Source organism: Paenibacillus sp. JJ-223, from assembly GCF_927798175.1.
GTDB classification, from domain to species: domain Bacteria; phylum Bacillota; class Bacilli; order Paenibacillales; family Paenibacillaceae; genus Paenibacillus; species Paenibacillus hubeiensis.
In genome coordinates this window covers 1-57,671 of record NZ_CAKMMP010000011.1, presented here as the reverse complement: position 1 = coordinate 57,671, position 57,671 = coordinate 1, and the positions used below count along the sequence as shown (strand labels likewise).

The following is a 57,671-nucleotide window of genomic DNA, read 5'->3' as shown; positions in this document are numbered from 1 at the left end:
GGCTTTATTCGTGAACGTCACCAGCAGAATGCTGCCGGCGTGCACGCCGTGAATCGCCATCAGGTAGCCTGCTCTGGCTGCCAGCACCGTCGTTTTGCCGCAGCCGGCACCAGCGAGGGTGAGCAGCGGGCCTTTGTTGTGGCGCACAGCCGAAATTTGCGGCCCGTTGAGCCGGATGCCGGCTTCCTCCAGCGAACGGAAATAGGCTGCATCCGCCTCGTCTGCCCTGACGAGCTGCCTGCTTGTTTCCAGCGGCGCCGAGGGCGATTGCGGCAAGGAAGCAGCGGCGGTAACCCCCAGGGGACGGGGATAAAACGTTGAGTTCGGACTTAACATCATTCATCCACCTCGATATGATTCAGGGATCCGTGAAGATCCCGTTAAAAGTAATCCATTTGCCCTTTTCACAATCCCATTGTAAATTGGTATGATAGGGTTAGCCGCCCGAATGGGCGAACAGACAGGGCCAAAGCTTCATTATACCGAACGTATGGTCCTGACGAAAGCCCCCGATTTCATCCAAGCGGAGGAACGAAGGGCGTGGATGAGGTTTTGCGCAACTTTTCGCCATCACGTCGTATAAGTTATATGTCGGGGCGTGACGTACCTGCTAATGATGAATGGAAATGAATCTATCAAAGGCTTTTCTCGTTGAATCGAGCGATTCAACGTTTGACGGACGGAGGAGGAGATGTCATGAAATTGCTTCAACGTATCAAAAACGGAGCAAACCGCGCTACGGAACGCGCACAGCACGCGGTTGAAATTGGCAAATTGAACAATCAGATTTTGGGCTTGCAGGAGGAACAGAGAGTCCATTTTACAGATATGGGACGTATTTTTTACGAAGGCTACCGGGCGAATGACATGATCAATATCGAGAAGGACATGGTGGAGCTTTCGAATCTGTGCGATGAGCTTCAGGATGAAATCGACGGATTGCGTACCAAAATCGCGGAATTGAAGAACGAACGCTTATGCGAATGCGGTCATGTTGCCTCGCTGGATGCCAATTTTTGTCCGAAATGCGGACGCAAGCTTGGCGAGTTCAAGCCTGCTGCACAACAACAGGCTGATCCAGGATACCCATCTGCGCGCAACGAAGCTGCAGTGTCTCTGAGCAAGGAAAGCCCTGCCCCAGAGAATCCGAAATCGATGCCAGCGGAGGAGGAAGACCCGTACGAAGCGGCCATCCCTTCCATTGCCGATCTGGAGGAAGAGATGGAGTACAACGGCATGGATTTCACCCAAGAGGAGAAGGAAGCTTTCGATGCCGAGTGGGAGCGGCGCCGCGAGGAGGAAATGCAGCGCGAACGCGAGCGCCAGCAGGAATTGGACGAACGGATCAGGTATTGGAAGGAAAACAATCCGATTGTGGGCAACGTTCATGTGCAGAATGAGGTTGCCCGCGAATTGGTGAATTGCCAGATTTGCGCCTCGGAGCTGCCGAAGGGCTCCAAATGGTGCCCGCGCTGCGGAGCAGAACAGATTTGAAGCAGTAGAATGGCTGCTTCACAAAAGAGGAGAGGCAGCACAGGTTGTCGACAGCATGGGGGGACGGGATAATGGACCGACTGCTGCATCATATCCGTCATCTTGGCTTTACCGAGATGGAAGCAAAAATCATGGTGGAACTCGCCAAGCACGGTTCGGCTTCGGGTTATGAGGTTGCGAAACGCCTTGGCGTGTCCCGCTCGAACGTATATGCCGCGCTACAGCGAATGGAGCAGCGGGGCTTTTTGCTCCGCAGCGCCGGCGAGCCGGCCAAATACAGCGTGCTTGAACCCGAGGAACTGACGCGTATGATCACCGAGCAAATGCGTTCATCGCTCGATTACGTGCAGAGCAGCATGCCTAGACATGAACCGGAACAGCCTGCTTTTTATAATCTCGAAGGTGACCGGAACGTGCTGGATGCGCTAAGCCTTAAGCTGGCCGAGGCGAAACACGAGATCGTGGTGGATCTTTGGTGGGAGGAGGCCGAGCTGCTTCACGTCGAACTCCAGCGCGCCGAAGAGCGGGGCGTACGCGTATTATGGTCTTGCGATGGCGGAGAGGGAGGTATGGAACCGCCTGTCCCGTGGGCATTTGATTCACTGGGTGGCATGAGCAATGGCCGGAGATTCACGCTGGTCGTGGATCGCCGCTGGTGCATGCTTGGCATGCGTGGGGAAGCATGCATGACTCAAGCCGTAGTCACGGCTCATCCGGCCATGACGGGTCTGCTATTGAACCATTTTGCACAGGCATTGGTTCTGTTTGAACTGGAACAGGACATGGGCGGGGAACTCGAGGCGCGATACGGACCGCGTTATGCCGAGTTGGCTGCACGTTACTGGGGGGCATTTCCCGAAGGAAATTCGGGAAGCTGATCCATGCGAGATTAGGGGATGCTCTCGCTCAGGTAGGGAGCAGGGCGGAGCATCCGGACAGGTCTTGCGTTTTTCATATTTGAGGCTGCAACGAGGCGCTGCGATCGGCAGCGCCTTGTTGTATTATCGCGTTATGAAACATGGAGGCTGTCGCACGAAGAAAGTATAACGCCATCCGGTTTCAGGGAACATAAACATCGGAAGTGAAACATATGCTGATCAGGCAAAATGAATTCGTCGAGCCATAAAAGCTCCCTATTTCTTAAGTCTTAAGGACAACCGGGCACATGATGGAGTGCTTCAAGGATCTCGGTATAATACGTGGTTCCATGAGGCACGAAATCGGCTGCACGCACCTGGCGAATCACCCGCTTGAAGGGGAAAGCACTGCCGGACGCACCTTCATCTGCGACGGAGAGGGGCCCGTGGTCGCCGGAATCCTCGTATTCCGCCTGTATTCCGGTAGCTTTTACGCGGTCTGTCTGACCGCGGAACAAGGCAAGCAGCTCGTTTAAAGGAACTTCATACAGACTGTCCACTTCGCTGGCCTGGAGCGTATAGGCCTCGAGCGGTTGATCGACGCACAGGCCATAAACGGCGCTGATTTCGTTATCGATAAAAGGAATTCCGCGCACTTCGCCTTGCAATTGCTGTTTGACGGTAAGCAGGTGGGTCAGCGCTTCAAACGGAACCGCCACCCCCAGCTCCTCTTCCAGCTCCCGGCTGGCCTCGTGTAATTGCTCGCCGGCGGTGAGATGGCCTGCAGCCGTAATATCGTAACAGCCAGGGAACGTGTCTTTGGTATCCCGGCGGCGCTGGAACAACACCATGCGCTGCTCCCCTTCGTCGCGCACGAGCCAGCAGTGGAAGGAGCGATGCCAATATCCTTGGGCATGGACTTCGTGGCGAGGTGCCGTGCCGATCCAATTTTGACGTTCATCGTAAATATCGAAACGTTCTGGGGTCATGAAACGTATCTCCTTATATAACAAGTTTAAAAGTTCAAAATTTCACAAAGTTTGCTTAACGATGAAAGGGGAAGGATTCCATGGAATGCATTGTACACTTTCAAGTGATTTATCCGCAACCTCAGGAGCGCAAAAGCCTGCGCGGCCTCATTTTTGTAGGGCAAGGCCAGGAACCGGCAAACAGCCAGTTGGCGAGCATGTTTAAGGATATGGGATTCAACGTACGTTTGGAGGATGAAGAGCAGCTGTTGTTTAAACCGACGGACCCTGGAGCGGATTTCGAATTTATTCGCGTGACAGAACTCGATACAGGGGAAGAAGTATACAAGGAAGACCGTGATCTGAAGGCAATTCTGGAGCATCTCCTGCCACGTCGTTTCTAGAAGCGGGCGGCGTGGTTTTCCGGGGCACCCGTTCTCGGGTATACATATTCAGCAATGTTGAGCAGTATTGACGCAGACAGCAAGCCATAGTAAAAGGCCAAGCCCATACTGACGCTGCATGTGCAGCGCAGAGGACTTGGCCGATTTTTTTCCCGTAGGAAACGCGTAGAACCTGTTTTTTTAGGCCGGCGATCCGCTTCCTTCCACATCCAGATGGGACGTGCAGTGCGAGCAGCGCGTGGCCGCAATCGGGATTTCGGACAGGCAGTACTTGCATTCCTTGGTCGTTTTTGCGGGTTCGGGTTTCTTCTCTTCTTTGCGTTTGAGCAAGTTGATGCCCTTCACCAGCATGAAAATGCAGAATGCCACGATGAGGAAATCGATAAGTACGTTGATGAATTGCCCGTAAGCGATGACCGTAGCTCCTAATTCATTCGCCTGGGCGAGCGTTGTAATGTCCTGACCGTTTGCCGTTTTGATTTTCGGATCCAGGTTAATGATTTTCTGGCTGAAATCGATGCCTCCAAGCAGTTTGCCGACAGGCGGCATAATGATGTCGTTGACGATGGACGTCACGATTTTGCCGAATGCCGCACCGATGATCACACCGACTGCCAGATCGACGACGTTGCCGCGTACGGCAAATTCTTTGAATTCTTTAAGCAAGCCTTTCAATCTCAATCCCTCTCCTTTGACCAGCAAAATGCTGCCAGTGTTATTTTCCCCATCCATTTCGCCCCACAGCGAACTTCCGTTTACATATTGTACAAAAAAATGTCGCTGCCATCATCCTATTTCTACAATTTTAACGGGATTTCCGCAAATTACATGAAAATACTTCTTTATTTCACGGCGCCAATTCGGTATACTTCTAACATTGTCAGTTATGTATACACGTTTATGTTCCTTATGAACATTCAAAAGAATATGCCTTTACTCGTATATGTGCAGGAATAGGCCTGCATGTCTCTACCCGATCACCGGAATGATCGGACTACGGGAAGGAAACGCCGCATCATCGGGGCTGCTGAAACCCTTGGACTGCGAGGACGGAGCTGGGTTATCGGCTGCCGGCCTTCGAGTTCTGGATGATCCGTGCGTTTTGCCGACACGTTTTGACTTTGCGTGTTTGCAACAAGTCCGTCTTCCCGTCTCTGGTCCAATCCGCAGTGAGGAAGGCGGGCTTTTTGTTTTTCCCGTTCTCCCGGTGAAGGGTATGAGGCCGGCCGCACATCGCGAGGGCAATTACAGGGGGAAGCTTGCAAATGAAGTTGTTGAAGGACAAGGTGCGCCAGGAAGGCATTGTGCTGTCCAATCAGGTGCTGAAGGTCGACTCGTTTCTGAACCACCAGATGGACCCGGTGTTGATGAAAGAAGTCGGCAAGGAATTCACCCGCCGTTTTGAAGGGGAAAAGATTACACGGGTCCTGACGATCGAATCGTCCGGAATCGCGCCAGGCATCATGACTGCGCTGGAGTTGAACGTGCCGCTCATTTTTGCACGCAAACAGAAGTCGCTTACGCTGCGCGAGGATATTCTTGTAGAGAAGGTGTACTCCTTCACCAAGCAGGAAACCAATGAAATCACGGTAGCCAAAAAGTTCATGGAACCGGGCGACCGCGTGCTGATCATCGACGATTTTCTTGCCAACGGCGAAGCGGCATTTGGTCTGGCACGGATCGTGGAGCAGGTTGGGGCCGAGGTTGTGGGCATCGGCATCGTGATCGAGAAGGCGTTCCAGCCAGGCGGCCGTTTGCTGAAGGAAGCCGGATACCGCGTGGAGTCGCTGGTTCGCATCGGCGCCCTGTCGGACGGACAGGTCACGTTTGCGGATGAGGAGGGCACGAACTGATATGGCACGCGAACGTATCTTTCAAGGCCACCGTCATCCCATCCAAACGTTCTCGCTGGGGCTCCAGCATGTGCTGGCTATGTATGCAGGGGCCGTGGTGGTGCCGCTCATCGTCAGCAGTGCGCTCGGTTTTACGACAGAGCAGCTCACATACCTGATCGCGATCGACTTGCTTGCTTGCGGCGTGGCTACGCTGCTGCAGGTATGGGGAAACCGCTTCTTCGGCGTCGGGCTGCCCGTCATGCTCGGTTGTGCGTTTCAAGCCGTTTCGCCAATGATCCTGATCGGCATGAAGAGCGGAGTGTCAGCCATCTATGGCGCCATCATTGCCTCCGGATTGTTCGTGGTATTGTTCTCGGGATTGTTCGGCAAACTGATCCGGCTCTTCCCGCCTGTCGTGACGGGTTCAGTAGTAACCATTATCGGACTTACCCTGATTCCGGTCGCATTTAATGACCTGGGCGGCGGTCAGGGAGCCGAGGACTTCGGCAGCGGTACTCATCTGATCCTTGGTTTTGGCGTGCTGGTGTTCATCATCCTGATGACGCGTTTCACGACAGGATTCCTGCGTTCCATTTCCGTATTGGTCGGACTGCTTGCAGGCACGATTGCAGCCGGATTCATGGGCGCGGTCGATTTCGCACCGGTTCGCGAAGCGAGCTGGTTCCATGTCGTGCAGCCGTTTTATTTCGGGAAGCCGACCTTTGAAATCGTTCCGATTCTGACCATGATTCTGGTTTCCATCGTCAGCGTAGCGGAGTCCACGGGTGTGTTTATGGCGCTGGGCAAAATTTTGGACAGAGACCTTGACTCGAAGGATTTGGCGCGCGGTTATCGTGCCGAAGGATTGGCCATCGTGCTCGGCGGTATTTTCAATTCGTTCCCGTACACGACGTATTCGCAAAACGTAGGGCTTGTCCAGATGACCCGCGTCAAAACGCGTGATGTGATCGTTGTTGCCGGCGGATTGCTGGTCGTCATCGGATTCGTGCCGAAAATCGCGGCGCTGGCGCAGCTGATTCCAGGTTCGGTTCTGGGCGGGGCGATGGTAGCCTTGTTCGGCATGGTTGTGTCTTCCGGCATCCGTATTTTGGGCACGCAAGTCGATCTGGGCCGTCATGAAAATCTGTTCATCATTGCCTGCTCCGTCGGGATGGGGCTTGGCGTAACGGTCGTTCCGCAATTGTTTGCGGGTGCGCCGGATTGGGCGCAAATCATGCTCGGCAACGGCATCATTGCCGGCAGCTTTACAGCCATTTTCATGAACCTGTTGTTTAATGGACTGGGTACAAAGGAATCTGCAGCCCGGATGGCCGAGAAACAGGCTGAAGGCATTCTTGGAGAAACGGGCAAATCGGCATAATCGTCGGGGAGCCTGATCGGGGAAGCCAAGCTGCATCTTGTTATATATGTTGAATGGTTAACCATGTAAATTCATGTGGTTAATCTCGCAAATGATATACAGCGTAAATAATGAATCTCATGAATGATTTACGCTGTGAATGATTCAGGTCATGAACCGCTTACGTCATGAACCACTACACCGAGAACATCGGCATCGGCTGCCATGTTTTCGGTGTTTTTGTTTTGGCTGGAAAACGTCGGGTCAGGTGATGATGAACGGTTGGAGGCGTGAAATGTTGATATCCGATTTATTATGTTTACTCAGCTAAATTAGAAATGACGCATCTGCTTTTCCGCAAAATCGCCGACCCATGGCAGCTTGAGCCATTTTCCCTGCAAGCTGGTGACCACCATGATGAGCCAAACGACCAAGCCCAGCATGGACAACAGTGCAGCCAGGAGCGCACCGAACAGGGGGAGAAAGGCAGACAGGACGTGGCCCACCATAATGATGCCGAACACGGTAACCGATTGCAGCGCATGAAAGAGAACGAACCGGCTCCGTTTCTCCACCGCTAGAAAGATGATGCCGCCTACAAAGGTAAACAGGTAACAGAGCATGGCTGCGATATTTTCATCCAGACCGCTTGACGATTTTCTGGAAGGCATTCCGGCCCAGCCTCCTTTGTCCTTTTTCTATAGGTTATGAGCGAGAGGGACAGAACTGAACCGTGATCTGATTGTTCCGAATAATTCAAGTTGCTGCTTTAGGTCTTTTCCTAGGTCCTTCCTTAAAACGTGAAGAAGCCCGTCTCCCTTTGGATGCAGGCTTCTTAGTATGCTATTCCTTCACCCGCATCGGGTTCGGAATATCCACGTATAACGGTGTTTCGCCCCGCTGATGGAATCGGCTGAGCAGATTGGCTTTCGCCGGAAGCGTGGGTACAGTGAGCAGGTCGCAGACGATGTGTTCCAGCAACGATCCGGGCAGTGCCTGCTCGCGAAGACGCTCCAGCGTCCGGCTTGCAATATGCCAGAAGGGCATCTCCGACTGTCCGGAATAGTAGGCCAAACGTTGTACGACATGGCTGAGATGATTGACGAAAAAATAATACTTCAAACGATGGCGCGCCTGCTCCTCCGAATACAGGACCGGGCTGTCCCTTTGGACGATCGTCCCGACCCAGCCCTGCTGCTCCGCAAGCTCCCGATTGACGCTGATGCCTTCCAGATCGCGCACGATGAAAGAGGATGGTTTGCCATCATGGAGGCGCAGCATCGAATTTTGCACATGCGCTTCCAGGCTGATTCCCGTTTCGGCGTAGAGCCGCAGCATCGGCGCGACGGTCAGCTCCGCGTATTCGCGGAACCAGGCCTGCCAATCCGGCTGAAAATTTGTATCGACTTCTCCGCCTGAACCTGCCTGTTTGCTTTCCCGCACGGCGCGGAACAGAAGCGGTTCGCGTTCGCCGGGCAGCACCTCCATCAGCGAAGCGATGACGTAAGGTATGCCTGGGGCACTGCCGACCTCGTCGGGTGCTTCACGCACGATCATGGAAAAGCCGGACATCAGCTGCTCCCGTCTCGTCGGGGCAGAAGCTTGCGGCGGTTCCAGTGTACGATAGCCTTTTTCCAGCAAAATTTGAAAACGCCGGGACTGCCAACGTTCCTTTATACTCGCCACAATGCTCGACGCATCCAGCGTCCGCAGCAGCTGTTCCTCATTGTTCTCGCGAATGAAATTGGTGATCCGAATATGCAGGGAGAGCTTGTAGAAACACCGATCCTTCGGGTTCCACACCGTCCTGACCGATGAAGTGGGAACCACGGCAGGGCCCGTGCTGCCCAAATCGACCAGGTGCCCCTCTGCCAGTAACTTCTGCACCGATTCAAGCGAGCGCAAGTATCCTGCCTGCCAAGGGTGGCAAGGGAGCAATACGTGATGGCTGCGTTCCGGCGGAAGAAAACGATGCGCGGCTTCCCTCATTTCGGCAGGGATCCAGGAAGCGTCCGATGCGCCGTCCGCGGGATCAAGCCAGTCTTCGCCGATCCATTCAGGCGCTGCGGCAAAACAGCTGAGCGGAAATGTTACGCCATATTCCGGCGAATAAGCGAGCGAATCGGCAGAACTGAAGCCTTCAAGGCTTTTTGGCGTTGGATGGAACGGATGTCCGCACAACAAGGCCTGCTCGGCAGCGTTGAAGTCCAGACTGGCCGGAGGCCCGGACACGTAAGCATGCTCAAGATAGGATTCCATATGCTGCAGGCTGTTGGTAACCATCTGCTGCAACTGGATCTTTTGGGCCATGGCATCATGAGATGATCCTTGTTGAGACAGCGCAATGTCGTCCAGCAGAAGGGCAACGGCTTCCTCAAAAGATAGCGCTTTCCGATCGTCCGGATGTTGTCGTTCAATTTCGGAGGCATACAGGTTTTCCCCATAAACGTGATGCCCGGCCAGCGAGCGGTGAAGCAGCGAACCGTAAACGATCTGTCCGATGGATGGGAGCCTAATGGCCAGCGATATGTTCGGTAGGCGAGAATCTGTGAAGTAAGGATCATGCTGTCCCGTTTCGCGCAAATAGGCGTTCAGTATCCTGCTCAGCATTTCGCGGCGAGCCAGCAGGGAAGGAGAAGGCGAGCCCTCCTCCAACCAAGCATGGCCTTTTAACGGGTCGATGAGTTGCTCTTTGCTCATGGTCATGTCGTCCTTTCGTCATTTATTGGAGCGGCACCTGCAAGGGGGCTTGTCTTTCGGACACAGGGCTGCGCGGAACGACGAATAGAGCTGCAACCATGACAAATCCCATGACGAGGTATACCGCCGATATTCCCCAAGCAGCGCCGATCCAAACGCCAAGCGTAGGTCCCGTGAGCTGCCCGACCATCAGCATGCTGTTGGTTGCGCCGATCCGGACGCCGCGGTCCGAGTCGGTTGACGACCGCAGCACGTTCAGCATGACGGTCTGAAGCAGGGCGCTATAGAAAAAGCCCTGCAGGAAGCGAATGGCGATCAGCCATGCCACGCCAAGCGGAAGTGTATGCGCCAGTACGCAAATTCCGCACAACAGAGCTGCCCAACGGAGATTGCTCTCGGGCGCATGCCGGTCGTTCCGCTTGCCCCACCAGGATGCACCCACGAGTTCGCCGACGGAAGACATGGCCAGCAGAAGTCCGACGACAAGCGCCGCGGTGGACGACGGAATGAGCTCGCGGATGAATGGCGTAAACATCGTGAATGTTGCAAAATCGACCAGCTTGAACACGATTCCGGCAAGTACCAATCTTCTGGCTAACGGATGAAAAACAAGCGAACGGAACGCGTGTAGAATGCCGCCTTTGTCGGGCGGAGCTTTCGCAGCCAATTCTGTGACTGGAACGGATCGTTGAACTGGCGAAGCTGATCCGTCCGCACGTTTATCCGCAGAAAAAGGGATGGAAAGGCTCTTGCCCGGCTTAGCCGCACCTGCAAGCGAAGAGGCGGCCAGCAGGGCGAAGGCCATCGTCAATCCGGCCGTAATGAACAAGAGCGGGCGGCTTCCCCACGTATTGACGCAGATGCTGCCGAGCAGTGGACCGACGAGCAGTCCGGCTGCCGATGCCCGCTCCAGTCTGCCAAGCGCAAACCCTTGCTGCTTGGCGGGCGCATGCGATCCGACGAAGGCGCTGCTGGCATCGGATATGCCCCCGAAGGCCCCTTGGCAGAGCCGGAACAAAAAGAATTGGAACGGCGTCTGTGCGATGCCCATCAAGAACATGCTCAGTGCCAGGCCGACAAGGGCGCGAACGACCATCCATTTGCGGCTCCACCGATCCCCGATTTTCCCCCAGAAGGGAGTGAGCAGGGCGTACGAAAGGGCGGGCGCAGATACGGACAGACCGGTCCACATCAGCACTTCCTCGGGGGTTCCCGCGTTCATGTGCTCCATGTAGTACGGAATGAACGGGCTGATTCCCGTCAGTCCTGCGCTGGAAAGAAACCGCCCCCCGGAGAGGATGCGAATGCTCTGGTTCCAGGCTTTATGTGGCATCATTTTGCCGTTTCACCCACCCCGATTTTGGAAATTACAAGCAATTGCTGAACAGATTATCAAGAATGATTCTCAATGTCAATGCCGATTTTTGTGAAAAATTCTCTGTCGATTTTTCGGTTGACAGGAAAAAAAAGGGTATGCATAATAGGTCCTGCGTCCAAATGAGACTAATTATCATTATCAACAACCCTGCATCTGGACGACAAAAAACTGCCCGGAAAGCTGGTGTAAACCTTTGGAACACAGTGTCCTGCAAGTGAAAAATCAGTCGCTCAACGTTGCCGATTCCATCCTGGATTGCATAGGTCAGACTCCACTGGTTCGCTTGAGCTCGCTATTTGGAGCAAAGGGGCCATCCGTCTATGCCAAGCTGGAGATGATGAATCCCGGCGGCAGCATGAAGGACCGTCCCGCAAGGTACATTATCGAGCAAGGGTTAAGGGATGGAACGATCACGTCCCAAACGCATCTCATCGAGAGCACTTCGGGAAATTTGGGAATCGGGTTGGCCCTTGCGGCGAAAAGGTATGGCCTGAAGTTCACCTGCGTCGTAGATCCGAAGATCACGTCAACGAATTTGCGGATGATCACGTATCTTGGCGCCAACGTGGACATGGTGAGCGAAGCCGACGAACACGGCAGCTATCTGCAATCCCGCATCCGCAGAGTCAAAGAACTGGCCAGCCAAGATCCCGCGGGATACTGGATCAACCAATACGCCAATCCGCTGAACTGGAAAGCCCACTACCACGGTGCCGGACAGGAAATCGTGGAACAGTTGAACGGCCGCATCGATGTTTTGGTTTGCGCGGTCAGCACGACGGGCAGCATTCTCGGGATTTCCCGGAGGGTGAAGGAAGCGAACCCGCAGGCCAGAATCGTGGCCGTGGATGCTGTCGGTTCGGTGATTTTCGGTACGCCATCCAAGCCACGGGAACTGCCGGGCATCGGTGCCAACCGAGTGCCGGAGCTGTTCAGTCCTGCCGAAATCGATCAGGTCATTCATGTGGATGACCGCGAATCGGTGCTTGGCTGCCGCAAACTGCTGGAGCGGGAAGGGATTTTTGCCGGCGGGTCCTCGGGTTCTTTGGTTGCCGCACTGGAGAAATTGTTGCCGACCTTGTCGGCGAATGCAAATGTGGTCACCGTTCTGCCGGACCGCGGCGAACGTTATCTGGATACCGTGTATGACGAACAGTGGGTAGGCCAATTGCCGCCAGGTCCGACCGTTTACCATGCAACCAACTAAATCGAACAAGGGAGAGAATGACGATATGAGTACCGTTCAACAGGAACACAGCCTTTTGTATTTAAATAAACAAGATATTATAGATCTCCAAGGGCTGCAATCAGAACCATATGTCAAAGCAGTTACCCGAGCGTTGGAGCTGCATGCCCGCAAAGATACTGTCCAACCGCTCAAGCCATACCTTCGGGTGAACGAAGAGACCGGGCATATCGCCGACCGGATTATCGCAATGCCCGCCTATGTTGGCGGAGATATTGCGATCAGCGGTTTGAAGTGGATCGGCAGCAAACATGACAATCCGCAAAAACGCCAAAAGGAACGTGCAAGCGCTCTTATCATTCTGAACGACCCCGAAAGCAACTATCCGGTTGCCGTGATGGAGGGCAGCATTATTAGCGGCATGCGGACTGCGGCGGTAACGGTGATCGGTGCCAGGTATTTGGCAAAAGAGGGATTTCGCGTCGTCAGCGTGATCGGCTGCGGCGTCATTGCAAAAATGCAGGCGATGTCGCTGCTGGAGCAATTCAGCTCCATTCGTGAGCTGCACTTGTTTGATCTGAATGCCGATACGGCCCGGAGCCTTGCGGACGAGATAAGCTCCCGCTTCGGCGATGTGGATGTACAAGTAGCCGTATCCTCCGAGCAGGCCGTTCGCAAAGCGGAAGTGCTGGTGACGGCAACGGTGGCTTCTGCGCCTCACATTCCTTACGAGTGGCTGTCCAAAGGCACGTTTGTAAGCAACATTTCGATCATGGACCTGCACAAGGACGCGTTTGTTCAGGCAGACAAGGTGGTGGTGGATGATTGGGACCAGTCCAACCGCGAGAAAAAAATCATCAACCAGCTGGTGCTGGAAGGCAGGTTCTCCCGCGAGCAGCTGCACGCCGAGCTCGGCGAGATTCTGATCGGAGCCAAGCCTGGCCGGGAGCATGACGACGAGATTATCGTACTGAACCCGATGGGCATGGCCATCGAGGATATTTCAAGCGCTGCGGAGATGTATGCCCGTGCGGTTGAGCAGGGGAAAGGAACGCGGCTATGGCTGTAAGTCGGCAGGAACCGAACGTAAGCTTTGAACAGCAGCGCGGGCGTATCCATGCCCACGTTCGCGAAATGAAGCAGCGGGGTCATGAACCGGTGTGCGCTTATATCCGGGACGTGAGTGCATTGGTTAGCCATGTACGTCAGCGCGTGCAATCGATGCCGCCGTCCAGCAGGCTGTTTTATGCCATCAAAGCAAACTCGGAAGAACATGTTCTAAGGGCGTTGGCTCCGGTGGTGCATGGCTTCGAGGTTGCATCACTCGGCGAGGTTGCGAAGGTTCGCGAGGTGTCGGCCGACATTCCGATCGTTTTTGGCGGCCCGGGCAAAACCGAAGCCGAACTGACCGGTGCCATCGATTACGGGGTACAGCTCATCCACGCGGAAAGCCTGCATGAGCTGAACAAGCTGAACGATCTCGCAGGAAAACGCGGCGTGACGGTATCCGTGCTGCTGCGCATCAACCTGAAAGGGCCGCTGCCCCAGGCCACGCTGGCGATGGGCGGCCGTCCCACCCAGTTCGGCATCGATGAGGACATACTGCCGATCGTGGCGGAGCTGGCCATGGGGATGGAGAATGTCAGGGTGGAAGGATTCCACTTCCACTCGCTCTCCAACAATCTTGACGCAGACCAGCATGTAAAGCTGGTCGAATATTATTGCCGACTTGCCCGCGAATGGGCCGCGCAATATGGTTTTCCTTTGCGGTATTTGAACGCGGGAGGAGGAATCGGCGTGAACTATGCGGATCTGGAACGACAATTCGAGTGGGAGGCATTCGTAGGGGAACTTGCTCCAATGCTGGACAGGGAATTGCCTCATGGTACCACGCTGCTGTTTGAGTGCGGCCGCTATCTTACGGCATCCAGCGGTTATTATGCGACAGAAGTGCTGGACGTGAAAAAGAACCATGGGCGGACATATGCCATCGTGCGCGGCGGCACGCATCATTTTCGGCTACCGGTGTCCTGGCAGCACAGTCACCCGTTCGAGGTGATCCGCGTGGAGGAGTGGCCGCATGAATACGCGCGGCCTGCGGTGTACGGGGAACCATTCACGGTTGTCGGGCAGCTGTGCACGCCGAAGGACGTGCTGGCAAGCGATGTCGTTGCCGGCGAGGTGCGCGTCGGGGACATTCTGCTGTTTCAATATGCCGGTGCTTACGGCTGGGCCATTTCGCATCATGATTTTCTCAGCCATCCCCATCCTGAGCATGTGTATTTGACTTCATCGCCGCAACAAGAGCATCCGCAGGAATCAGGGGAATCTGAGCAGAGCAGGTAGGCAGTGCATGACAAAAATTTGATCAGGGAGGTACCGCACGCATGAATGGTTTAGCAGCATCGCTCGCCAGGTCCGACGAATGGATTCGGGTACGACGGCGGGTCTTCAGGCAGCTTATCGAATCGCTGCTGTACGAGCAAGTGATTCGGGAACCTGTCGTTAAGGGGCAGGAAGAGGAAGAGTACGTGCTGGTAGGGAGGACAGAAAGAGGAGAACCGGTACAATACGCATTCAGAGCTGTTCGCAAAAAAAGCTTTGGCCGGATCCGCTTGTCCGAGCAGCCGATCCTGCGCATCACGCCTGAGGGGAGCGCGGAGGCGGAATCCTTGCCGCGCTTTCTGCTGGAGATGTCCGCCGGAATCGTGGGTACGACAGCAGAATTGCTCTCAAGGTTTGCGTCCGAGCTGGAGCAAACGCTGCTGAAGGACGCTCAAGCGGTTCGCTGGAGGTCAGGGCTGCCTGACCCGGATACCCCGGACTACGACGAATGGGAGTCAGCCCTGATTGAAGGGCATCCATACCATCCTTGTTATAAATCGAGAATCGGGTTCACGCTGGAGGACAATATGGCGTATGGCCCGGAATTCCGGCCCGAATTCCGAATCGTCTGGTTGGCGATCCGCCGGGAAGCGGTCGTGGTCACGCTCTCGGAAACGCTTGGCACCTACGACGAGTTCGTGCATGAGGAGCTGGGTGAGGGTGAGCTGAAGAGGTTCGGGGAAATCGTACGAGAGACGTTGCCCCACGTCGATGCGAATGACTATGCATACGTACCTGTTCACCCGTGGCAGTGGGAACGGATCATATCGGTGGCCTGTCTGGATCTGCTTCACGCTGGAGAGATCGTGTATCTTGGACAAGCCGGGGATATGTACCGTCCCCAGCAATCCATTCGCACGCTGACGAATGTTGCCGATTCGGGCAAGCCTTACGTGAAGCTGCCGATGAACATCGTGAACACGTCTTCGGGCCGCATTTTGGCGCAGCATACGATCATGAATGCGGCGCGCATCTCCGACTGGCTGGGCAGCATCGTGACGCGAGATGTCTTTCTGGGGCAAGAGCTGGGCCTGATCGTGCTGAAGGAAATCGCGGGCATTTCGTACTGCCACCAGAAGCTGCCGGAGCTGCTCGAACGAAACGTGTATGGCTCGCTGGGTGCCATTTGGCGGGAAAGCCTGCATCCACGGCTTGCTGTGCATGAGACGGCTCTGCCGTTCAATGCGCTGACCCAGCTTGATCGCGAGGGAAAACCGATCATTGCTCCATGGGTGGAGCGTTATGGACTGGAGAGCTGGTCCGCTCAGTTGCTGCGCGTATCAGCAGTGCCGCTGCTTCACTTGCTGTATGCACACGGCGCAGGGCTGGAATCTCATGCGCAGAACATGATCCTCATCTTGAAGCAAGGCTGGCCGACTCGCATTGCGCTTAAAGATTTTCACGACGGCGTCCGCTACTGTCCGTCCTTGCCGCACCCGCTGGGCTATCCAAGCATCGAATATCCGCCAGCCAATCATCACGGGGTGAACCGCAATTCATTCGTGGAGAAGGAAGAGCCCTCCGAAGTGAAAGATTTCCTGCTGGATGCGCTGCTGTTCATCAACCTGACGGAGATTTCGTTTTTCCTGGAGAAGCATTACGGGTTAGGCGAGGAGGCATGGTGGGAGACGCTGGCCGGGATCATTCGGCGTTATCAGGAAAGGTTCCCGGAACTGCGGAAACGGTTCGAACAATTCGACGTATTTTCGCCCGAGATCGAAATCGAGCAGTTAACCCGGCGGCGCATTCACGCAGGAACGGAAGATTGCGTGCAGCGGGCAGCAAACCCGCTGCATGCATACAGGCCCCTGCTGCAAAACGAACCGGTTGAAGGAGGGAACGCATGAGTACAGAAGCAGCATGGGAGGATTCGCAGGCGGGTATGGGGGATATTGGGCCAAACACGGAGACGGCAGAGATAGAAAGGCAGCTGTGGCAGCAAAGACTGTACTTTGAGGCACTATCCTCCCACCATTACCCGGCTGCTCGCAGGCGCATATTCAGGCAGCTGGTCGAATCTTTGCTGTACGAGAAGGTTATTCAGGCAACGTCGACCGAGCAGGCGGATGGGAACACACTATGGACGCTGGAAGGCCGAGGCCTGAATGGGGAGCAAGTGCATTATTTCTGCAAAGGCAAAAGACATCTGACGTTTGGCCGCCTGCGGCTGACGGACGAACCGATCATGAGAGTGATGAAGCAAGGATCATGCCAAGAGCAGAAAGAGGCGGATTCCATCCCGCTTTTCCTGCTTGAAGTCGTCCGGGGAACCGGGGCTGATGAAGCAAAGCTGCTGCATTTTATCCGGGAGCTGGAGCAGACCTTGATCAACGATACGCTGGCTCGCCATGTCCGTTCACTGCGGCAGGCTGATCCCGTGCCGGTACACGATGAAGAGTGGGAGCAGCGGGTCATCGAGGGCCATCCCTATCATCCCAGCTACAAATCACGCATCGGTTTTCGTGTGGCAGATCAGCTGAAGTATGGGCCGGAATTCGGGAATGCCATCAGGCCGTTATGGCTGGCTGTCCGCAAAGAGCGGGTGCGTGTCAGTCGTTCAGCACAAGCACGAGTGATCGGATCTGCTAACAACGGGGAATGGGTACGCGAACAGATTGGGGAAGAGACGTTATCCCGATTTGATCGGTTCCTCCGCGAAAATGGAGCCCATGCCGCCGATGCGTACACGCTGATCCCCGTACATCCCTGGCAATGGGAGTCGGTAATCACCTCCGTATTGGCAGAGGATTTGCGGAATGGATACATCGTCCCGCTGGGGATCGGCGATCACGCATACACGGCACAGCAATCCATTCGTACGCTGGCGAATCGCTCCCGTCCGGATCTGGCTTCGCTGAAGCTGTCGCTCAGCATCATCAACACGTCCACGGGCAGGGTGATCGCGCCGCACACGGTACAGAACGCTCCCCTCATCACGGACTGGCTTCAGGGAATTGCCAGCGAAGACCCTTATCTAAGGGATGAACTGCGCGTCATCATGCTTGGCGAGATAGTCGGGGCCGCATACGATAACAGTCATGTTCCCGACATGCTCCGACCGGATGGTTACGGCGTATTGTCTTGCATCTGGAGGGAGAGCGTGTATGCGCAACTCGGAACGGGTGAATCGGTCTTGCCGTTCAACGCGCTCGCCACGCTGGATGCCGAAGGCTGCCCGGTCATCGAGCCATGGATCAGACGCTATGGCGCAGAAGCATGGTTGAACGATCTGTTGAATGTGTCAGTCCTCCCCCTTATTCACTGGTTGTTCGCCCATGGCATCGCGTTGGAATCGCACGCCCAGAATATGCTGCTAATCCACGATGATGGCAAGCCCCTTCGGATTGCCCTGAAGGATTTTCACGACGGCATCCGTTTCAAGACAGATTTGCTGGCAGAGCCTGGCCGCTGCCCGGAACTGGTGGATGTACCGGAATACCACCGCAGAGTGAACCGCAATTCGTTCCTGGTTGCGGAAGAAGCGGAAGCAGTGCGCGATTTCGTGCATGATGCCTTTTTCTTTATCAACCTGGGCGAATTGGCTTTGTTCATGCAAGAGCATTACGGCATTCCAGAGCGGCATTTCTGGAACCGAATTCGCCGAATCATCGAGCAGTACCAGCACCGATTCCCGGAACATCAAGCGAGATACGAGGCGTTTTCTTTGTTCGAACCGGAGATCGGAGTTGAACAGCTGACGAAACGGAGGATGTATCCGGATGACGAATTGAGAATGCATCAAGTTCCCAACCCGCTCTCTGAACCAAGCAATGTACTCTCTTAAATGCAGCCATTCAAAAAAGTATATGAGATCAACAGATTTTTGCATGGACATAATCCGGAAAAATGGGCTATTGTCTTAATAATGATAATCATTATTAATTAGCACGCAGAGAGGAGAATTGGGGGTCATATGGCAATGCAGGTAAAGAGACAAAACAAAGGCAAGTTATCTTGGGGACAATGGGCCTTGTTAGCGATATTGATGTTGGTACTGGCAGGTTGCGGGAATGCCGGGTCGGGTGCTGCAACGAACTCGGCAGTCGAAACGGGAACAACCGACACCAAGCAGGAGGAACAAGCTGCAAACGCAGTCGACACACGCACGATCACGGATGCGTACGGTGAAGTAGATGTTCCGGCCGATGCCAGCCGCGTCGTCGTGTTGGACATCGGTGCACTGGATAATTTGCTGCAACTGGGCGTGAAACCTGTAGGAGCGCCATCGATCCTGGCACCGGGCGAGCCGTACCCGGCTTATTTGCAAGGAACGGACGGCATCGAAAACATCGGTTCCGTCAACGAGCCGAATCTGGAAGCCATCGATGCTTTGAAACCGGACCTGATCATCGGCAACAAAGATACCCATGACGCCATTCACGATCAGTTGAAACAAATTGCGCCAACCGTTTTCGTTGAAACGCTTGGAGTGACCTGGAAAGAAAACCTGAAGCTTCATGCGGAGGCGGTAAACAAACAGGACGAAGGCCAAAAACTGCTGGAAGGTTACGAGCAGCGCGCTGCTGAATTGAAAGCCGCATTGGCCGGACAGGATGCCAAGGAAGTATCGCTGATCCGTCCGCGTGAGGACAAAATCCAGATTTACCTGAAAGAAACGTTTGCAGGAACGATCATGGAGGATGCCGGAATCGTGCGCCCGGCGGCCCAGCAGGAGGCAGGCTTTTCGAAGGACGTCACCGAAGAACAGATTGCGGATCTCGACGGGGATATCATTTTCTGGTTCAATCGGGAGCAGGATGCCTTCGCCAAGTTGGAAAAAAGCCCGCTGTGGGCCACGTTGAAAGGGGTCCAAAGCAAGGCTGTGCATCCGGTCGATTGGGAATACTGGCTCAGCGGGCTGGGGATCCAAGCCGTGAACAAAGTGCTGGACGATCTGAACCAATATGTGGCGAATCCATCATAAGGTTTGTCCGGTGCTGGTGTAATGAAGCCGCAGAATGACGTCTATAATGAAGGATTTTTATAGCATGCGCTCGAATTGGGTCGTCAACGTGACGATCCAATTTTTCTGCATCAACAGGCTGCTGTCATTGATTCCGTTTTATATAGAAGAAACTCGGATCTTTAATCATATCGTTACCTTAGAAATAGATCAGCTATGTGGGGCAAGAGGTGGATTTAACAATGAGGATGAATACAGGATTACGAGCGACGGGATTGGCCCTGCTGCTGGTTATGGTGTCTCTCGCATTTCTGGGCAGCATTATGTTTGGCATCGTGAAGGTCCCGCTGCGTTCCGTTATGGATGCGTTCATTTCATTCGACGGTTCGCGCGAGCATTTGATCATCCGCAGCGTGCGTCTGCCGCGAGCGGTCATCGCGGTGCTGGTTGGGTCTTCACTGGCCGTGGCCGGATGCATGATGCAGGCGGTGAGCCGCAATGCGCTTGTCGGTCCAGAGTTGTTCGGCATTAATTACGGTGCGGCACTGACCGCAGTGGTCGCATCGTTCTGGCTGGGTACGACTTCGCTGCAAATGTTTGCGTGGTCATCGCTGCTAGGTGCAGCGGTGGCAGGTATGCTGGTATTTCTGCTCAGTTCTGCAGGCAAAGGGGCCATGTCGCCGATCAGGCTGGTATTGGCCGGTTCAACGTTGAATCTGCTGTTTGCGTCGCTGACGCAAGGCATTCTGATCATGAACGAGCAATCCCTGGATACGATGCGCTTCTGGCTCGCCGGAGCATTGACCGGAAGAGATATGGGTTTGCTGGTTCAATTGATGCCGTATATCGGCATCGGATGGGTTGGCGCGGCCATGCTTAGCAGGCAGCTGAATATTTTCGGACTTGGCGAAGAAGTAGCGCAAAGCCTTGGGCAACGAATGCTGCTGATTCGCGTGGGCTGCATTGCAGCGGTGGTACTGCTCGCAGGCAGTGCGGTCGCCATCGCCGGGCCCATCGGGTTCATCGGCCTCGCCGTGCCGCATATTGCACGGATGCTGGCCGGTGAGGACTATCGCTGGATTGTGCCGTTTTCGGCCCTGCTGGGGGCGCTTCTTTTGCTCGCGGCGGATATTGGCGCAAGATTCGTACTGCCGGGTCAGGAAATTCCGGTCGGCGTGGTAACGGCCTTTTTCGGGGCTCCATTTCTGATTTACCTTGCCCAAAGAAAGGAGAGACGTTCATGATCCCCGCTCATATTCGCAAACGTGCATTGTTAATCCTGATGGGCTTATTGTTTCTGAATGCAGGCGTGCTGGTGCTGAATGTCATGTTGGGCGAGCGCTCGATCCCGCCGATGGAAGTGCTGCGCAGCCTGATTGGAGCGGGTGACCCGGAGTATCATTTCACGATCTTCCAGCTCAGGCTGCCGCGTGTGCTAACCGGCTTTCTGGTCGGCTGCGGGCTCGCCCTCGCGGGCGCAGTGCTGCAGGTCATTACCCGCAATCCGCTGGCTTCTCCGGGTATAATCGGATTAAATTCAGGGGCGGCTGCGGCCGTGGTTGCCGTTATGGTACTGGTGCCTGCTTTCCCGATGCGGTTGATGCCATGGATTGCGTTCAGTGGAGCACTGCTTGCGGCTTCGGTCATTTATGGTCTGTCGTGGCGAAAAGGGGAGGCGGCTTCGATCTCGCGCATGCTGCTGATTGGCATCGGGATCTCCGCGATGGCCGGGGCGCTGATTACCTATCTGTTAACGTTGGGCAAAATCTTTCGGGTATCCCAAGCTTCCATATGGATGGCAGGCAGCCTGTACGGGCGAACATGGGATCATTTCTGGCCGCTGCTTCCCTGGGTACTGATCCTGTTTCTTCTATTGTTATGGAAGGCAGGCGTGCTGGATTCGTTCTTGCTGGACGTGCAATCTACGGCCGGCCTTGGCGTTCGGGTGGAACCGATGAAAATGCTGTTCATTCTGATCAGCGTTGGTTTGGCGGGAGCTGCGGTTTCGATGGCGGGCACCATCGGGTTCGTGGGATTGATGGCGCCCCATATGGCGAGAAGCATCATCGGCAGCCGAAGCCTGGTGCGATTGCCCGTTGCCGCACTGATTGGTGGGCTTATCGTCATGCTGGCCGACCTGGCCGGGCGGCAATGGTTCGCTCCTTACGAAATTCCGGCGGGGCTAATTACCGCACTTGTCGGCGCGCCGTATATGATTTATTTGCTGCTGGGCCGCAGGGCTATATAATGAAGGAAAAGAATGCAGTCTGACGAAAGGCGGGTGCATCCGTTCCATGTCATCTCTTTCCAACGAAGCCCAGCAGATCTATCTTTTGTCTTCCGTACGCAAACGCAGATTTCCTAAACGCAGCGGGGCCGGAAAGTTAAGGATTCCCGCATACATATTATGCTTCATTATCGAAGGCGAGGGCGTCATCGTGCTGGACGGAGCATTGCAAAAGGTGCGGCCATTCCAGCTGTACCTGCTCGTTCCGGGCATGATCGTCGATATTCCAGAGCAAGCAAGCACGTTTGAGTATTACGGTATTTGGTTCGATCCGATCCGTTTAACGAAAAAGCAAGGAGCTTACGAGGCACGGACTGCCTCGCCATTGGCAGGAGCGCTGTCACCCGGCATGCTGCCGGTTCATCAGCCGCAATCCATCCTGCAGGCCATGGTACAGCTGTACCAATTGGGCAAAAAAGAATCCATCCGCCATTCCTTTCAAGGAAGGATGCTGTTGGAGCAGCTGATTCATGACCTTGCCCAACAAGGGCCTGTACCGTCGGCCAAGGCCATGGATGAACGGATCGAGCGGAGCATCCTGTACATGAAGCGGAACTATCCCGATAAAATCAGCATCGAACAGCTGGCCGAGGCGGCCGGCGGCATGTCGGCAGCAGCCTTTTCCCGGCTGTTTCGCCGAGAAACCGGCATGCCTCCGATCGAGTATTTAAGCAACGTGCGCATGGCCGAGGCCAAAGTACTGCTTAGCGCCAAGGACAGTCGCGTGAAAGAAGTGGCAGCAGAAGTCGGGTTTCGGAGCGAGTTTTACTTTAGCCGCATGTTTCAGCGAACCGTCGGCGTTTCGCCCACCCAGTACATGAAGCGAGGCATGCTGAAGGTAGCGGTGGCATCCTCCTTGAGCCTGGAAGACCACCTCAAATCACTGGGCATCGAACCGGTATGCGTTGCAGATTTGTTTCGTTACCCCGGGCAGAGCGAAGAACAGCATGCGAATCACGTGAAGGACCAACTTGCGCTGTTGCAGCAGTCCAGTCCGGATCTGATCATCGCCGACGATTATCATGCCGAGTTCCGGGACGAGTTCAAAAAGTCGGCTTCTCCGGTATTCCTTGACTTTGAAGTGTGGGATTGGAAGAGGAACTTTGAGCAAATCGCCGAACTTGTCCATCGGGAACGGGAAGCGTCCGAGATGCTGACAAGGCTGTATGTGCAGAGCGAAACGACCGGGCAGAAGCTGCGCGGCATGTTGGGAGACGAACGGCTGATGCTGATGCAGGTCAATCACCGGGCGATCGGCATTCAGGGCCGGGCGGGTCATCCGTTGAACGAATTGATTTATGGCGAACTGGCCTTGAATCACGGCGCACCGGCATCGGAGGAGCTGTGGCGGCTGGAGATGCAGCCGGAGGAGATTGCCGTTCTGGAAGCGGAGCATGTGTTTATTCATCAGCATCATGTATTGGCTGGAAGCAGCGAACGTTATCAGGATCTGATGCGTACGCCCGCCTGGTCCGGCATGGAGGCTGTACGGCTCGGCCGCGTATATGAGATTCCGAACTGGTTTGCGATGAGCTGGACGCCGCTGGGCAGACAGCGCATTATGGTGGAGCTGCTGGACATGTTGAACGGCCGATGGCAAAGCGAGAACAGGAATTAAGCAGCGTTAAGTTCGAATCGAACAACGATGAAGAAGGACAGGTTGCAGCCTTGGTTGCAGCGCTGTTCTTTTTTATGTTGGAAATGGCAAGGGAATGTACATAAAGCGTTGATTTTCATTTATAATGATAATGATTCTCAATCAACAAGAACTATACGAATCTATCTAAGCCGCAAATTTGTGGTTTCTATCATCGTTTATAACCATAGATCAGGAGTGTATGAAATGGAATTATCGCGAACCGGATCGTCGGCATACCCTGCACCAGCGCCGGAAAGGACGATTTATCTGCATCATGCCGAATTGGCGACCGTTGGACATGCCGGGCATTTGACCCAAATGATGGCTACCCAAACGACATTGATCATTCTGCTCGAAGGCCATTGCCATTTAAAGAAAAAAAACCGCAGCACGTTGATGAAGATGGACACGGTCTACACCTGTTATCCGGGCACGACCTTTGAATTCATCGGAAAAGGCGAGCCGTCGCTCGTCGCCATTCTGCGAGTGGAACTCTACCAGCCGTCAACGAGCCGGCCCGGAATGCTCGAATCGGCTTCGCAGCATATCTCCGCACTGCTGCCTGACGAAGCAGCGCATCCTGTTCCCGGGGCGGCGGGAGATTGCTGCAGATCCGTGTGCGCAATGCTTCGCTCGGGAGATCCGATCCAGCAGCTGCGGGCCCAGCTTCAGGTCATGGGGTTGGTGATCGATGCCGCTTCGGCGTGCTCCTCCGGTTCATCCATGCAGGCCAGCGGCGTCGAACGGGTCAAACATTACATGGATGAGCATCCGGAAGAACCGCTGAACTCAGGTAAATTGGCCGAGCTGGCCGGACTAAGCCCTAAACACTTTGCGGAACAATTCAAGAAACGATATGGAAAAAGCGCTCGCGAATATATCACGGAATTGCGTCTCGCCAAAGCCAAACGTCTGATGCTTCGGCCCGGCCGAAAGCTGAAGGATGTCGCCCACGAGGTGGGGTACCAGGACGAGTTTTATTTCAGCCGGTTGTTCAAAAAAGAATTCGGCGTTTCCCCCTCAAGCTATATCGGCAAACGCAAGCACAAAATCGCCGCTTATGCATGTGCCTCCACATTAGGAACATTGCTCGCGCTGGAACAGCTGCCTTACTTGGCCCCGCTTCATCCCAAATGGACGAACTACTATTTGGAGAGATACGGGGACGACATCCCCTACCATCTGGAATATGGTTCAAGCGATTCGGCAGCACACCCGAACATCAAGCAGATCGCGGAGGCTGCGCCGGAGCTTATCGTATGTCCGGATTATGTTACCGGGACGGAGTATGAAACATTGAGGGATATCGCTCCGGTGTTCAAACTTCCTCCGGAAGGGCCGGGCAGTTGGAAACAGGGTTTGATTCAGCTCGGCGCCATTTTGGGCCTGGAGAAAGAGGCATTGCAGTGGACTCGGGAGTTCGAGATCCGAAGCCAAAAGACAAGTCGCGCGATATCCAGCCTTCATGGGCGAAAGGCGGCCCCCTCCATTTTATTTGTGCGCATGATCCGAGGCCGACTGCTTGGATTTGACTCGGCGGGCACGCTCGATTACGTGTATAACGATCTCGGAATCCGGCGCCCGCGGTGTACTCCGAGAGATGGCGACGAGTGGTCGCCGGTCACATGGGAGCAGCTGCAGGCAGAAGACGTGGACTACGTGGCGTTGATGATTCGGCAGGACTCGAAAACGCTGGAGCAGTGGCAAGCACTCAGCCGGTCGCCCGAATGGCGGGCACTGCAAGTGGTTCGTCAGGATCGGGTATTCATGCTGTCCTCCAATCCGTGGCGCGAGTATTCTCCGATTGGTTTGGACCGGGCACGCCTGGATTTGTTTAACCATTTGAAGTCTGCCGGAAAAAAATCCATGCCGAATCCTCCTGCAGTCTATGGAGAAGACATCGCAAACCGCTCATAATAAATGATAATGATTATCAATATTAGCGGAGGGGTCAACCAGATGAAAAAAGCAACGATACTTCTGCTGTCCACCATCATGCTGGGCATGTTGGCAGCTTGCGGAGGACAGAACAATACAAGCGGCGAGGCCCAGTCGGCAGGGCAGGCCGCACAGACGAAAACAACCGAGAATGCGGCATCGGGCGAGACCGCATCGGCGACGGCGGAGAGCGGCACACGAACGGTAAATTACCTTGGAACGGACTATGAGGTGCCTGCCCAGATCGACCGATATGTCATTACCGGTGCGCTTGAAGCGATGGAGGATTCCATTCTTCTCGACATCCATCCGGTAGGAGCCATTACTTCCGGAGGCAAATTCCCGGACATGTTCGCTTCCATCACGGATCAAGCGGAGTCGATCGGTGAGAAAATCACTCCGAACTTCGAGAAAATCCTCTCCTTGAAACCACAGGTCATTCTGGGAAGCACCAAATTCGAGGCAGCGGTATTGGACAAGCTGAAACAGATTCAGACCACCATTCCGTATTCCCACGTTGCAACCAACTGGGAAGCGAACTTGATGCTGCTCGGCGAGTTGAGCGGCAAACAGGACAAGGCCGCAGAGCTGATCCAAACCTACAAATCCGATCTGGAACAAGCCAAACTGACCGTGAACGAAACGCTCAAGGATAAAAAGGTCGTGCTGGTTCGTATCCGTGACGGCGGCATTTATATTTATGGACCCGACCTGTACTTCAACACGCTCCTCTATGGCGAGCTTGGACTGACGGTGCCTGATGCCGTTGCGGCTGCGGAAAAACAAGAACTGCTGTCCATGGAACAGTTCGCTGCCATCAACCCGGACGTGCTGTTCATCCAGTTCTCGGAGGACGAGAATCCGGATAATACGGCCGCGCTTAAGGAGATCGAGAGCAATCCGATTTTCCAAAGCGTCAATGCCGTCAAGGAAAAGCAGGTGTACGTAAATATTGTGGACCCGTTGGCACAAGGGGGGACCGCATACAGCAAAATCCAGTTCTTGAAAGCTTTCATGGAAAAAGTTCAACCATAATGTCAGGGGTATGGGTATGATTCAATGTTAACTACCAAAACCATGGAACATCACGATTCGGGCTCCCGCAAAAACAGGCGGCTTGCGCTCCTGCTTGTTCTGTCTCCGGCAGCGGCGCTGCTGATCGTAACTTGTTCGGTTCTTTATGGCGCCAAGGATATTGCTCCGGATGACGTTTGGAATGCGCTGATATACTACGATTCAGGCAACGTGGACCACCAGATCATTCTGCATTCACGCATTCCGCGGGCAGCAGGTGCACTGCTGGTCGGCTTGATGCTGGCCATGTCGGGGGCTGTCATGCAGGGAGTAACCCGTAATGACCTGGCTTCGCCATCCCTGCTCGGAGTGTCGGACGGTTCGGTGTTTGCCGTTACGCTATGCATGATTTTGGTTCCAAACGTTGGCGGCTCGGGGCTGATCCTGGTATCGATGGCCGGATCGGCGCTCGGAGTTGCGCTTGTATTTGGCATGGCTGCGCTCATTCCACGAGGCAGCTCGCCCGTCACGCTGGCTATATTGGGGATCATTACAGGCATGTTCTTGAACGGTGTATCGGATGCATTAGCCATGTATTATCATATCCCGCAAAAAATCAGTTTCTGGTACAACGCCAGATTGTATCAAATGGAACTTGGAGAGCTGGAAATGGTTTGGCCATACGCCTTGGCAGGCATCATTCTCGTACTGCTTTTGTCCCGATACATCTCCGTGCTCGCGCTGGGAGAAGAGGTTTCGGCCGCGCTTGGGCAGCGGGTGCGGCTGATCAAAGGCATTTCGATGCTGGCAGTGGCTTTGTTGACCGGCATCGCGGTGGCTATTGCCGGCAAAATCGCTTTTGTCGGCCTGATCATTCCCCATGTGGCGAGAATGATCATCGGCAACGACTACCGGCGGGTCATTCCTCTATCCGGTGCGCTCGGTGCATTGTTTTTGGGACTGTGCGACATTTTGTCCCGCTTCATGAATTATCCGTTTGAGATGCCGATCGGGGTCGTGCTGGCGATCTTTGGCGTTCCTTTCTTTCTGTATCTGATTCGCCGCAGGAAGAAGGAGGTGGCATCGTGAGAAATGCAAAGAAAACGACGGCCGGTTATGCTGCCGTGATCGGTTGTACCTTGGCCGCCATTGCGGGCATGGTTCTTCTCGGACTGATGACCGGCGAGATGAAGCTTTCCATCGGCGACGTGTTAGGTACCTTATTGGGCAATCAAGGACAGTCGGACTATGATATCGTCATATTCCAGTTCCGCCTGCCTCGCATCGTACTCGGCGCATTGCTTGGGGCAGCTCTGGGCATGTCCGGGGCCGTCGTGCAGAGCCTGACGCGCAACCCGCTGGCAGACCCGGGCATTCTGGGCATCCATGCGGGCGCGGGCATGTTCGTCATCCTGTTCATGTTTGTCTTCCAGGACTTGATTCCGTCGACCGGACGGTTGGCGGTCATGCTCATGCCTCTATTCGGCGTCGCGGGTGGCGTGCTTGCGGCGCTGACGATATTCATGCTGGCGCGAAACAAGGGACATCTTGAGCCGCAGAAGCTCATTTTGGTCGGGATCGCGGTGACGACAGGATTTTCGGCGGTGACGCTGTACGTTTCCCTGAAGATGAATCCGCACGATTTCGAGCGGGCGGCAATGTGGCTTGCGGGAAGCTTGAATTCCGCCAACTGGATTTTCATCGTCTCCATTCTGCCTTGGATGGTTGTGCTGCTGCCGTACCTGTTCTGCAAAACGCGGGTGCTTGATCTGCTGCGGCTGGGCGACGACAATCTGATCGGACTCGGAATGTCCGTACAGCGGGAACGGAACTTGCTGCTGTTTGCCAGCGTGGGCGTAGTGACGGCTGGCGTGGCCGTGGCAGGCAGCATCGGGTTCGTCGGGCTGATCGCCCCTCATATGGCGATGCGGCTTACAGGACTCGCACACCGCAGATCACTTCCGATCAGCGGTTTGTTGGGCGCAGCGCTGGTGCTGATCAGCGACTACGTTGGCAGGACGGTGTTTTCCCCGTCCGAATTGCCCGTCGGCGTTGTGCTGTCCATTGTCGGCGTCCCTTATTTTGTGTGGCTGATGTGGTCACGTTCACGGAGGTAAAATGATGATTGAAATGCAGCAGCTGGAGGTGGAGGGACGCAAGCTCACTGTTTTTCTGCCTCCTTCGTATGCCTTGTCCGGAAGGCAGTATCCCGTTGTGTACCTTCACGACGGGGCCAAGCTGATGATGAGCACGTTGAACTACATGTACAGGTTGTTCCGTGAAGGTTTGCTGGCAGAGGTGATCGTTGTTGGCGTGGATAGCGAAGCACGCAATGACGAATATACTCCCTGGCCAGCGCATGCCGCGACCGAAGGGAAAGAACCGTTTGGAGGTTTGGGGGCAAACTACGTCAATGAACTGGCGGATGTGATCAAACCCGAGATCGACCGCCTGTTCCGCACGGTTCAAGATGCCCGCTCGACGGGGCTGGTCGGTTATTCGCTCGGGGGATTGATTACGCTCTATGCCGCATATCGGAGGCCCGATGCTTTCGGCAACTTTGGCATGTTATCGCCATCGACGTGGTATGAAGGTATGCTGGAGTATGTGGAGCAGCATTCGCTGCCAAACCGGGAAATCCGCATGTACATTTCGCTTGGCAATCGGGAAGGCATATATAAGAGCAATATTCAGCAAAATGCGGTGGCAAACACACTGCAAGTGTATCATCGGTTAAGCGGGCAGCTGCAGGAAACAAATCGTTTGCGTTTGGACATTTTGGATGATGCAACGCATGATCTGGTTTTTATGGCACGCCAGTTCCCGGAGGCGCTCGGATGGATGTATGGTCATAAGGGTCGGCAGGTTACCATCAAGCCAAACGAAATCAGCCGCGGCATTGCCCATAAAGGAGATGCTATCGTTACGGGGGCGAGTCCTGCTTTGCCGGGCACGGAAACATGGGACATTCGTTCCATGCGCAATGGAATGCTCTACCGCATTTTCGTTCATCTTCCGCTCAAGCCGCCTCCACCTGAAGGCTATCCGGTTTTGTACACGGTGGACGGCAATGCCTACTTTGCTTCGTTGAACGACGCGATGCGATTGCAAACCCGCCATCCGAAAGGGCTGCCCTCCGGCCTGATCGTTGCCGTCGGTTATCCGGAAGACGGACCGTTCGTGGCGGAACGCAGGTTCAGGGATTTGACGGTCCCGGATCGGCAGCAGGGATTGCGTCCGGATGGTTCTTCATGGCCGGTAAACGGAGGCGCTGACACGTTTCTGGATTTCATCGAATTTGAATTGATGCCGCAGATCGAGGGCAGGTATCCGGTGGATACGCGTCAGCAAGCGTTATTCGGACATTCGCTGGGCGGTTTTTTTACGCTGTATACGCTCATGAGGCGGAATCACTTATTCCAGAATTACGTGGCAGGCAGCCCGTCGATCTGGTGGAAAGACCGCGTTTTGTTTGACATGCTGCCTGAATTTGAGACAAGGCTTCGGAACAGCCGGTTGGACTGCTCGCTGATGATCGGCATAGGGGGAGAAGATACCAAATTGCTGGCTAATGCGAAACAATTTTACGATCGGCTGGTTCCTTACGAGGGAAGCTCCATTCAGCGACTACGGCACCACGTTTTCGAGGACGAGGGGCACATGTCGGTGCTGCAGCCGATGTTCAGCCCGATGCTCCGCTTCGTTTTTGCCAAAGAGGGCGAGAGAATGCGCATCTAAAATAAGTGGCGGCATGACACCGATAATACGAAAAACAATGCTCTGGTTCGGAATGATCCGAATCAGGGCTTTTCTAATAGATTAAGGTTGGAACGAGTTAACGTAAATGTGCAAAATGTTTGTAGTTCCCTAGATACTGTAAATCAATTGAAGTCGCTTATACAATGGTTTACAACATAAATGCCTATTAGGCGGCTTGGAGGGAAATGCATTTTGAATGACAGTGAATGGTATGTCTGTCCGGACTGCGGGCAAGACATCGAGGTCAATGAGGGCTATAAAGCCTGGTGCGAACATTGCAATTGGAACATTGCCGAGGAGGAGGAACAAGGGGAAACGGGCTGGCTCCGAACAATAAACCGGAAATTGGACGAACGTTTTTCAGGGCGCCTGCTCGATGAATTCAAGTATAGCGTAACCCGAGAGTTTCCATTGACCAAATATCGATTATATGCGTACATGCTGGCTTTAATTGTACATACGTCGACGTTAGCCATCTTGGGCCTCGCGATTCTTTGTTTTGCCACCAATTCGACTTGGCTCGGTTTTTTGGGAATACTCCTTTTATTGCTATGGATTGCGGTAATGCTTCCTTATCGCAGGCGTTTGCCAGGAAGGGTTATTACGAAAGAGGATTATCCCGAACTTCATCAACTGATCGAAGAAATACGGCAACAATTAAACGCGCCGTCTGTGCACATGATTCGGGTAACCGAGGATTACAACAGTTATATTTTAAGCTGGAAGGGGAAAAGAAAGATTCTCGTGCTCGGCATACCGCAACTTGCTGCCTTGACGACGGAAGAAAAGATAGCGATAATCAGCTTTCAAATGAGCCTGCTGGCACATCCAAATGCAGCCAAACACGCCTTTGTGGATCGGGCGATGAACCTCCTGCAATCTTGGCAGGATGCACTTGATCAGAGCGATAGCGGCATTTTGGCCATTCTTCTGTTTCCGCTTGTCATTCTGGGACAGGTCGTTGCTTTCTTTCTGGCGCTTTTTCAAATTCTGTTGATGCTGACCTTAAGGGATGAGATGCAGCGTTCCATCTACATTGCTGATTACGAAGCTTCACTGATCGCGGGCAGCCAGGCATGGAAGTCCCTGCTCCTGAAAGCAACCATGGAAGAGTTCTTTCTTACCACAGCTTTTCAAGTCGCAAAGTATCCGTATAGCAAGGAATTGTATGAAGAATTCAGACAACGCATCGCAACGATTCCGCGCAAGGAAATGTTGCGCGCCGAACGGTTGCAGGAAATGCAAGAAGTACATAACGTGTTCAACCATCCTTCCGCAAAAAACCGCTTGGAAGTCATGAGGAAGCATTGGTGTTTTGCCCCTTCATATCAGCCTGATGCAGCACAAGTAAAAAAAATTCAAGCCGAGTTTCATGATCTTGAACAGCGTTCCCAAAAGATTTTGTTAAGCCATCTTCGAGAGACTGGATAAAGGAATACGGTAAAAGGGACATTGCTTTGCTCATGGCAAGCATGTCCCTTCATTGTTGCCAGCAAGACAACACTTGCCGGTGGAGCATTTGTTGTGCTGGTCTCGATAGCACGCCGTTTTCTAATCTAGCGATCTCCCCGCTCCAAATGTCGGCGTGGATGCGTGATTTTACCCATTTTGTCCGTATCATTTTCCTTAGGAACCAAGCGCTCATCCGTTCGGCCTTCATGATGGTTGTCAAACGCAAATTCGGTCAGTTTCCATTCGCTCTTGCCGAGCACGGGATCGGCGGGAAAATGTTGTCCGCGATGAAGATGTTCCTCGCGTCCGGCTTCATTAACGTAAACGCCATCCACTTCCACCTCTTCATGGGAAAGAGGGAGCATATCGTTTTCCTTGCGTTCCATGAATGGGCACCTCCTTGAACAAGGGGAATTTGACTCAAAATGATGTCCTTGATAATATCCCCCGAACAGTCAGGTGATATGCTTTGCAGAGAATGGCAAATAAAAAGCTCAAAAATTTCGCTAAAAAAATATAATGCGGATTAAACTTTTTGGGCATGGACACCGTTATATTTATTAGGGAGAAATCGTCAATTCGAAAGATGTTTCCGAATATGCTATAATAAGATCATGATTCGAACCGAATCATATCGGGTATTGATGTGTCAGGTGCTTGCTACGCAAAGTTCCCGACCAGAAGCTTGTTCAAGCCGCGTACACAACTTCATGAATGGCATTTAAGACTTATTCGGCGTTCCTAAACGGAGCATTCACTTTCAACGTTTTGGGAGGGAATTACTATGGCAACGAAAGGTCACAATGAGGTCAAAGAAAGTTTGAGGGAGATGACTCGGATTTTCCGTCCTAAAGATCCCAAAAAATTCGTGAAGGAGTATGTGAAGAAATACCGGATTACGGGTGGATACGAGGAAGAACTGACTTCTGTGGTCGAGCATGAGCTTGTCAAAATGGATTCTTCCGTATCCTGAAACGAACGACCATGAATACTGTTCCGAATATGAATAGAACCGTCTACCGGGCCTCGGCTCCGGCAGACGGTTTTTTTTGTTGCTCACTGTTCATTCATTTTGGCTGCTGATCCAGGCGGTAGCGTTCACGATTCTTGCCTGTGTGCTTTTAAGGGGCTGTGCCTCAGGTCTTCTGCATATATATGGAATTACAACATCGGCAGGAAGGATGAATGCAAGTGGACCCTATATTGAAGACCAAAGAGGAAATCGGCTATATGCAGGAAGCAGGGCGTATTCTGAGGAGCTGCCATGAGCAGATCGAACGATGGCTGGCTTCGAGAATAACGACGCTTGAAATCAACGAACGGGTCGAGGCATTTCTGGCAAAGCAGGGGGCCACGCCGGAGCAAAAGGGATATAAAGGATACCCGTATGCGATATGTGCTTCCGTAAATGATGTGGTATGTCACGGCTTTCCGGATGAGCGAGAGCTGGCCGATGGGGACGTCATCACCATAGACATGGTGGTCAACAAAGACGGATGGCTGGCCGACTCTGCCTGGACGTATGCCGTAGGCGAGCCCGGAAGGGTTTTGCGCAAATTGATGAAGCGTACGGAAAGGGCGCTGCATCGGGCGATTGCTCAGGCAGTACCGGGCAAAACGCTCGGGGATATCGGGAATGCCATTGAGCGGGTAGCCAGACTGCACCGGTATGGCATCGTGAAACCGCTCATCGGTCACGGGATCGGTCAGTACATACACGAACCGCCGAACGTGCTTCCTTACGGCAAACGAAGAACGGGAATGATGCTTACCGAGGGCATGGTCATCACGATCGAGCCGATTTTCACGAAAGGCTCGTCGGGAGCCGTGATCTGGGATGACGACGGTTGGACCGTACGCACGGCCGACGGCAGCGTCGGCGTTCAATACGAACACACCGTGGCCATTACGGCGGATGGACCGCTTGTGCTGACAGGTGGCAGTTAGGATAGAGGCAGACCTTTGATCGTCGCGGAGCTTCACGCTGTTTTGCAGGTGATGCTGCAAATGGCGTGAAGCGGACAGGGAGGCGGGAAAAAATCTTTTGGGCCGCGGAAGGAACTGGAGTCCGCGAAAGCGAATTCCTTTTGCATAAAAGTACATTTTTTGAAACAGGATCGAAGTTGAGAAAAATAGCATGGCCTCACCGAATTATGGAAAATACTTTCAAAGTCAAAGGTTATAATTTATAACTGAAATCGTTTGCAAAACGAGTGGTGGTGCGGACTTTTTATAAATGTGAACAAAGTGTGAATATGTGTCCAAAGATTGACAAAATCATACCCTCAACTTATATTTAATAAGTGATTTGTCCATATAGAATGATTTGGAATAATGCGCAGACATACCCTTTGGAGGAAATGGAGGGAGCCATGGAAGCGTTATTTTTTCAAGTTCTTCCGTAAGATGGACAGGATTGTGGCTTCCGCCTGATGCGTTTTCTGGAGATTGTCAGGATGCCGCCATAATCTGCGAAAATGCCAAAGGTGAGGTGGATCAATGATGAAACAGTGGCAGGCCGCAAAGAGAATCGTCCCGTTAATCGCGATGTTGTCTTTGCTGCTCTCCGCATGCGGGCGGGAAGACTTGTCGGTAATGAAACCTCAGGGTCCGGTGGCGCAAAGCCAGCTCGATCTGATGAAGCTCTCCATCACGATTATGATTGTTGTGCTCATCATTGTGTTTGCGATTGCCGCTTACGTCCTGATCCGTTTCCGCAGGCGGTCCGGACAACAAGAAGTGCCCGAGCAGGTAGAAGGCAATTTCAAGCTGGAGGTCATTTGGACAGCCATTCCGCTCCTTCTGGTCGTTATTTTGGCCGTACCCACGGTCCAAACCATTTTTGCCCAAGGCGAGGACGCCTCCAAAGACAAAAATGCCATTCAAGTCCAAGTTACCTCGCATCAATACTGGTGGGAATTCACTTACCCTCAATATGACATCACCACTGCACAGGATCTCATCATCCCGACCGGGAAAAAAATCGCATTCGAATTAAAAACCGCAGACGTGCTTCATTCCTTCTGGGTGCCGTCGCTCGCGGGCAAAATGGACACAAACCCGGATGGAACCGTCAACAGATTCAGCTTCTCCGCACCAAACGAAGGCGTATACCGAGGCAAATGCGCCGAGCTGTGCGGCAGATCGCATGCCTTCATGGAGTTTAAGGTCAAGGCGGTAAGCCAGGAATCCTTCGACCGTTGGGTCAATGAAATGAAGGCGCCGGCCGTGCTCCCCGAAGATGCGCAGCTTGCCGAGAAATTCAAAACCAACTGCCTCTCTTGCCACGCGGTGGGCGATCAAGGCGGGCCGGTTGCTCCCAATCTCACCGGAATCGGCGGCAAGGAATCGGTGGCCGGGATTCTGCTAAACAAACGGGAAGGGCAGGAAGAAGGCAATCCGGTGCTCGACAACATGAAGGAATGGCTCCATGATCCTCAAAGCGTGAAGCCGGGCAATACGATGCCGAATCCGAAGGATCTCGGATTGACGGACGAAGAGATCGACGGCATTGCCGAATATTTGGCCAACTACAAATTGAACTATGAATAGAATAGCGGGGACGAAAGAGGGGGTATGGAACCTTGGCTCATGCTCATAGCGTCAAGCGCTACACGGGTTTAATGGATTGGATTACCACCGTCGATCACAAAAAAATCGCCATCCTTTATCTGATTGCCGGCGGGCTGTTCTTTGGCATCGGGGGGATCGAAGCCATTCTGATCCGGATTCAGCTGATGAAACCGATGAACGACTTCGTATCGGCCCAGGTGTTTAACGAACTGATCACGATGCATGGAACAACGATGATCTTTCTTGGCGTCATGCCGATCATTTTTGCCATTATGAATGCAGTCATTCCGCTGCAAATCGGAGCGCGTGACGTCGCGTTTCCGTTTATCAATGCACTTGGCTTTTGGACGTTTCTCTTCGGCGGGCTGCTGCTGAATCTGAGCTGGATCATGGGCGGAGCTCCCGATGCGGGCTGGACGGCCTATACGCCTCTCTCCGGCAGCGACTACAGCGGGACGCACGGGGTCGACTTTTACACGATCGGGTTGCAAATTGCAGGTTTGGGTACGTTGATCGGGGGCATTAACTTTCTCGCGACCATCATTACGATGCGTGCGCCAGGCATGTCTTACATGCGCATGCCGATGTTTGCCTGGACGACGTTTATCACGTCGGCCATTATCCTGTTCGCGTTTCCGGCCATTACGGTCGGCCTCGTATTGTTGACGTTTGACCGGATTCTCGGAGCCAACTTTTTCGATGTTTCGGGCGGGGGAAACCCCGTGCTCTGGCAGCATATCTTCTGGATTTTCGGTCACCCGGAAGTGTACATACTCATTTTGCCGGCATTCGGCATCATTTCCGAGGTGATTCCGACCTTTTCGCGCAAGCGGTTGTTCGGATACAGCTCCATGGTGTTTGCAACGATCCTCATTGCGTTCCTCGGCTTCATGGTCTGGGCGCATCACATGTTTACGACGGGGCTGGGGACGGTTGCGAACGCGCTGTTTTCAATCTCGACGATGCTCATCGCGGTGCCGACCGGGATCAAAATCTTTAACTGGCTGTTTACGATGTGGGGGGGGCAGATTCGTTTCACTGCGGCGAACCTGTTCGCCGTCGGGTTCGTTCCGACCTTTGTCATGGGCGGAGTTACGGGGGTCATGCTGGCTTCCGCGCCGGCCGACTTCCAGTTCCATGATACGTACTTCGTCGTGGCGCATTTCCACTACGTCATCGTGGGCGGCTTGGTTCTGGGCCTGTTTGCAGGGCTGCATTACTGGTGGCCGAAAATGTTCGGGCGTATCCTGAGCGAAACGCTGGGCAAATGGACGTTCTGGACGTTTATGATCGGCTTCCAGCTCACGTTCTTCGTACAGCATTTCCTCGGATTGATGGGCATGCAGCGCAGGATCGTTACGTATTTGCCGAACCAGGACTTCGACCTGTTGAACCTGGTCAGCTCCATCGGGGCATTCCTTATGGGCGTCGGAGTGATCCTGTTCCTGGTCAACATCGTCATCACAACGAGAAAACCGGCGAATGCGCCAGCCGATCCGTGGGAAGACGGAAGAACGCTGGAATGGTCCATTCCATCGCCTCCGCCGGAATACAATTTCAAGCAAACTCCGCTTGTGCGCGGAATCGATGCCTTTTGGAAGGAAAAGATGGCCGGCCACAAAGAAATGACGCCTGCGGAGCCGGTAGGACCTATTCATATGCCGTCGGCGACGCCGCTGCCGTTCGTCATGTCCGTAGGCATTTTTATCGCCGGGTTGGGCTTCATGTTCAGCAAGGACGACTTTGGCAATGCGTTGATGAACGGGCTTTTCAACAATTACATCGTCGTCATTATCGGTCTTCTGATCACCTTTGGTTCGATGCTGCTGCGCTCGCTCTATGATGACCATGGCTGGCATATCGAACCTGAGGACCAAGACGGGAAGGGGGCTGCACTATGACAACTGCACATGTCGAAACGGCAGCAAACGGAAACCTGCCCCATGAGCCGGAGAAAGCCACGCTGGAAGGCCGCAACAAGCTGATCGGTTTCTGGCTGTTCCTCGGCGGGGAAACGGTATTGTTCGGCACGTTGTTTGCCACCTTCCTGGCCCTGCGCGGCCAGACGAACGACGGTCCGACGGCTAACGAGCTGTTTCACCTGCCGCTGGTGGCGGCGGCGACCTTCATCCTGCTTGTCAGCAGTTTGACCAGCGTATTCGCCATCCAGGCCATGCACCGCGGGGATCGGAACAAACTTGCGCTATGGCTTGTCATCACGGTTGTATTGGGGCTTGGATTTCTGGGACTGGAAATCTACGAGTTCTACGAGTACGTGAAGCATAAGGAATTCGGCATGACCACGAGCGCGTTCAGTTCGGCATTTTATACGTTGGTCGGCTTTCATGGTGCCCACGTTGCTTTCGGTATTTTCTGGATCAGCATTCTGGTCGGGCAATTGTTCAGAAAAGGATTAACGGTGGTCACCGCTCCCAAAGTATACGTCTCGGCCATGTACTGGCACTTTATCGACGTCGTGTGGGTATTCATCTTTACGGTTGTGTATTTGCTTGGAAAGGTGGGGTAGCGCATGTCGGCACAGGATAAAACGGATCAGCATCCTGCAAAGCACCGTCACCGCATGGAAGGTCCGCAAAAACACGTCGTGGTATTCATATTTTCCGTTATTTTGACCCTGATTGCTTTTGCGGCCGTGAAGGCAGGCGGAGTTAACGCCACCTTTACCATTATTCTGCTGGTCGTCATGGCCATCCTGCAGGTGTTCGTTCAGTTGGGATACTGGATGCACATGAAGGATAAAGGGCATTTAATGCCCATCCTGTTCATGGCCTTTGGTTTTTTCGTAGCGTTTACTTGTATTATCATGGCTCTCTATTGGGTCTGGTGGTAAAAAGAATGACGGCGGCGCGCCAAGCGCCGTCTTTTCCCCTTTCGGGCGAGGCCCCCTAGGGGGAGCAACTCAACAACCATTAACGTTCACGGGGAGGATTCCCGTATGCTTGGATTGCAGTATTTCAGCTTCAGTGATCTTTGGAACCCGTTGGTGTTGGCGCTGTTTCTCGTTGTCGCGGCGGCCTACCTTGTGATCGTCGGTCCTTTCAGCGAGCGTGTCAAAGATGCCGAACCGGCGACGGGCACGCAGAAACTGCTGTTTCTGGTCGGATTGGCGGTGCTGTATCTGGCTCAAGCCGGCCCGTTCAATTTGCTCGGACATGTCATGTTTAGCTTTCATATGGTGAGCATGGCGCTGTCTTACCTCGTGGCGCCTCCACTGCTTATGAAAGGGCTGCCGGTCTGGATATGGCGGCGAATCGCAAGGCGAATGCCGGCCAAATCATTATCGTTTCTGGCTCATCCCATTGTGGCCGCAGTTGTGTTCAACGGCCTGTTTTCGATGTACCATTTGCCGGTTGTTCACGATTACGTCATGTTGAATTTCACGGTACATCGTTTGTACTATATCGCACTTTTTGTAACTTCCATGCTGATGTGGTGGACGCTGCTTAATCCCCTGCCGGAAGGCAGGCAAGCATCAGGGTTGTCCAAAATGGGCTTCATCTTCCTCAACATGGTGCTGTTGACGCCTGCTTGCGGACTTATTATTTTTGCGCCGCAACCGCTCTATGCCACATATAGCGATCCTTCAGTATGGGCAGAGGCGATGCGATATTGCGTATCCACGGATTCGTCGGCATTGCTAAGATCATTCGGCGGACCGGGTTTCTTTAATTTCTTGTCCTCGGCTCAAGAGGATCAGCAGGTAGGCGGCATTTTGATGAAGTTTATTCAGGAAGGGATTTTCATCTCCATGCTGGGTTACGTGTTTTTCCAATGGTATCGCAAGGAAAAGCGAGAAGATGATGACGACCCGCGTTCTTTGGACGGTACGGGCGAACCGTTTCATTCCGCGGCGAAATAACGCCAGTGATGTTGCAGCAAAGGGGGATTTGCGATGGATATGTATTTGTTGTTGCCCACGATCAGTACGGCTTTGATTGTCATCAGCGCCCTGCTGGTCGGCATCGGTTGGGTGCTGATCGTACGGGGCAAGCGGGAGGCACACCAATCGATGATGGTCGCCGGTGCCGTTGCCGCAGTATTGTTTTTTATCATTTACATGTCGCGTACCGTTTTTGTGGGGAATACGTCCTGGGGCGGCGATCCGGAGATGGAAGTGTTTTATCGGATTTTTCTGATTTTTCATATCATTCTGGCCACCGTTGCGGCGGTGTTCGGCATTTCAACCTTGGTGCTGGGATTCAAGAAAAAATTCAGTACCCATCGGCGCTGGGGCCGATTTACGTCCATGATCTGGTTTAGCAGCGCGTTGACCGGGGTCGTCGTGTATGTGCTGTTATATCTGTTGTATCCAGGCGGGCATACACGTCCCGTGTGGGAGACGATACTGGGAGCGTAGCAAACATGCATTTTCATTTATATGAAGTTTAAAAAAGGGCCGTATAGATTTGTGCACTTTGCATGCACAGATCGTACGGCCCTTTTTGGTACGGTGCGGGAAGAAACTATCCAGCCAGCATCAATCGCCGCCGCCTCCACCGCCATCACCGCCGCCGCTGTCGCCGCTGCTTCCGCTATCATGGCTGGAATGATGACCTGAATCCTGGGAGGAGGCATGATCATGATGATGGCTATGGCGATGATGCGAATCGTCCCCGAATAGGAAGGGTGCACCGGCACCGGAGTCGCTGTACGCCGAGTTGCGGCTGTCGTTGTCGCTGCGCCGCCTCTGGGCTTGATTGCGCGAAGAGCTCCATGCGATTAACGCGATGACAATGGCGATAAAGAGCACGACCGGTATGATTTGAAATAAACCATCCATTGGTAGAATCCTCCTTTCCGTAATCAGAAGTGTTGTTGATTTTATCATATCAGAAAGCTAACCCCAATTCCTGATTCAGGAAAAAAAGGGGTTGACGAGGCGAATGATGAGTCTGTATACTGTGTATATTGATATACACAGTAATCACAGTGGATCGAACTTAAGCACAACGGTTGCTTGATGTGTACAGACATGAGAGGAAAGGCAGGATATGGCATGGGCGCATGGAAACAGGCGTGGTGGTTAACAAGGAATGAGCAAAGCAAGGACCGCTTTCAATGGTTATGGAGTGCCATATTCATGATTTACTGCGGCGGTATGGGAGGGGTTATGCTGGTCGGGGAACAGGAAGTTCCGAGCGTCGTCTTTGACGGATATTTCATGATCATGCTTCCCTTTCAAGGCTTCTTGTTCAGCAGAAGATCTTTTCGCTACATCCAGGAAGACTCTTATACCCAGATGCTGATCTACTATCGCAGGCTGCCGATTTCCGCACAAGCCGTGATGTGGTCCAGATTGCAGCAGTCCTTGCTGGCATTCATCTATAACGGGATTTTCTTTTATGGCTCGTTGTATGTTACCCAATTGCATCACCAGGGTTTTCGTCTGGATCAGTACCTGGCTTTTAGCCTGACGTGTACCGGATTCGGATTCCTGATTACAGGATTCTATATTTACGGGGAATTTCTGCATAGCGGAAAAAAATATTTGCTGCTAAGCGCTTTTCAGGTCCCTTTGATCATTTTGTTGGTTTTCATCATTCATTTGACCGGAAATAACGGGTTTATGTCTGCCATAAAGATGAGCAAAACTTGGGGATTGCTTTCTCCGCTGATGTGGATCATGTTGGCCGTCGGATTGACGTCGTTATGGCTTCTCAGCAGGGTTACGCTAAAACAACTGATTAAAAGGGACTTAAGCATATAAATGAACACAAATAACTTGAGACATGTAAATGACGAACCGGCTCGTTCATGTGATGAACCGATGTGTACCAGAGAGCGGGGTGCAAGGCATGAATATACCGATTCAAATCAATGAAAACAGCGCTGAACCTTTATATCACCAAATTGAAAACCAGTTAAGGTCATTAATCATTACTGGCCAATTGGGGGAGGGAACACATTTGCCGTCCATTCGGGAGTTTGCGGGATCGCTGAATTGCAGCGTCATCACGGTTCGCCGGGTGTATCAGGACTTGGAGAACGAGGGATTACTGCGCACCAAACAGGGAACGGGTACATTTGTTGCCAAGGTCGAAGCGGGGGATCGGGAAAATTATAAATTTACGGCGGCCAGAGATGCGCTGCGCGCTGCGGTTCAGGCAGGCAAGTCGGTCGGTTGCGATGAAGAAGAGATGCTAACGTTGTTTAAAGAAGTTGTCGCAGACGTTTACAATCCGAAGGCAAGGGAGTGATGTGCTGATGGAAGCTATGGCGGTTCAATTGAAGGGTGTCTCCAAAATGCGAAAGCGCAGAATGATCGGTCCGATTGACCTGAACATTCCGGAGGGGTATGTCGTGGCCATTCTCGGCCATAACGGATCGGGCAAAACCACGCTGCTGAACATGCTGCAGCAGATCGTGCTGCCGGATGCGGGCGAGATACGCTGGTTTGGCCAAACTCATGTTGGAGAACTGCCCCTTGACATCAAGCAGCAGATCGGTTTCGTGACCGACGGCGCGGTGGAAGAAAATCATGTGACTGCGAAGGATGCGGCCCGATTCCGTGCCTACTTGTATCCTCGCTGGGATATGGACCTGTTCAATCGGCTTATGGATGAGATGGAAGTTCCGCAGGACGTGAAGCTCATTAAACTCTCCAAAGGAGAACGCCGCAAATTTGAAATTGCTGCCGCTTTGGCCTCAAGGCCGAAATTGCTGCTGTTGGATGAGCCATCTTCGGGGCTGGACCCCTTTGCATGGAAAACGATGGTGGATCAGTTCCGCCGCTTCATGGACAACGGGGACACCACCATATTGATTGCTACGCATATTGCCGATGAGGTGAAGCGATTAGCGGATTACATCATATTGATGAACCGCGGACAGTGCTTGGGCATCGCGGAGAAAGACGTCGTTCTCGACCAGTGGAGAGAGGTCTGGTACGAAGGGGACTTGAAGCCGGAGAGCATCCCGGGCGCCGTCGAATCGTACCGTGAAGCCGGCGGACTCATTCGGGTGATCACGACAAGGATCAGCGAAGCGCGAGAGCGACTGGATTTGGCCGAAGCAAACATTTTGAAAGTCCGGAACCTTGAGCTCGATGAGGTGCTGGAGTTTTGGATTGCCGGATACGCTCCGGCACAATGGAGATCACCGAAGGGAGACGATGAACGATGAATCGACTGGCATTGAGGCAAGTGGTTAAACAGTATGCAGACAAAACGGCGGTTAACGGAGTCACGCTTGATGTGGCTGAAGGTGAGATTTATGGCTTGTTGGGGGCGAATGGAGCGGGGAAAACGACGACCATGCGCATGGTATTGGGGTTGATTCACCCGGACGGCGGCGAGATTCGCTATAACGGCAAACCGTACAATGCGGAGCTGCAGCAAATCATGGGTTACCTTCCCGAGGAGCGGGGGTTATATCCAAAAGTGAAGGTTAGTGAGCAGATCAACTACCTGGCACGTTTGCGCGGCATGAGCGGCAAGGATGCCGACAAAAGCCTGAAATACTGGCTCGAACGTTTCGAAGTGCCCGAATATTACGATAAGAAGATTGAAGAGCTTTCCAAGGGCAATCAGCAAAAAATGGGCTTCATCGCGGCCGTGGTGCATCGGCCTCAGATTCTGATTTTGGATGAGGCGTTCAGCGGTCTCGATCCGGTCAACGTAGAATTGCTCAAATCGACCGTTAAGGAGCTGCGCGATGAAGGAACGGCCATTCTGTTCTCCACGCACCGGATGGAGCATGTGGAAGAGCTTTGCCGCCGAATAACGATTCTCCATCGTTCCAACACGGTCGTTCAGGGGGATATCAAGGAGATCAAAGGCCGATATCCGCGCGAGCAGGTGTATTTAAGCACTACTGGCCAAGTGAATGGTTTGGAGCAGTTGTCTGGCGTCACCAAAGTGGACCGTACGGAGAACGGGTATCAGATCCGAATCGGCCAAGCGGAAGCGGCGCAGGAAATTCTCAGACTGGCCATGTCGCAGACGACGGTAGAACATTTCGAAATCAAGGAACCAACGTTGAACCAAATCTTTATTCGTGAGGTAGGTGAGTCGAATGAATAAGATGGGCACGATTGTCGGCTTTACGTTTAAGAATAAAGTCAAAACGAAGTCTTTTGTGGTCACAACCATAGTGCTTGCGCTTTTGATTTCCATCGGCATTAATATTCCGTATTTTATCAATATGTTTAATGGCGGCTCAGGCGGTGAAGGAACGAGTGCCAATCCAGTCAACATCGGTTTGTTGAGCGAAGGCCAGGATGAGATCGCGAGCAAGCTGCAGGCATTCTCCGCAGCGCAGGGAGATCAGGCTTATCGTTTCGTATCCGATGAAGGCAAGGATGAAGCCGCTTTGAAGGCCGACGTGGAGTCGGAATTGCTGGACGGGTATTTGAAACTGGAGCCTGCGACGAACCAGAGCTTCCCGCAGCCCGTACTCTATTCGGCAGAAGACGTCTCTCCGCAAATTATCGCTTCCATTGAAGCTGCCCTGCAGAGCGTGAAGTTGGATGTCATTACGCAGAACACGTTGACTGCAGAACAAAAGGCATTGATCAGCACACCCGTGAAGGTGACTGCGCAAAGTCTCGAGGCAGGCCAGAATGGCGCTGCTGAAGAAGGCGGCAACGGCATGAGTCCGATCAACTATGTTGTGGTTTACCTGCTGATCATCCTGTTGTTTACGTCCACGATGATGACGGGCAATATGATCGCTTCCGAGATCACAGCCGAGAAGAGCTCGCGAATCATGGAGATTTTGATCACGAGCGTGTCCCCGCTCAGCCAGATGTTCGGCAAAATCATCGGGATTTTCCTGGTGGGCATGCTGCAGATCGGCATTTTCGGAGCAGTGATCGCAGGGAATATCATGCTGCCTCACAATCAAGGCGTATTGAGCGAATTCAGTATGAACCTTAGCGACGTGAACGTGTCCGTCATTGTATATGGTTTGATCTTCTACATTCTGGGTTACTTCCTCTATGCCGTGTTGTTTGCGGCGATTGGTTCGATGGTAAGCCGTACGGAGGAGCTTGGGCAGGCGGTGCTGCCGATTACGATGCTGTCCCTGGCTTCCTTTTATATCGCGCTCTTTAGCATTTCTGCACCCGACATTTTGCTTTTGAAAGTAGCCAGCTTTGTGCCGTTCACTTCGCCTACGGCGATCCTGGTACGCATCGGGGCGGGCGTTGCACCGACATGGGAGATTTGGGTATCGCTGGCCATTCTGGTCGTATCGATTCTGGCCTTTGGCTGGTTGGCGGCAAAAATCTACCGTACCGGGGTCCTGATGTACGGCAAACGCCCAACGTTCAAGGAGCTTTTCAAAGCCATGAAGGCGTACAAAATTTAATATTGAAGACAGCCTGCTGTTAACTGCTGCTGCTGCTGTTTGCTTGCTTGCGGCGGCGCTTGCTGCCACTGCTGGCTGGATGCTTTCTGCGTGCCGCCATCACCACTGTTCCGCGTGTAAGCATGTGGTGATGGGCGGTTCGTGGAAGTTCGGGAGTAGGGTTACTCACGGGTCGAGGTTACTGCGCTGGAATCAAGTGGCACCAATCTAAATCTTAATCCGTAGTACCTTAAGTGTCTTATCATCATTTTTTTAAAATACTATATTCCTTAAAGGAGAGTACATAATATGAAAAACTGGAAACGCATGCTCTTGTCACTAACCATCTCGGTTGGTTTGCTCGCATCTGCAGTGCCGGCGATGGCCGCGCCGCAGCAGACCTCGGTGAAAGTGAATGACGAAACGGTCGAATACACTGTTGGTGCACCGGTTAATGATAAAGGAACAACACTTGTGCCGCTGCGCTCCACATTGGACGCCATGGACGTGAAGCTGACGACAGCAACGGATGATACGATTACAGCCGTGGTTAACGGCAAGACGATTACGCTGAAAAGCAAGCTTACGCGCATCAATGGCGTAACGTACGCGCCGATCCGCATCGTTGGAGACGCTGCAGGTTACGAAGTTGACTGGGATGCGAAGACGCGTACGGTATTGTTGGTTTCCAAAGGCGGGGCAACAGAAACCGTTCAGACCGGCGGACGCGGCTTTATGTGGGAAGTCGAAAGCAATGGTAACACGGTATATCTGGTAGGCTCGATGCATATTGCAGATGATAGCTTCTATCCATTGCGTAAAGAGTTTGAGGAAGCATTTGCCGAGGCGGATTATCTTGGAGTAGAGATCGATATCAGCAAAGCGGCAGACGAAGCGCAACAGAAACTGGTGCTGGATCTGGGATCTTACCAGGATGGCACAACGCTGAAGGACCACATCTCCAGCGAGACTTACGCTCAACTGGGAGAGATTTTGAAGAAAAACGGAATGGAGTCTAATGCGCTGGATACATTCAAGCCATGGGTTGTGGAGAGCACGCTGGCAAGCCTGAAATCCATGAAAGCAGGTTATGAAGCTTCCGCCGGAGTAGATCTGTACTTCATTCAGAAAGCGATCGAGCGCAAACTTCCGGTCATCGAACTGGAGTCGTATGAATCCCAACTGGGCATGTTCAATAACTTCTCGAAAGAGCTGCAAGAAAAAACGCTGAAAGTAACATTGGACAATTTTGACGTGCTGGATGACAGCGTGGATCAAATGGCTGAAATGTGGAAAACGGGCAACGACGAGCAGCTGCTGGAGCTGACGAACAGCTTCTCCGATGACGAGGAATACAACAAAGCGATGCTGATCGACCGTAACATTGGCATGGCCGACAAGATCGACGGATACTTGAAAAACGGCAAAGGCGAGGAGTATTTCATTGTAGTCGGTGCAGCGCACTACCTGGGCGATCACGGGATTGTGAAGCTGCTGGAGGATAAAGGGTATAAAGTAGAGCGGAAGTAAATAACAAAGGGGCCGATATGGATAAATATCGGCCCTTTGGTTATTTTTGAAGATAAACCTATTGTTTTTGCATATTTAGGTGCCCATTCAGGTGTTCCATGCTTTTTGAAGTAATATAGTTTGTTTATATATTCATTTAAAACTTTCTGAGGGCTCCTTCATTTCTCTAAACCAACGACGCCCGCTTTGTTTTCGAGATTATTATTTTCTGGCTGGTGCTTCTGGAGCACTAGCCTTTTTTTACGGTTAATTGCTGTTGGAATCTTCCTGATTCTTCAATTTATCCATTTCAGCAAGCGTCATTTCGTTGCACTGGCGGATGAATTCAAGGATCAGAGACGTTTGCTGCTCATCGTACCGCGACAGGATCCGAAGTGTGGACTGCATAACCGATTGGAACAGAGGGGAAATTTCGGCGGAACGCCCTTCCGCAGGCTTGACCACCACTCGTCTACGATCGTTCGGATCTTTATCCCTGGTGACATAGCCGGCCTGCTCTAACCGATCGATAACATTGGTCACGGCGCCTGTCGTCAAACCGGTTAATTGGGCCAATTGTCCGGCGGTTACGGCACCAGTACGGTTTAAAAAGTCCAGACACTTGTGATCGGTCGCATTCAACCCCAATTTTTCCGAAATGAGCTGGTGAAGCATAACGGCTCGCGCGCTGTTTTGGCGCAATTCGTAAAGCAAAGCCTGTTGCGATGGAGATAGGTCATGAAACTCTAGGGAATTGCCTCTTGACATAGCGAAACCTCCAATATAAGATTAAATTATCTTAATTAATTAAGATATATAATGAATTAAGAAAATAAGTCAATTAAGAATTTTATGAAGTCAGTATATCACAATGCCAAATGACCGCAAAATATTTTTGACGAAGAACGGAGCAATTGGGGAATGGGGACGGCCGATTCACGTGTCAACCAGCCTGGTTCACGCCAACAAGCTGAATGAATCCGCTAACCTGACAGCCAAAGCGGCTTTGCACGGCTTCAGCCGCATGTTGGCGGTGGAGCTGGCAGCGGGATATTTTATAACGTGGGCATACCTGAACTGACGTGATCGGAATGGGTAACGCACGTATTGCCGCAACAGATGCTCAATGATATGCGCGATCGTTTCCGACAGGACGATCGGGCACCCCGATGACGTCGCGAATCTGATCCTTTATCTGGGACGCCGCGAACAGTTTTGTCAATGGTGAAGAAATCCGCGTTACCGGCGGAAAATAACAATGAGGTGCGTGCATAATGATGGAAAATCGCAATGTACAGGGTGTAAGCGAGATCGAATATTTGTTTGAGAAGCTGAAGCTGGCCTGGGACAGAGGGGATGGAGAGGCCTATGGGGCCTGTTTCACGGAAGATGCCGACTATGTCACGTTTCAGGGGGAGCATCTGCAAGGGAGAAAAGCGATTGCCGATACGCATCAGCAGCTTTGGAACAGCGTGCTGAGAGGATCGACTTTGGAAGGCGAGATTAAGAAGATTCATTTCATTACGCCGGAGTTCGCCATTTTTCATGGATTGGGTACGGTCAAACTTAGATGGCAAAAGACAGCGCCGAAGAAAAGAGACTCCATTAACACGAATGTCGCCGTTAAACAAAACGGCGAGTGGAAAATAGCCTCTTTCCAGAATAGTCGAATTTCGGGTCCGGGCCTTATGCAAAAAATATTTACGAAGCTCAGCAAGTAACCCCTGCCTGTAGAGAGAAAAGACGCATTGTTCGAAACCAGTGGATCGTCAACGGGGAGGTTTATCCGTATACGCCGACCTTTGTCGTCAAAGAAGGCGAGACCATTAAAACGATCTTTATCAATAAAAGTTTATCGGAGTATCCGATGCACCGTCAGACCTGAGAATGATATTTTAAGAAGACAGCCGGTTAATTCGTGAACTGCACCCCAATTGTTTAGACACCATCTAACAATCGAAGGTGCAGTTTTTTTGTCCAAATTTAATTTAGACTTGAAGATAGAAGCTATTCATCAATATTTATCAGGAATGAAGGGATTAAAAGCATTGCGAAATCCTTAAGTATTGATCATGAAGTCCTCCGTAATAAAGACGGTCTGTCTTCTTGGAAAGTACGTCGAGTCGATAGACGTTTTTCTTATTATTTGTTTCCTGGAATATATGCTCTGCCGTAACGGGCTTCCTCCGCCCATTTTGCCGATTCGATGCCTTCAACCGGACCGTGAAGCAGCGGGTCGTCAGTAGAGGACATCCATTGTTCCACTTTGGTACGAAGTTCCCGGGCTATCTCAGCATAATCGGGGTCATCGATCAAATTGGTATATTCAAGCGGGTCCTTCTCCAGATCATACAGCTCCTCAGGCTCGTTGGGGACATAGAACTCTTCACGGACATCCGGCCCCGAGATGCTGCGGTGAATATCGACAGGCATATAGATTTTCGGCCCGTCCTCGAAGTTTTTTACATATTTATAACGACTTGTTCGGATGCCGCGCATCGGATGGTATTTATCGTGCCAGGTCAGCTCGCAGAAGAAATCGTTACGCACAGGTTTCTTTTCTTCTCGCAGCAACGAAGCAAAGCTTCTGCCGTCAATGTCTGCAGGGATTCCGGCGTCCGCCAGCTCCAGCAGGGTCGGCATGATATCGATATTGCATAACAGCTCATTAATGACCCGGCCTCCTTCGATGAGCTTGGGGCTGTACATAATAAGCGCCGTTTCCAGTCCGGCATCCTTCATCGTGCCTTTGGCACGCGGGAATGCGATTCCGTGGTCTGTGGTGTATACGACAATTGTGTTATCCTCTAGCCCTGTCTCTTTTAAGGTGCGCATTATGCGGCCCACTGCTTCATCCAGCACTTTAACGGAACCGTGAAACTGTGCCAAATCCTTGCGGATATTTTCCGTGTCCGGAAGATAGGGAGGAACCTGAACCTGGCTGATATCGTCCTTGACATTGTCGTACTCGTCAAAGGAGCGGTGAGTCTCCCAAAAGCCGATATTGGCGAAAAAGGGCTGTCCCTCCGGTTCGTTTGCTTTTTTCTGTAAAAATTCAATGGCCGTTTCGGCCACCTGAGGAGCTCTGGAACCCTCGATCCCCAAATAGTTTTGATAACCCAGCTTGTAAGTGGAGCTGTAGGTTCCTTTTTCCTCTTCACCTATAGTTTCATGGCTGAAGCCGATAAGCGTTGTGTCATACCCGGCCTCATTCATGGCCATCGGCAGTGTAGTTTGATCTTCCCCGATATGAAAATTTAAATGAGCCAAGCCGATCAGGCCGTTGTTATGCGGATATTTGCCTGTCAGAATGCTGCCTCTGCTGGGACTGCACTGTGGAGCAGGGCAGTAGTACTCGTCAAATCTAACCCCTTCCGCAGCGAGACGGTCCAGCTCCGGGGTTGGGACCTGATGTCCGTAACAGCTGAGATAACGACCGGTATCATGAGATATCATGAAAACAATATTAGGTTTACTCATCTTAACCAGCTCCTTTTTTCTTTATCTCTTATTCTCCCATTAATTCCTCAATTTCCGTTTTGATCACGGCCACATGCGGGCCGTAAATCACCTGTACCCCTTTACCGCGGATAATGACTCCACTGGCTCCGGTTTGTTTTAGCTGCTCTTCCGATACCTGTCCCTCTTGATGTACGGTAACGCGCAGGCGGGTTGCACAGCAGTCCAGATCTTCGATATTGCTATTGCCGCCCAGTGCGGCCAGGATGCGGCCGGCCTGATTGTCGGTGGAAGCACCCGCATTCGTAGGTTCTTCCTGATCCGCTGCGTTTCCAGCATCTTCTCTCCCAGGTGTTTTTAAATCCAACTTTTTAATGAGGATGCGGAACGTAAAGTAGTACAGGAAGAAGAAAGCTATGCCCGCAATCGGAATGAGAACCCAGTTCGTTTTTTCATCGCCCTGAAGAATACCGAATAGCGTAAAGTCAATGAGTCCCGCAGAGAACGTCATGCCAATGGTAATGTTCAGCATGTGAGCAACCATATACGCAAGACCCCAATATGCGGCATGGATTACGAACAGGATCGGAGCGACAAAGAGAAATGCAAACTCCAAAGGTTCGGTGATGCCTGTCAAAAAGGATGTGATCGCACCGGTAAGCAGCAGGCCGAACACTTTTTTCTTGTTTTCCGGTTTGGCGCAGTGATACATGGCCAGTGCCGCACCCATTATGCCAAACATCATGGTCAGATATTTGCCGCTCATAAAGCGCGCAGTGCCGACAAAATAGTGCTGTGTGGCCGGATCTGCCAGCTGGGCGAAGAAGATGTTTTGCGCTCCCTGCACCTGGGTTCCGTTAACCATCATGGAGCCGCCAAGCGCTGTCTGCCAGAATGGGAGGTAAAAAATGTGGTGAAGCCCCAAGGGGCCGAGCAGCTTGACAATAAAGCCGAACAGAAATGTTCCGAAATAACCTGTGCGGTCCACGAGACCGCCAAGCCCGGCAATGCCCGATTGGATCGGCGGCCAGATGAAGAACATCAGGAGACCGAGCAATACGGCGGAGAAAGAGGTGATAATGGGTACAAATCTTGACCCGCTGAAAAATCCCAGCCACTGCGGCAGCTTGACCTTGCCGAATCTTTTGTGCAGAACATAAGTTAACAGGCCGACAATGACACCGCCGAACACACCGGTCTGGAGTGTTTGAATCCCCAGAATCATCGCCTGCCCGACGTCGGCCAGCTTTTCTTTGGCCAATGTCCCGGAAATGACGAGCAGGGCGTTCATGGAAGCGTTCATGACGAGATAAGAGAGCACTGCTGCCAGCCCCGCAACGCCTTTGTCGCTTTTCGCCAGCCCTACGGCAATGCCGACAGCGAAGATGATCGGCAGGTTGCTGAAAATGATTTGGCCGGCATAGCTCATGATGACAAAAATCGCCTGCAGCCACACTTGATCCAGAAACGGATAATTGCTGATCGTGTTCGGATTGGAGAAGGCTCCCCCGATACCCAGCAGCAGTCCGGCTGCTGGCAGAACAGCGATAGGTAGCATTATGGCCTTGCCAAAAACCTGGAACCGGCTGAACAGATTTTTAAACATAATATCCCCCTCTTTTCATTCTGGGGATTAGTTTCTGATTCCATGCTTTTGGGCAACAAAAAAAGACCTAAAATGCCGAAGGTATACCTGTACCTTATAAGCATTCTAGGTCTTGCCTGCATGACCAGTCACAATCCCCTGTATGTGATTGACGTTTGAATGAGCCCATTGTAAACGGTTTATTTTCATTCGTCAACAAATTTTATACATCTTCAAGAATTCTCTGCAGATGCAGGGCGATGTATGCCATTTCCGATTCCGGAAACTCGATACGATACTTTTGCTGCAAATATTCGGCTGCCTTTTTGGCTGCTTTAAAGCCATGCTTGTACGTTTTTTTGATCATTTTCAGCATGTCCTTATCCAGGGTGTGAAAGGGCTTTTGGTCATAAAAACGGCTGAGTGCCAATTCCAGGTGAGTGAGTAGGCGATGGTATGAGATGCTGTCTTGATCAATATCCGCGCCCAGTTCCTCCAGCATGATTCCGACTGTCTCCTGGATGATGATCGTTTTCTTGATGGATTTTTCAATATGCGAGTTTTCCATCTTGGCCGTATGGATATGCAGGGCGATATAGGCGGCCTCATCCTCCGGGAATTCAATACCAAAGGCGTCTTTAATCTGTTCCAAGGACCACAGTCCGATTTTGTACTCCGTACCGTACAGCAGCCTGATCTCGTTCAGCAGCTTGTTCCTCACCTGAATGCCATTCCTGGAACGTTCAATGGCGAAGGACAGATGGTCAGTCAGCGCAATATGAATATGGTTATTCAGACTCATGCCCAACACCTGTTCGGCGTGTGAGATAATTTTTTCTCCCATGGCGATATGGGATTCGGGTACAGAGCTTAACAACTGCTGAAATTTTTTGCTTTCTTCCTTCAGCACAAAGGTTTTCTCAATTTTAGCCGGGTCGATCAAGTCATTCTTGCCTTTTTGGAACGCGATGCCCGGACCCATGATGATCTTTTCTTCATCACCTTCCTTCACCACAACGGCATTGTTGTTTAAAACACGGTTGATTTTCATATCATTTCTCCAATCCACTTTCACAGCTCTGAAACTTAAAATTTTGTGGTTCTGATTGTATCAATACTTCTACGTGAAGTCATCCTCAAAATTTTTCGAGTTCGTTGCACTATATCTGCAATCATTGACAGGCAGGCAGAAATTAATTAATATAGTGGCATAATTTAATGATGCGGGATTGTGACTGTTTAGCAGGCAAGACCCAAAATTTGGTACGGACAACTTTCCGCACTGAATTTTGGGTTTTTTTTATTTCCCGGACGACTACAAGGAGGAGATACAGATGCTGTCATTTTTCAAAAAGGATAAAACAATCAAGGAGCTTGCTGTAATGGCTCCTATTACAGGACAGGTTGTGGGCCTTGAACAGGTGCCTGACCCAGCCTTTGCCGGCAAAATGATGGGTGAGGGAGCGGCCATTGCACCGGTGGAAGGTAAAATGTATGCTCCGTTTGACGGAAAAATTGCGCAGCTTATTAAATCCAAGCATGCTATCATTCTGGAGCATGAGTCCGGGGCGCAGGTGCTTATTCATGTGGGAATCGACACTGTTTCTTTGAAAGGGTCTGCATTCTCCCCGGCCGTTCAAACAGGGGATAAAGTGAAGCAGGGCCAGTTGATGATGGAATTTGATATGGATATGATCCGTAAAGCGGGTCTGCCGGTCATTACTCCCGTAATTGTTCCTGACGGAATCGATGCGGTTCAAGCCGTTCAGGTTCATGAGGGCAGTGGCGTAACAGCAGGAAGAGACACCATAATGACGATTAAACTGGGAAAATAAAACTGGCGGCTGGAATTTTATTATGAATCCGCCGATGAGAGCGATTCCAAGCATAGACCCACCTCACGAGTAAGGTGGATGAGTCTTTGCGTTCCATTGGGGGGCCGGTTCCAACAGCTTCAGTACAGATTGGGGCTGTCCTTCTTCCGTTAAAACCGATACTCAAATACCTCAATTGAAGGAATCAGTAATGGGGACTTCGATGCTAAAGGCACAGCCTCAAGAGCGGAAGCATTGCAACTTATAAGGAAAAAGTAGCTTAATTGATATTTGATCGACATGTGCATCTAAAGTATCGGTATGGGAATCGGAAATGTTGGTGCAAAGGATTTTACGTGGATACCCTTGAAGGAACAGGAAAGTGATTGAAGAGGGCATCTCGCGATAGTTATCCATTTTGGAAGATGCAACGGAGGGCTATATGAGGGCTAGATTTGAGCTGACTTTTAAAAATTCGCTTGATCTACAAAAGAAAAGCAGGGCAACCGATATATATATGCTACCTAACTTTGCTTTAAACAGAAGCGTGGCATTATAACATCTTATGGAGGTCATCTGCTTGAAATTGCCCAAAAAAGCTTCATTACTTTTATCTGTTCTTCTGTTATCACCTATGGTACTGTCACCGACTAGCATCTACAATTTTAATGGATCAGGTAACATCGCCTTTGCGGCTGAACCGCAGGCTAATTCAATTACCATTACAGGACCAGGTGTATTTTCGCCTAATCGTGGGTTACAACTGACTGCGAACGGTACGATGAACAATGGCGAAATTACAGATATCAGTTCAACCGCTACTTGGAATTCCGACAACGAAGCTGTTGCAACAGTGTCTCCTGGAGGAATTGTAACGGGGGTAACGGAGGGGACCGCCAATATTACCGCATCACGTGATGGGAAAATCTCTGATACGTTCCCTGTCACAGTAACTTGGGCAACATACCAAAAGCTACAAGAAACCAAGGACTCATTAGAATTACCATTCACCGGTGGTCAAACTAAGGATAATGTCACCTCAAGTATCGATTTACCTACTCAGATGGAGAATGTATTTTTGTCCTGGTCTTCATCTGACACAACGATTATTGCAAACAATGGTAACGTTAAACGTCCTCCATACATTGGTGGGGATAAACAAGTTACGCTCACGGCTACACTTCAAGCTGGAAGTGAAGCTCCAGTAACGAAGGTGTTTACTCTTAACGTTGTTAGAGCAGAACCTACCCCAGAGGATAAGCTTCGTGAAGCCTTGGATGAGTTGCAGATCGGTTATTATAATGGAGACACGGCCGATGGGGTTAGAAGTTCAGTTGTTCGGTTGCCTATTGGAGGGAAATATGGATCGTCCATATCATGGGTATCAAGCGACCCGGAGATAATTACTTCCAATGGTAGGGTGTACCGGACGTTAGACGATACGGATCATGTCGTTAAATTGACTGCAAGAGTATATGTGGATGGGGTGTTTGAAACTCGTGACTTCATCCTTAACGTTAAACATATAAATAGAGATAAAATAATTACTTCGTTTGCTCTTGATGACCATGTTGGAGTTATAGATGAAGATAACAAAACAATCACGTTCGACATACCTAGGGGTGCATCTGACAAATCCATGATTGTTACTTATACTGCAAAAGCATTACAGGTTCTCGATAATGGGATTATGATGACTAGTGGGGTATACAACATTTATCCGTTCTTCGTTAAAGATTACAGTGTCACTGCTACTGATGAATTGCTGAATCCTGTACACTACAAGTTGGTATTTACAGGCGGATCCACAGCACCGACGCCAGAGCCAGCACCGACGCCAGAGCCAACACCAACGCCAGTACCAGCACCGACGCCAGTGCCAACACCGACGCCAGTGCCAACACCGACTCCATTACCTGCGCCAACGACAACGGATAACGCTTTTAGAAAAGACGTATTTAAGCCTGGCATCAGTGCTACTCAGGTACTGGAATCAAAAATTAACGATGCTCTTAAAAGTCAAGGCAACGCTTTTAAGCCGGTTGATATAAAAAATCATTGGGCCAAACAAACCATTGATATTTTCACTAAATTGAACATCATTAAAGGTTATGAAGACAAGACGATTAGACCTAATCAAGACATGTCCCGAGGAGAGTTCGTGGGGATACTGTCCCGCATTTTTGAGGTGGGTGGAACAAATCAGGTTGCTCTAAAAGATATTAAAGGTCATTGGGCGGAAGACGCCATTGTGCAGTTTACTCAAGCAGGTATTATTAGTGGAAACGGCGATGGTACATTTAAACCAAACAAGGCTATTACACGAGAAGAAATGGCCGTGATTCTATCCAAGATCGTCGATTTCCAAGGGATAACCCAAAACAAGATTGATAGCTCCAATCCCATTCAAATGGTAGCCCAAGCGGGCATTATTCAAGGTAATGGTAATGGGGACCTCAATGCAAAGGGCACAGCCTCAAGAGCGGAAGCGTTGCAACTGATCCTTAATACTTTAAAGCTGAACTCCAAAATCAAAACGATGCTTGAACTTTTATAAAAGAAATGAAGAAGCACACAAGGCGCCTTGATTTGCAGGCGCTTTTTTCTTTTCTTCAACGAACGAGCAATATTTTTTAGAATTTACATAAAATTAACAATGTTTAAAATTGCAATGATATTTCTCCCTTATAATCTGGTGAGCTGAAAAAGGAATCTAACATAAAGGGGACAGGCTAAGCCAACTACATGAAAAACATAAAAAAAATCGGAATTTCAGCAGCAGCACTTGCTTTGTTAACGTCTGTAGCGGTAATTGATGTTTATGGTGCGGGCTTTAAACGAACGATCGAGGTGTCCGAGCAGTCCGTCAATGTGATCATAAATGGACAAAAGATGGAAGGAGAATCGTTTCTCTACAATGGGGTAACCTATGTACCCGCGAGAGCGATCGGGGAAGCTTTAGGCAAGGAGGTAGGCTGGGACGAAAATACCCGCTCGGTGTTAGTGGGCCAGCAAGTGAATGATACGCAAGGGTACCGTGGGACCAAGACGCCATATCCTTTTAAGGAAACAACGTATACATCAGTTCCGGAAGGGTACAAGCCTGTGTTTGTCAATTATGTGGGAAGACATGGCTCCAGGCACTTATCTGCCTCCAAGTACGATAAAACGCTCTTGGAACTGCTCCAAATTGCTGAGAAGGATGGGCAGATCACCGAGCAAGGAAGAGAATTGAAAAATGAGATCGTAAAATTGATGGCAGTGGAAAAAGACCATTACGGTTTGCTTTCCGCCTTGGGTGAAGAAGAGCTGGAGGGGATCGGAGCCAGACTGGGTCAAAACTTTAAAGATATATTCAGTCCGGATAAAAAAATCATTGCACAAGCTACCTTCAAGGATCGGACGCCTCAGAGTAGAGACAACTTCTTGGAGGGACTTCAGAAAAGCCTGGGAGACGAAAACCTGGACATTCGTACATCCACCTTCGAAGAAGGAAAAGATCCGTATTTAAGACCATTCGACATCGCGACGAAATATAACGAATATGCAGAAGATGGGGAATGGGTAAAGCTGTTTGAGGACTACGCCTCACAGGAAACAGGCACGCGATATGCGAAGGAGCTTCTTTTACAATTCATATCACCAAGTTTTTATGAAAGGTTGGAAGCCGGGGAGTTTAAGCTGAAAGATGATAAAGGAAAGGTTAAACTGAGCAACCCGACAGATGCCGCCTCCAATCTATATGAACTGTACATCATCTCTTCTAATTTAAAAGAGGAGGGTAATTTTGAGTTCGGCGAATATTTCACTACAAACCAATTAAAGTGGTATGAAAGCATCGACAATATCAACGACTTTTATGAAAAAGGACCATCCCTAACGTCGACTGATTTGCCACAGAATATCGTTGCGCCTTTAGTTAAAGAATTGATTCATTCCACAGACCAGTCTCTAATGGAAGGAAATACAGCTGGAGTCTTCCGGTTTGCCCATGCAGAAACCATCATTCCTCTTTCCTCATTCTTGGACATTAAAGGCGCTAATGTCAGCGTAGATGATCCGAAGGAAGTGAGTACAAAATGGGATGGTTCCGTCATCTCCCCGATGGGTGCCAATATCCAGTGGGTCCTGTATTCCAACGGTAAAGATTATCTTGTTAAGATGCTGCGCAACGAAGAAGAAATTGCTTTCCCGATTGAAACGAATAGTTATCCGTATTACAAATGGGATGATGTCAAAGCATATTATGAAAACAAGCTGAAATCGGTTGGGGTAGATATGGACAGCAGTCTGGAAGATGATATTAAGCTGCTGCAAGAAAAGTTTTAACTGAGGTTATCATTATAGAGGGTACTAGGGGCTGCTAATGTTTAGCGGCCTCTTTATTAGATGTTCCACATACGATGAAGCTCACGGGGATGGAAACGATGATCGCCTGAGGCGGAGCATTTATGTGTTGTAATTTTATAGCTGGAGCATCGGCAAAAAAAGTTTTTTTGAGAAATCTATTTACAAGTGCTGAATGTCTATGGTATATTCTTATTCCGGCCAAGAAAACACCGAGAAACATGGTGCGGCAAGCAAAGCAAATAAGCTTCGAGAAAAGAAACTTAAAAAAAGTGCTTGCAAAGTTGGTTCGGATGTGATAAGATATAAGAGTTGCTAAGGACAACAACCTAGTAACGAAAACGAAGTTTGATCTTTGAAAACTGAACAACGAGTGAGTAATGCGAAGGTTTTTGGTACATGTCGTATGACTGTATAAAAACCGGAGCGACATTGAGATATTTTATCTCGTCAGATTCAAAATGAGCTAATCGCTCTTTTCAATACCTCAGATGATTTTCATCACGATTAACCTCG

Annotated in this window: 51 protein-coding genes, 1 pseudogene and 1 riboswitch (1 of these 53 running past the window's edge); of the genes and pseudogenes, 40 read left to right on the top strand and 12 right to left on the bottom strand. The window is 51.7% G+C overall.

The window, feature by feature from the left end:
- Nucleotides 1-336, bottom strand: partial view of a UvrD-helicase domain-containing protein gene (locus L6H98_RS19185; RefSeq protein WP_236417767.1) — the 5' portion only. The gene continues 2,226 nt to the left of window position 1, outside the view; the window shows 336 of its 2,562 coding nt (coding positions 1-336); it begins with the start codon at nucleotides 334-336; its stop codon lies beyond the left edge, outside the window.
- Between the two features lie 360 nt (nucleotides 337-696).
- On the opposite strand from L6H98_RS19185, the gene L6H98_RS19180 reads away from it, so the two are divergent.
- Complete coding sequence (locus tag L6H98_RS19180; RefSeq protein ID WP_236417501.1) at nucleotides 697-1,494, top strand: zinc ribbon domain-containing protein; 798 nt, start codon at nucleotides 697-699, stop codon at nucleotides 1,492-1,494.
- A 71-nt stretch (nucleotides 1,495-1,565) separates the two neighbouring features.
- Nucleotides 1,566-2,372: a TrmB family transcriptional regulator gene (locus L6H98_RS19175; RefSeq protein ID WP_236417500.1), complete on the top strand. Its 807-nt coding sequence runs from the start codon at nucleotides 1,566-1,568 to the stop codon at nucleotides 2,370-2,372.
- 269 nt (nucleotides 2,373-2,641) lie between these two features.
- Here L6H98_RS19175 and L6H98_RS19170 read toward each other — a convergent pair whose 3' ends face one another.
- Nucleotides 2,642-3,340 carry an NUDIX domain-containing protein gene (locus tag L6H98_RS19170; RefSeq protein WP_236417499.1) on the bottom strand — a complete coding sequence of 233 codons (699 nt, stop codon included), beginning with the start codon at nucleotides 3,338-3,340 and terminating at the stop codon, nucleotides 2,642-2,644.
- 80 nt (nucleotides 3,341-3,420) lie between these two features.
- Here L6H98_RS19170 and L6H98_RS19165 point away from each other — a divergent pair, with 80 nt between their 5' ends.
- Nucleotides 3,421-3,723 carry a hypothetical protein gene (locus tag L6H98_RS19165; RefSeq protein ID WP_236417498.1) on the top strand — a complete coding sequence of 101 codons (303 nt, stop codon included), beginning with the start codon at nucleotides 3,421-3,423 and terminating at the stop codon, nucleotides 3,721-3,723.
- A 180-nt stretch (nucleotides 3,724-3,903) separates the two neighbouring features.
- On the opposite strand, the gene mscL is transcribed toward L6H98_RS19165, so the two are convergent.
- Nucleotides 3,904-4,404: a large conductance mechanosensitive channel protein MscL gene (gene mscL / locus L6H98_RS19160; RefSeq protein ID WP_290371465.1), complete on the bottom strand. Its 501-nt coding sequence runs from the start codon at nucleotides 4,402-4,404 to the stop codon at nucleotides 3,904-3,906.
- A gap of 236 nt (nucleotides 4,405-4,640) precedes the next feature.
- A riboswitch (purine riboswitch) is annotated at nucleotides 4,641-4,740 on the top strand.
- Nucleotides 4,741-4,988: 248 nt separating this feature from the next.
- Between mscL and L6H98_RS19155 the strand changes: the two genes are divergently transcribed.
- The gene (locus tag L6H98_RS19155) at nucleotides 4,989-5,576 is read left to right on the top strand and encodes a xanthine phosphoribosyltransferase (protein WP_236417497.1); all 588 of its coding nucleotides are present in this window, start codon (nucleotides 4,989-4,991) and stop codon (nucleotides 5,574-5,576) included.
- A 1-nt stretch (nucleotide 5,577) separates the two neighbouring features.
- Nucleotides 5,578-6,939 (top strand): nucleobase:cation symporter-2 family protein, encoded by a 1,362-nt coding sequence (locus L6H98_RS19150; protein WP_236417496.1) that lies wholly within the window; start codon nucleotides 5,578-5,580, stop codon nucleotides 6,937-6,939.
- 311 nt (nucleotides 6,940-7,250) lie between these two features.
- Here L6H98_RS19150 and L6H98_RS19145 read toward each other — a convergent pair whose 3' ends face one another.
- The 3 genes from L6H98_RS19145 to L6H98_RS19135 form a co-directional block, all read right to left on the bottom strand.
- Complete coding sequence (locus L6H98_RS19145; RefSeq protein ID WP_236417495.1) at nucleotides 7,251-7,589, bottom strand: hypothetical protein; 339 nt, start codon at nucleotides 7,587-7,589, stop codon at nucleotides 7,251-7,253.
- Between the two features lie 172 nt (nucleotides 7,590-7,761).
- The gene (locus tag L6H98_RS19140; RefSeq protein WP_236417494.1) at nucleotides 7,762-9,618 is read right to left on the bottom strand and encodes an IucA/IucC family protein; all 1,857 of its coding nucleotides are present in this window, start codon (nucleotides 9,616-9,618) and stop codon (nucleotides 7,762-7,764) included.
- 22 nt (nucleotides 9,619-9,640) lie between these two features.
- Nucleotides 9,641-10,954, bottom strand: a complete 1,314-nt coding sequence (locus L6H98_RS19135) for an MFS transporter (protein WP_236417492.1) — start codon at nucleotides 10,952-10,954, stop codon at nucleotides 9,641-9,643.
- 235 nt (nucleotides 10,955-11,189) lie between these two features.
- Between L6H98_RS19135 and sbnA the strand changes: the two genes are divergently transcribed.
- The 15 genes from sbnA to L6H98_RS19060 all read left to right on the top strand — a co-directional run bounded on the left by sbnA (nucleotide 11,190) and on the right by L6H98_RS19060 (nucleotide 31,538).
- Nucleotides 11,190-12,203 (top strand): 2,3-diaminopropionate biosynthesis protein SbnA, encoded by a 1,014-nt coding sequence (gene sbnA / locus L6H98_RS19130; RefSeq protein ID WP_290371464.1) that lies wholly within the window; start codon nucleotides 11,190-11,192, stop codon nucleotides 12,201-12,203.
- A gap of 25 nt (nucleotides 12,204-12,228) precedes the next feature.
- Nucleotides 12,229-13,251, top strand: coding sequence for a 2,3-diaminopropionate biosynthesis protein SbnB (gene sbnB, locus L6H98_RS19125; protein WP_236417490.1), 1,023 nt, complete (start codon nucleotides 12,229-12,231; stop codon nucleotides 13,249-13,251).
- Between the two features lie 65 nt (nucleotides 13,252-13,316).
- A complete protein-coding gene (locus L6H98_RS19120; protein ID WP_236417760.1) occupies nucleotides 13,317-14,528 on the top strand; it encodes a type III PLP-dependent enzyme in 1,212 nt (403 codons plus the stop codon).
- A 41-nt stretch (nucleotides 14,529-14,569) separates the two neighbouring features.
- A complete protein-coding gene (locus tag L6H98_RS19115) occupies nucleotides 14,570-16,414 on the top strand; it encodes an IucA/IucC family protein (RefSeq protein ID WP_236417488.1) in 1,845 nt (614 codons plus the stop codon).
- Complete coding sequence (locus L6H98_RS19110) at nucleotides 16,411-18,351, top strand: IucA/IucC family protein (protein ID WP_236417487.1); 1,941 nt, start codon at nucleotides 16,411-16,413, stop codon at nucleotides 18,349-18,351. The genes L6H98_RS19115 and L6H98_RS19110 overlap by 4 nt, the downstream gene beginning before the upstream one ends.
- 129 nt (nucleotides 18,352-18,480) lie before the next feature.
- A complete protein-coding gene (locus L6H98_RS19105; RefSeq protein ID WP_236417486.1) occupies nucleotides 18,481-19,491 on the top strand; it encodes an iron-siderophore ABC transporter substrate-binding protein in 1,011 nt (336 codons plus the stop codon).
- 221 nt (nucleotides 19,492-19,712) lie between these two features.
- Nucleotides 19,713-20,714 (top strand): iron ABC transporter permease, encoded by a 1,002-nt coding sequence (locus L6H98_RS19100; RefSeq protein WP_236417485.1) that lies wholly within the window; start codon nucleotides 19,713-19,715, stop codon nucleotides 20,712-20,714.
- The gene (locus tag L6H98_RS19095; RefSeq protein WP_236417484.1) at nucleotides 20,711-21,718 is read left to right on the top strand and encodes an iron ABC transporter permease; all 1,008 of its coding nucleotides are present in this window, start codon (nucleotides 20,711-20,713) and stop codon (nucleotides 21,716-21,718) included. The genes L6H98_RS19100 and L6H98_RS19095 overlap by 4 nt, the downstream gene beginning before the upstream one ends.
- Before the next feature lie 46 nt (nucleotides 21,719-21,764).
- A complete protein-coding gene (locus L6H98_RS19090) occupies nucleotides 21,765-23,375 on the top strand; it encodes a helix-turn-helix domain-containing protein (RefSeq protein ID WP_236417483.1) in 1,611 nt (536 codons plus the stop codon).
- A gap of 225 nt (nucleotides 23,376-23,600) precedes the next feature.
- A complete protein-coding gene (locus L6H98_RS19085; protein WP_236417482.1) occupies nucleotides 23,601-25,313 on the top strand; it encodes a helix-turn-helix domain-containing protein in 1,713 nt (570 codons plus the stop codon).
- Nucleotides 25,314-25,355: 42 nt separating this feature from the next.
- Nucleotides 25,356-26,369, top strand: coding sequence for an ABC transporter substrate-binding protein (locus tag L6H98_RS19080; RefSeq protein ID WP_236417481.1), 1,014 nt, complete (start codon nucleotides 25,356-25,358; stop codon nucleotides 26,367-26,369).
- 24 nt (nucleotides 26,370-26,393) lie between these two features.
- A complete protein-coding gene (locus tag L6H98_RS19075; protein WP_236417480.1) occupies nucleotides 26,394-27,437 on the top strand; it encodes an iron ABC transporter permease in 1,044 nt (347 codons plus the stop codon).
- Complete coding sequence (locus tag L6H98_RS19070) at nucleotides 27,434-28,465, top strand: iron ABC transporter permease (protein WP_236417478.1); 1,032 nt, start codon at nucleotides 27,434-27,436, stop codon at nucleotides 28,463-28,465. The genes L6H98_RS19075 and L6H98_RS19070 overlap by 4 nt, the downstream gene beginning before the upstream one ends.
- A 1-nt stretch (nucleotide 28,466) precedes the next feature.
- A complete protein-coding gene (locus tag L6H98_RS19065; protein WP_236417476.1) occupies nucleotides 28,467-30,086 on the top strand; it encodes an alpha/beta hydrolase-fold protein in 1,620 nt (539 codons plus the stop codon).
- A gap of 213 nt (nucleotides 30,087-30,299) precedes the next feature.
- Nucleotides 30,300-31,538: a M48 family metallopeptidase gene (locus L6H98_RS19060; protein WP_236417475.1), complete on the top strand. Its 1,239-nt coding sequence runs from the start codon at nucleotides 30,300-30,302 to the stop codon at nucleotides 31,536-31,538.
- Nucleotides 31,539-31,663: 125 nt separating this feature from the next.
- Here the strand turns inward: L6H98_RS19060 and L6H98_RS19055 are convergent, their stop codons facing one another.
- Nucleotides 31,664-31,945: a transposase gene (locus L6H98_RS19055; protein WP_236417474.1), complete on the bottom strand. Its 282-nt coding sequence runs from the start codon at nucleotides 31,943-31,945 to the stop codon at nucleotides 31,664-31,666.
- Nucleotides 31,946-32,343: 398 nt separating this feature from the next.
- On the opposite strand from L6H98_RS19055, the gene L6H98_RS19050 reads away from it, so the two are divergent.
- The 8 genes from L6H98_RS19050 (at nucleotide 32,344) to L6H98_RS19015 (ending at nucleotide 39,510) form a co-directional block, all read left to right on the top strand.
- A complete protein-coding gene (locus L6H98_RS19050) occupies nucleotides 32,344-32,532 on the top strand; it encodes a hypothetical protein (RefSeq protein WP_236417473.1) in 189 nt (62 codons plus the stop codon).
- Between the two features lie 212 nt (nucleotides 32,533-32,744).
- The gene (map, locus tag L6H98_RS19045) at nucleotides 32,745-33,506 is read left to right on the top strand and encodes a type I methionyl aminopeptidase (RefSeq protein ID WP_236417472.1); all 762 of its coding nucleotides are present in this window, start codon (nucleotides 32,745-32,747) and stop codon (nucleotides 33,504-33,506) included.
- A gap of 552 nt (nucleotides 33,507-34,058) precedes the next feature.
- Complete coding sequence (gene coxB / locus L6H98_RS19040; protein WP_236417471.1) at nucleotides 34,059-35,111, top strand: cytochrome c oxidase subunit II; 1,053 nt, start codon at nucleotides 34,059-34,061, stop codon at nucleotides 35,109-35,111.
- A gap of 32 nt (nucleotides 35,112-35,143) precedes the next feature.
- Entirely contained in the window at nucleotides 35,144-37,033 is a 1,890-nt protein-coding gene (gene ctaD / locus L6H98_RS19035) for a cytochrome c oxidase subunit I (RefSeq protein WP_236417470.1), read from the top strand.
- Entirely contained in the window at nucleotides 37,030-37,659 is a 630-nt protein-coding gene (locus L6H98_RS19030) for a cytochrome (ubi)quinol oxidase subunit III (RefSeq protein ID WP_236417469.1), read from the top strand. The genes ctaD and L6H98_RS19030 overlap by 4 nt, the downstream gene beginning before the upstream one ends.
- Before the next feature lie 3 nt (nucleotides 37,660-37,662).
- Nucleotides 37,663-37,983 (top strand): cytochrome C oxidase subunit IV family protein, encoded by a 321-nt coding sequence (locus tag L6H98_RS19025; protein ID WP_236417468.1) that lies wholly within the window; start codon nucleotides 37,663-37,665, stop codon nucleotides 37,981-37,983.
- A 105-nt stretch (nucleotides 37,984-38,088) separates the two neighbouring features.
- Nucleotides 38,089-39,012, top strand: a complete 924-nt coding sequence (gene ctaG / locus L6H98_RS19020) for a cytochrome c oxidase assembly factor CtaG (protein WP_236417466.1) — start codon at nucleotides 38,089-38,091, stop codon at nucleotides 39,010-39,012.
- A 33-nt stretch (nucleotides 39,013-39,045) separates the two neighbouring features.
- On the top strand, nucleotides 39,046-39,510 hold the full coding sequence (locus L6H98_RS19015; RefSeq protein WP_236417464.1) for a DUF420 domain-containing protein: 465 nt from the start codon (nucleotides 39,046-39,048) through the stop codon (nucleotides 39,508-39,510).
- 120 nt (nucleotides 39,511-39,630) lie between these two features.
- On the opposite strand, the gene L6H98_RS19010 is transcribed toward L6H98_RS19015, so the two are convergent.
- Nucleotides 39,631-39,933, bottom strand: a complete 303-nt coding sequence (locus L6H98_RS19010) for a hypothetical protein (protein WP_236417462.1) — start codon at nucleotides 39,931-39,933, stop codon at nucleotides 39,631-39,633.
- Between the two features lie 216 nt (nucleotides 39,934-40,149).
- Between L6H98_RS19010 and L6H98_RS19005 the strand changes: the two genes are divergently transcribed.
- The 6 genes from L6H98_RS19005 to L6H98_RS18980 all read left to right on the top strand — a co-directional run bounded on the left by L6H98_RS19005 (nucleotide 40,150) and on the right by L6H98_RS18980 (nucleotide 45,971).
- The gene (locus L6H98_RS19005) at nucleotides 40,150-40,860 is read left to right on the top strand and encodes a hypothetical protein (RefSeq protein WP_236417460.1); all 711 of its coding nucleotides are present in this window, start codon (nucleotides 40,150-40,152) and stop codon (nucleotides 40,858-40,860) included.
- 88 nt (nucleotides 40,861-40,948) lie between these two features.
- Complete coding sequence (locus L6H98_RS19000) at nucleotides 40,949-41,350, top strand: GntR family transcriptional regulator (RefSeq protein ID WP_236417459.1); 402 nt, start codon at nucleotides 40,949-40,951, stop codon at nucleotides 41,348-41,350.
- Nucleotides 41,351-41,357: 7 nt separating this feature from the next.
- Nucleotides 41,358-42,275: an ABC transporter ATP-binding protein gene (locus L6H98_RS18995; protein ID WP_236417457.1), complete on the top strand. Its 918-nt coding sequence runs from the start codon at nucleotides 41,358-41,360 to the stop codon at nucleotides 42,273-42,275.
- Entirely contained in the window at nucleotides 42,272-43,174 is a 903-nt protein-coding gene (locus tag L6H98_RS18990) for an ATP-binding cassette domain-containing protein (RefSeq protein WP_236417455.1), read from the top strand. Before L6H98_RS18995 ends, L6H98_RS18990 begins: the two co-directional genes overlap by 4 nt.
- Entirely contained in the window at nucleotides 43,167-44,462 is a 1,296-nt protein-coding gene (locus tag L6H98_RS18985; RefSeq protein WP_236417453.1) for an ABC transporter permease, read from the top strand. The genes L6H98_RS18990 and L6H98_RS18985 overlap by 8 nt, the downstream gene beginning before the upstream one ends.
- Before the next feature lie 288 nt (nucleotides 44,463-44,750).
- Nucleotides 44,751-45,971: a TraB/GumN family protein gene (locus L6H98_RS18980; protein ID WP_236417451.1), complete on the top strand. Its 1,221-nt coding sequence runs from the start codon at nucleotides 44,751-44,753 to the stop codon at nucleotides 45,969-45,971.
- Between the two features lie 246 nt (nucleotides 45,972-46,217).
- On the opposite strand, the gene L6H98_RS18975 is transcribed toward L6H98_RS18980, so the two are convergent.
- Nucleotides 46,218-46,718, bottom strand: coding sequence for a MarR family transcriptional regulator (locus L6H98_RS18975; protein ID WP_236417449.1), 501 nt, complete (start codon nucleotides 46,716-46,718; stop codon nucleotides 46,218-46,220).
- Nucleotides 46,719-46,890: 172 nt separating this feature from the next.
- Here L6H98_RS18975 and L6H98_RS18970 point away from each other — a divergent pair, with 172 nt between their 5' ends.
- Together L6H98_RS18970 and L6H98_RS18965 are read left to right on the top strand one after the other, a co-directional pair.
- Nucleotides 46,891-47,031, top strand: coding sequence for a hypothetical protein (locus L6H98_RS18970; RefSeq protein ID WP_236417447.1), 141 nt, complete (start codon nucleotides 46,891-46,893; stop codon nucleotides 47,029-47,031).
- A gap of 193 nt (nucleotides 47,032-47,224) precedes the next feature.
- Complete coding sequence (locus L6H98_RS18965) at nucleotides 47,225-47,671, top strand: SgcJ/EcaC family oxidoreductase (protein ID WP_236417445.1); 447 nt, start codon at nucleotides 47,225-47,227, stop codon at nucleotides 47,669-47,671.
- Between the two features lie 421 nt (nucleotides 47,672-48,092).
- On the opposite strand, the gene L6H98_RS18960 is transcribed toward L6H98_RS18965, so the two are convergent.
- The 3 genes from L6H98_RS18960 to L6H98_RS18950 form a co-directional block, all read right to left on the bottom strand.
- Nucleotides 48,093-49,430: a sulfatase gene (locus tag L6H98_RS18960; protein WP_236417444.1), complete on the bottom strand. Its 1,338-nt coding sequence runs from the start codon at nucleotides 49,428-49,430 to the stop codon at nucleotides 48,093-48,095.
- A gap of 28 nt (nucleotides 49,431-49,458) precedes the next feature.
- Nucleotides 49,459-51,015, bottom strand: coding sequence for a PTS transporter subunit EIIC (locus tag L6H98_RS18955; protein ID WP_236417441.1), 1,557 nt, complete (start codon nucleotides 51,013-51,015; stop codon nucleotides 49,459-49,461).
- A 202-nt stretch (nucleotides 51,016-51,217) separates the two neighbouring features.
- Nucleotides 51,218-52,045: a PRD domain-containing protein gene (locus L6H98_RS18950; protein WP_236417440.1), complete on the bottom strand. Its 828-nt coding sequence runs from the start codon at nucleotides 52,043-52,045 to the stop codon at nucleotides 51,218-51,220.
- A 283-nt stretch (nucleotides 52,046-52,328) separates the two neighbouring features.
- On the opposite strand from L6H98_RS18950, the gene L6H98_RS18945 reads away from it, so the two are divergent.
- The 4 genes and pseudogenes from L6H98_RS18945 to L6H98_RS18930 all read left to right on the top strand — a co-directional run bounded on the left by L6H98_RS18945 (nucleotide 52,329) and on the right by L6H98_RS18930 (nucleotide 57,137).
- On the top strand, nucleotides 52,329-52,829 hold the full coding sequence (locus L6H98_RS18945) for a PTS glucose transporter subunit IIA (protein WP_236417439.1): 501 nt from the start codon (nucleotides 52,329-52,331) through the stop codon (nucleotides 52,827-52,829).
- A gap of 245 nt (nucleotides 52,830-53,074) precedes the next feature.
- Nucleotides 53,075-53,208, top strand: a pseudogene (locus tag L6H98_RS18940) (IS200/IS605 family transposase); the annotation flags it as partial.
- Between the two features lie 180 nt (nucleotides 53,209-53,388).
- Complete coding sequence (locus tag L6H98_RS18935; protein WP_236417438.1) at nucleotides 53,389-55,365, top strand: immunoglobulin-like domain-containing protein; 1,977 nt, start codon at nucleotides 53,389-53,391, stop codon at nucleotides 55,363-55,365.
- Between the two features lie 188 nt (nucleotides 55,366-55,553).
- Nucleotides 55,554-57,137 (top strand): histidine-type phosphatase, encoded by a 1,584-nt coding sequence (locus L6H98_RS18930; RefSeq protein WP_236417437.1) that lies wholly within the window; start codon nucleotides 55,554-55,556, stop codon nucleotides 57,135-57,137.
- Nucleotides 57,138-57,671 lie beyond the last annotated feature (534 nt).

Coding starts and splice junctions, on each gene's coding strand:
- L6H98_RS19095 (WP_236417484.1), top strand. CDS start 20,711: ATGATCCCCGCTCATATTCGCAAACGTGCATTGTTAATCCTGATGGGC.
- L6H98_RS18975 (WP_236417449.1), bottom strand. CDS start 46,718: ATGTCAAGAGGCAATTCCCTAGAGTTTCATGACCTATCTCCATCGCAA.
- L6H98_RS18985 (WP_236417453.1), top strand. CDS start 43,167: ATGAATAAGATGGGCACGATTGTCGGCTTTACGTTTAAGAATAAAGTC.
- sbnB (WP_236417490.1), top strand. CDS start 12,229: ATGAGTACCGTTCAACAGGAACACAGCCTTTTGTATTTAAATAAACAA.
- L6H98_RS19050 (WP_236417473.1), top strand. CDS start 32,344: ATGGCAACGAAAGGTCACAATGAGGTCAAAGAAAGTTTGAGGGAGATG.
- L6H98_RS19140 (WP_236417494.1), bottom strand. CDS start 9,618: ATGAGCAAAGAGCAACTCATCGACCCGTTAAAAGGCCATGCTTGGTTG.
- L6H98_RS19110 (WP_236417487.1), top strand. CDS start 16,411: ATGAGTACAGAAGCAGCATGGGAGGATTCGCAGGCGGGTATGGGGGAT.
- L6H98_RS19085 (WP_236417482.1), top strand. CDS start 23,601: ATGGAATTATCGCGAACCGGATCGTCGGCATACCCTGCACCAGCGCCG.
- L6H98_RS19175 (WP_236417500.1), top strand. CDS start 1,566: ATGGACCGACTGCTGCATCATATCCGTCATCTTGGCTTTACCGAGATG.
- L6H98_RS19170 (WP_236417499.1), bottom strand. CDS start 3,340: ATGACCCCAGAACGTTTCGATATTTACGATGAACGTCAAAATTGGATC.
- L6H98_RS19135 (WP_236417492.1), bottom strand. CDS start 10,954: ATGATGCCACATAAAGCCTGGAACCAGAGCATTCGCATCCTCTCCGGG.
- L6H98_RS19025 (WP_236417468.1), top strand. CDS start 37,663: ATGTCGGCACAGGATAAAACGGATCAGCATCCTGCAAAGCACCGTCAC.
- L6H98_RS19165 (WP_236417498.1), top strand. CDS start 3,421: ATGGAATGCATTGTACACTTTCAAGTGATTTATCCGCAACCTCAGGAG.
- L6H98_RS19120 (WP_236417760.1), top strand. CDS start 13,317: ATGAAGCAGCGGGGTCATGAACCGGTGTGCGCTTATATCCGGGACGTG.
- L6H98_RS19145 (WP_236417495.1), bottom strand. CDS start 7,589: ATGCCTTCCAGAAAATCGTCAAGCGGTCTGGATGAAAATATCGCAGCC.
- L6H98_RS18995 (WP_236417457.1), top strand. CDS start 41,358: ATGGAAGCTATGGCGGTTCAATTGAAGGGTGTCTCCAAAATGCGAAAG.
- L6H98_RS18990 (WP_236417455.1), top strand. CDS start 42,272: ATGAATCGACTGGCATTGAGGCAAGTGGTTAAACAGTATGCAGACAAA.
- L6H98_RS19150 (WP_236417496.1), top strand. CDS start 5,578: ATGGCACGCGAACGTATCTTTCAAGGCCACCGTCATCCCATCCAAACG.
- L6H98_RS19055 (WP_236417474.1), bottom strand. CDS start 31,945: ATGGAACGCAAGGAAAACGATATGCTCCCTCTTTCCCATGAAGAGGTG.
- L6H98_RS19080 (WP_236417481.1), top strand. CDS start 25,356: ATGAAAAAAGCAACGATACTTCTGCTGTCCACCATCATGCTGGGCATG.
- L6H98_RS18950 (WP_236417440.1), bottom strand. CDS start 52,045: ATGAAAATCAACCGTGTTTTAAACAACAATGCCGTTGTGGTGAAGGAA.
- L6H98_RS19155 (WP_236417497.1), top strand. CDS start 4,989: ATGAAGTTGTTGAAGGACAAGGTGCGCCAGGAAGGCATTGTGCTGTCC.
- L6H98_RS19000 (WP_236417459.1), top strand. CDS start 40,949: ATGAATATACCGATTCAAATCAATGAAAACAGCGCTGAACCTTTATAT.
- L6H98_RS18980 (WP_236417451.1), top strand. CDS start 44,751: ATGAAAAACTGGAAACGCATGCTCTTGTCACTAACCATCTCGGTTGGT.
- L6H98_RS19005 (WP_236417460.1), top strand. CDS start 40,150: ATGGGCGCATGGAAACAGGCGTGGTGGTTAACAAGGAATGAGCAAAGC.
- L6H98_RS18960 (WP_236417444.1), bottom strand. CDS start 49,430: ATGAGTAAACCTAATATTGTTTTCATGATATCTCATGATACCGGTCGT.
- L6H98_RS19105 (WP_236417486.1), top strand. CDS start 18,481: ATGGCAATGCAGGTAAAGAGACAAAACAAAGGCAAGTTATCTTGGGGA.
- L6H98_RS19010 (WP_236417462.1), bottom strand. CDS start 39,933: ATGGATGGTTTATTTCAAATCATACCGGTCGTGCTCTTTATCGCCATT.
- L6H98_RS19180 (WP_236417501.1), top strand. CDS start 697: ATGAAATTGCTTCAACGTATCAAAAACGGAGCAAACCGCGCTACGGAA.
- L6H98_RS19075 (WP_236417480.1), top strand. CDS start 26,394: ATGTTAACTACCAAAACCATGGAACATCACGATTCGGGCTCCCGCAAA.
- L6H98_RS19015 (WP_236417464.1), top strand. CDS start 39,046: ATGGATATGTATTTGTTGTTGCCCACGATCAGTACGGCTTTGATTGTC.
- map (WP_236417472.1), top strand. CDS start 32,745: ATGCAAGTGGACCCTATATTGAAGACCAAAGAGGAAATCGGCTATATG.
- L6H98_RS19090 (WP_236417483.1), top strand. CDS start 21,765: ATGTCATCTCTTTCCAACGAAGCCCAGCAGATCTATCTTTTGTCTTCC.
- L6H98_RS18965 (WP_236417445.1), top strand. CDS start 47,225: ATGATGGAAAATCGCAATGTACAGGGTGTAAGCGAGATCGAATATTTG.
- L6H98_RS18955 (WP_236417441.1), bottom strand. CDS start 51,015: ATGTTTAAAAATCTGTTCAGCCGGTTCCAGGTTTTTGGCAAGGCCATA.
- ctaG (WP_236417466.1), top strand. CDS start 38,089: ATGCTTGGATTGCAGTATTTCAGCTTCAGTGATCTTTGGAACCCGTTG.
- coxB (WP_236417471.1), top strand. CDS start 34,059: ATGATGAAACAGTGGCAGGCCGCAAAGAGAATCGTCCCGTTAATCGCG.
- L6H98_RS18945 (WP_236417439.1), top strand. CDS start 52,329: ATGCTGTCATTTTTCAAAAAGGATAAAACAATCAAGGAGCTTGCTGTA.
- L6H98_RS19030 (WP_236417469.1), top strand. CDS start 37,030: ATGACAACTGCACATGTCGAAACGGCAGCAAACGGAAACCTGCCCCAT.
- L6H98_RS19115 (WP_236417488.1), top strand. CDS start 14,570: ATGAATGGTTTAGCAGCATCGCTCGCCAGGTCCGACGAATGGATTCGG.
- L6H98_RS18930 (WP_236417437.1), top strand. CDS start 55,554: ATGAAAAACATAAAAAAAATCGGAATTTCAGCAGCAGCACTTGCTTTG.
- L6H98_RS19100 (WP_236417485.1), top strand. CDS start 19,713: ATGAGGATGAATACAGGATTACGAGCGACGGGATTGGCCCTGCTGCTG.
- L6H98_RS19065 (WP_236417476.1), top strand. CDS start 28,467: ATGATGATTGAAATGCAGCAGCTGGAGGTGGAGGGACGCAAGCTCACT.